This is a genomic window from Beduini massiliensis, from assembly GCF_000829905.1.
Classification (GTDB): Bacteria; Bacillota_I; Bacilli_A; order Erysipelotrichales; family Coprobacillaceae; genus Beduini; species Beduini massiliensis.
In genome coordinates, this window is sequence record NZ_CDPP01000003.1 from 346,028 (window position 1) to 403,698 (window position 57,671).

Annotated in this window: 54 protein-coding genes (2 of these 54 running past the window's edge); 48 read left to right on the plus strand and 6 right to left on the minus strand. The window is 36.7% G+C overall.

Translation table 11 applies throughout. From position 1 onward, the window contains the following. The 19 genes from thiI to mutM all read left to right on the plus strand — a co-directional run. Positions 1-535, plus strand: partial view of a tRNA uracil 4-sulfurtransferase ThiI gene (thiI, locus tag BN1225_RS03415; protein WP_041138391.1) — the end only. The gene continues 659 nt to the left of window position 1, outside the view; 535 of the gene's 1,194 nt are visible here — the last part of the coding sequence; its start codon lies off the left edge, out of view; its stop codon occupies positions 533-535. 85 nt (positions 536-620) lie between these two features. Next, positions 621-1,382: a YihY/virulence factor BrkB family protein gene (locus BN1225_RS03420; RefSeq protein ID WP_041138392.1), complete on the plus strand. Its 762-nt coding sequence runs from the start codon at positions 621-623 to the stop codon at positions 1,380-1,382. A 19-nt stretch (positions 1,383-1,401) separates the two neighbouring features. Next, positions 1,402-2,724 carry a 23S rRNA (uracil(1939)-C(5))-methyltransferase RlmD gene (gene rlmD, locus BN1225_RS03425; protein ID WP_041138393.1) on the plus strand — a complete coding sequence of 441 codons (1,323 nt, stop codon included), beginning with the start codon at positions 1,402-1,404 and terminating at the stop codon, positions 2,722-2,724. Continuing rightward, entirely contained in the window at positions 2,721-3,071 is a 351-nt protein-coding gene (locus BN1225_RS03430; RefSeq protein WP_041138394.1) for a NusG domain II-containing protein, read from the plus strand. The genes rlmD and BN1225_RS03430 overlap by 4 nt, the downstream gene beginning before the upstream one ends. A gap of 166 nt (positions 3,072-3,237) precedes the next feature. After that, positions 3,238-4,542, plus strand: coding sequence for an RnfABCDGE type electron transport complex subunit C (locus BN1225_RS03435; RefSeq protein ID WP_041138395.1), 1,305 nt, complete (start codon positions 3,238-3,240; stop codon positions 4,540-4,542). Between the two features lie 12 nt (positions 4,543-4,554). Then, positions 4,555-6,684 (plus strand): RnfABCDGE type electron transport complex subunit D, encoded by a 2,130-nt coding sequence (locus BN1225_RS03440; RefSeq protein WP_052466289.1) that lies wholly within the window; start codon positions 4,555-4,557, stop codon positions 6,682-6,684. 13 nt (positions 6,685-6,697) lie between these two features. After that, a complete protein-coding gene (locus BN1225_RS03445) occupies positions 6,698-7,195 on the plus strand; it encodes an RnfABCDGE type electron transport complex subunit G (RefSeq protein ID WP_041138396.1) in 498 nt (165 codons plus the stop codon). Positions 7,196-7,209: 14 nt separating this feature from the next. Then, positions 7,210-7,866, plus strand: coding sequence for an electron transport complex subunit RsxE (gene rsxE / locus BN1225_RS03450; RefSeq protein ID WP_041138397.1), 657 nt, complete (start codon positions 7,210-7,212; stop codon positions 7,864-7,866). Positions 7,867-7,869: 3 nt separating this feature from the next. Next, positions 7,870-8,442: an electron transport complex protein RnfA gene (locus BN1225_RS03455; RefSeq protein WP_041138398.1), complete on the plus strand. Its 573-nt coding sequence runs from the start codon at positions 7,870-7,872 to the stop codon at positions 8,440-8,442. A gap of 1 nt (position 8,443) precedes the next feature. Beyond that, positions 8,444-8,623 (plus strand): hypothetical protein, encoded by a 180-nt coding sequence (locus tag BN1225_RS03460; protein WP_041138399.1) that lies wholly within the window; start codon positions 8,444-8,446, stop codon positions 8,621-8,623. Then, positions 8,616-8,924: a (Fe-S)-binding protein gene (locus BN1225_RS03465; protein ID WP_041138400.1), complete on the plus strand. Its 309-nt coding sequence runs from the start codon at positions 8,616-8,618 to the stop codon at positions 8,922-8,924. The genes BN1225_RS03460 and BN1225_RS03465 overlap by 8 nt, the downstream gene beginning before the upstream one ends. Positions 8,925-9,159: 235 nt before the next feature. Then, positions 9,160-10,089 (plus strand): hypothetical protein, encoded by a 930-nt coding sequence (locus tag BN1225_RS03470; RefSeq protein ID WP_041138401.1) that lies wholly within the window; start codon positions 9,160-9,162, stop codon positions 10,087-10,089. Positions 10,090-10,199: 110 nt separating this feature from the next. After that, positions 10,200-12,455 (plus strand): alpha-xylosidase, encoded by a 2,256-nt coding sequence (gene yicI, locus BN1225_RS03475; RefSeq protein ID WP_041138402.1) that lies wholly within the window; start codon positions 10,200-10,202, stop codon positions 12,453-12,455. Between the two features lie 56 nt (positions 12,456-12,511). Continuing rightward, positions 12,512-13,603 carry an FAD:protein FMN transferase gene (locus BN1225_RS03480; protein WP_041138403.1) on the plus strand — a complete coding sequence of 364 codons (1,092 nt, stop codon included), beginning with the start codon at positions 12,512-12,514 and terminating at the stop codon, positions 13,601-13,603. Between the two features lie 80 nt (positions 13,604-13,683). After that, positions 13,684-13,926 carry a TIGR03905 family TSCPD domain-containing protein gene (locus BN1225_RS03485; protein WP_041138404.1) on the plus strand — a complete coding sequence of 81 codons (243 nt, stop codon included), beginning with the start codon at positions 13,684-13,686 and terminating at the stop codon, positions 13,924-13,926. Between the two features lie 84 nt (positions 13,927-14,010). Then, complete coding sequence (locus BN1225_RS03490) at positions 14,011-14,319, plus strand: hypothetical protein (RefSeq protein ID WP_147585168.1); 309 nt, start codon at positions 14,011-14,013, stop codon at positions 14,317-14,319. Between the two features lie 59 nt (positions 14,320-14,378). Beyond that, positions 14,379-17,429, plus strand: a complete 3,051-nt coding sequence (dnaE, locus tag BN1225_RS03495) for a DNA polymerase III subunit alpha (protein WP_041138406.1) — start codon at positions 14,379-14,381, stop codon at positions 17,427-17,429. 12 nt (positions 17,430-17,441) lie between these two features. Beyond that, on the plus strand, positions 17,442-20,039 hold the full coding sequence (gene polA / locus BN1225_RS03500) for a DNA polymerase I (protein ID WP_041138407.1): 2,598 nt from the start codon (positions 17,442-17,444) through the stop codon (positions 20,037-20,039). A 6-nt stretch (positions 20,040-20,045) separates the two neighbouring features. Then, a complete protein-coding gene (gene mutM, locus BN1225_RS03505) occupies positions 20,046-20,864 on the plus strand; it encodes a DNA-formamidopyrimidine glycosylase (protein WP_041138408.1) in 819 nt (272 codons plus the stop codon). A gap of 21 nt (positions 20,865-20,885) precedes the next feature. On the opposite strand, the gene BN1225_RS03510 is transcribed toward mutM, so the two are convergent. Continuing rightward, entirely contained in the window at positions 20,886-22,967 is a 2,082-nt protein-coding gene (locus BN1225_RS03510) for a sensor domain-containing protein (protein WP_041138409.1), read from the minus strand. Between the two features lie 179 nt (positions 22,968-23,146). Between BN1225_RS03510 and coaE the strand changes: the two genes are divergently transcribed. From coaE to BN1225_RS03570, 11 genes are all read left to right on the plus strand, one after another. Continuing rightward, entirely contained in the window at positions 23,147-23,746 is a 600-nt protein-coding gene (gene coaE, locus BN1225_RS03515) for a dephospho-CoA kinase (protein ID WP_041138410.1), read from the plus strand. Then, a complete protein-coding gene (locus tag BN1225_RS03520; protein ID WP_052466291.1) occupies positions 23,731-25,023 on the plus strand; it encodes a DnaD domain protein in 1,293 nt (430 codons plus the stop codon). The genes coaE and BN1225_RS03520 overlap by 16 nt, the downstream gene beginning before the upstream one ends. A gap of 12 nt (positions 25,024-25,035) precedes the next feature. Continuing rightward, positions 25,036-25,935, plus strand: coding sequence for an ATP-binding protein (locus BN1225_RS03525; RefSeq protein ID WP_041138411.1), 900 nt, complete (start codon positions 25,036-25,038; stop codon positions 25,933-25,935). Positions 25,936-26,013: 78 nt separating this feature from the next. Continuing rightward, on the plus strand, positions 26,014-26,967 hold the full coding sequence (locus BN1225_RS03530; protein WP_041138412.1) for an ATP-dependent 6-phosphofructokinase: 954 nt from the start codon (positions 26,014-26,016) through the stop codon (positions 26,965-26,967). Positions 26,968-26,998: 31 nt separating this feature from the next. Next, positions 26,999-28,426: a pyruvate kinase gene (gene pyk, locus BN1225_RS03535; RefSeq protein ID WP_041138413.1), complete on the plus strand. Its 1,428-nt coding sequence runs from the start codon at positions 26,999-27,001 to the stop codon at positions 28,424-28,426. An 87-nt stretch (positions 28,427-28,513) separates the two neighbouring features. Continuing rightward, on the plus strand, positions 28,514-29,413 hold the full coding sequence (locus tag BN1225_RS14000) for an exonuclease domain-containing protein (RefSeq protein ID WP_052466293.1): 900 nt from the start codon (positions 28,514-28,516) through the stop codon (positions 29,411-29,413). A 1-nt stretch (position 29,414) separates the two neighbouring features. Beyond that, entirely contained in the window at positions 29,415-29,786 is a 372-nt protein-coding gene (locus BN1225_RS03545) for an FMN-binding protein (protein WP_052466296.1), read from the plus strand. Continuing rightward, entirely contained in the window at positions 29,779-30,294 is a 516-nt protein-coding gene (locus tag BN1225_RS03550) for a Gx transporter family protein (protein WP_041138414.1), read from the plus strand. The genes BN1225_RS03545 and BN1225_RS03550 overlap by 8 nt, the downstream gene beginning before the upstream one ends. Before the next feature lie 116 nt (positions 30,295-30,410). Continuing rightward, positions 30,411-30,818 (plus strand): PTS sugar transporter subunit IIB, encoded by a 408-nt coding sequence (locus BN1225_RS03555; RefSeq protein WP_041138415.1) that lies wholly within the window; start codon positions 30,411-30,413, stop codon positions 30,816-30,818. Positions 30,819-30,841: 23 nt separating this feature from the next. Continuing rightward, positions 30,842-32,320, plus strand: a complete 1,479-nt coding sequence (locus BN1225_RS03560; protein ID WP_041138416.1) for a 6-phospho-beta-glucosidase — start codon at positions 30,842-30,844, stop codon at positions 32,318-32,320. A gap of 171 nt (positions 32,321-32,491) precedes the next feature. Then, entirely contained in the window at positions 32,492-33,583 is a 1,092-nt protein-coding gene (locus tag BN1225_RS03570; protein ID WP_041138418.1) for a DUF871 domain-containing protein, read from the plus strand. Positions 33,584-33,759: 176 nt separating this feature from the next. Here BN1225_RS03570 and BN1225_RS03575 read toward each other — a convergent pair whose 3' ends face one another. Beyond that, positions 33,760-34,287: a hypothetical protein gene (locus BN1225_RS03575; RefSeq protein ID WP_041138419.1), complete on the minus strand. Its 528-nt coding sequence runs from the start codon at positions 34,285-34,287 to the stop codon at positions 33,760-33,762. 264 nt (positions 34,288-34,551) lie between these two features. Here BN1225_RS03575 and BN1225_RS03580 point away from each other — a divergent pair, with 264 nt between their 5' ends. After that, positions 34,552-35,166, plus strand: coding sequence for a recombinase family protein (locus BN1225_RS03580; protein WP_041138420.1), 615 nt, complete (start codon positions 34,552-34,554; stop codon positions 35,164-35,166). A gap of 232 nt (positions 35,167-35,398) precedes the next feature. After that, positions 35,399-37,585, plus strand: a complete 2,187-nt coding sequence (locus BN1225_RS03585; RefSeq protein WP_041138421.1) for an Ig-like domain-containing protein — start codon at positions 35,399-35,401, stop codon at positions 37,583-37,585. 61 nt (positions 37,586-37,646) lie between these two features. Here BN1225_RS03585 and BN1225_RS03590 read toward each other — a convergent pair whose 3' ends face one another. Beyond that, the gene (locus tag BN1225_RS03590; protein WP_041138422.1) at positions 37,647-40,025 is read right to left on the minus strand and encodes a YhgE/Pip family protein; all 2,379 of its coding nucleotides are present in this window, start codon (positions 40,023-40,025) and stop codon (positions 37,647-37,649) included. A gap of 209 nt (positions 40,026-40,234) precedes the next feature. On the opposite strand from BN1225_RS03590, the gene BN1225_RS03595 reads away from it, so the two are divergent. After that, complete coding sequence (locus tag BN1225_RS03595) at positions 40,235-40,678, plus strand: RrF2 family transcriptional regulator (protein WP_041138423.1); 444 nt, start codon at positions 40,235-40,237, stop codon at positions 40,676-40,678. Beyond that, complete coding sequence (locus tag BN1225_RS03600; RefSeq protein ID WP_041138424.1) at positions 40,678-41,232, plus strand: GNAT family N-acetyltransferase; 555 nt, start codon at positions 40,678-40,680, stop codon at positions 41,230-41,232. The genes BN1225_RS03595 and BN1225_RS03600 overlap by 1 nt, the downstream gene beginning before the upstream one ends. A 28-nt stretch (positions 41,233-41,260) precedes the next feature. Here BN1225_RS03600 and BN1225_RS15090 read toward each other — a convergent pair whose 3' ends face one another. Then, positions 41,261-42,337, minus strand: a complete 1,077-nt coding sequence (locus tag BN1225_RS15090) for a GNAT family N-acetyltransferase (RefSeq protein WP_187117528.1) — start codon at positions 42,335-42,337, stop codon at positions 41,261-41,263. A gap of 135 nt (positions 42,338-42,472) precedes the next feature. Here BN1225_RS15090 and BN1225_RS03610 point away from each other — a divergent pair, with 135 nt between their 5' ends. From BN1225_RS03610 to BN1225_RS03665, 12 genes are all read left to right on the plus strand, one after another. Further along, entirely contained in the window at positions 42,473-43,612 is a 1,140-nt protein-coding gene (locus BN1225_RS03610) for a D-alanyl-D-alanine carboxypeptidase family protein (protein ID WP_041138425.1), read from the plus strand. 101 nt (positions 43,613-43,713) lie between these two features. Continuing rightward, positions 43,714-44,088, plus strand: coding sequence for an STAS domain-containing protein (locus tag BN1225_RS03615; protein ID WP_041138426.1), 375 nt, complete (start codon positions 43,714-43,716; stop codon positions 44,086-44,088). After that, positions 44,063-44,494 (plus strand): anti-sigma F factor, encoded by a 432-nt coding sequence (gene spoIIAB / locus BN1225_RS03620; RefSeq protein WP_041138427.1) that lies wholly within the window; start codon positions 44,063-44,065, stop codon positions 44,492-44,494. The genes BN1225_RS03615 and spoIIAB overlap by 26 nt, the downstream gene beginning before the upstream one ends. Beyond that, positions 44,484-45,209, plus strand: coding sequence for a SigB/SigF/SigG family RNA polymerase sigma factor (locus tag BN1225_RS03625; RefSeq protein ID WP_041138428.1), 726 nt, complete (start codon positions 44,484-44,486; stop codon positions 45,207-45,209). The genes spoIIAB and BN1225_RS03625 overlap by 11 nt, the downstream gene beginning before the upstream one ends. Positions 45,210-45,404: 195 nt before the next feature. Further along, positions 45,405-46,157, plus strand: coding sequence for an endonuclease/exonuclease/phosphatase family protein (locus BN1225_RS14005; RefSeq protein WP_052466300.1), 753 nt, complete (start codon positions 45,405-45,407; stop codon positions 46,155-46,157). Positions 46,158-46,460: 303 nt separating this feature from the next. Then, complete coding sequence (gene lepB / locus BN1225_RS03635) at positions 46,461-46,931, plus strand: signal peptidase I (RefSeq protein WP_041138429.1); 471 nt, start codon at positions 46,461-46,463, stop codon at positions 46,929-46,931. 8 nt (positions 46,932-46,939) lie between these two features. Continuing rightward, complete coding sequence (locus BN1225_RS03640) at positions 46,940-47,509, plus strand: hypothetical protein (RefSeq protein ID WP_041138430.1); 570 nt, start codon at positions 46,940-46,942, stop codon at positions 47,507-47,509. 161 nt (positions 47,510-47,670) lie between these two features. Continuing rightward, entirely contained in the window at positions 47,671-49,434 is a 1,764-nt protein-coding gene (locus tag BN1225_RS03645; RefSeq protein ID WP_052466301.1) for a hypothetical protein, read from the plus strand. Positions 49,435-49,467: 33 nt separating this feature from the next. Then, positions 49,468-49,926, plus strand: a complete 459-nt coding sequence (locus BN1225_RS03650) for a GNAT family N-acetyltransferase (protein WP_041138431.1) — start codon at positions 49,468-49,470, stop codon at positions 49,924-49,926. 105 nt (positions 49,927-50,031) lie between these two features. Then, positions 50,032-50,373: an ArsR/SmtB family transcription factor gene (locus BN1225_RS03655; RefSeq protein ID WP_041138432.1), complete on the plus strand. Its 342-nt coding sequence runs from the start codon at positions 50,032-50,034 to the stop codon at positions 50,371-50,373. A 13-nt stretch (positions 50,374-50,386) separates the two neighbouring features. After that, positions 50,387-52,909 carry a heavy metal translocating P-type ATPase gene (locus BN1225_RS03660; protein WP_041138433.1) on the plus strand — a complete coding sequence of 841 codons (2,523 nt, stop codon included), beginning with the start codon at positions 50,387-50,389 and terminating at the stop codon, positions 52,907-52,909. A 100-nt stretch (positions 52,910-53,009) separates the two neighbouring features. After that, complete coding sequence (locus BN1225_RS03665; protein ID WP_041138434.1) at positions 53,010-53,510, plus strand: GNAT family N-acetyltransferase; 501 nt, start codon at positions 53,010-53,012, stop codon at positions 53,508-53,510. 74 nt (positions 53,511-53,584) lie between these two features. Here BN1225_RS03665 and BN1225_RS03670 read toward each other — a convergent pair whose 3' ends face one another. Both BN1225_RS03670 and BN1225_RS03675 read right to left on the minus strand, forming a co-directional pair. Continuing rightward, on the minus strand, positions 53,585-55,138 hold the full coding sequence (locus tag BN1225_RS03670; RefSeq protein ID WP_041138435.1) for an ABC-F family ATP-binding cassette domain-containing protein: 1,554 nt from the start codon (positions 55,136-55,138) through the stop codon (positions 53,585-53,587). Between the two features lie 107 nt (positions 55,139-55,245). Next, entirely contained in the window at positions 55,246-56,001 is a 756-nt protein-coding gene (locus tag BN1225_RS03675; protein ID WP_041138436.1) for a MurR/RpiR family transcriptional regulator, read from the minus strand. A 122-nt stretch (positions 56,002-56,123) separates the two neighbouring features. Between BN1225_RS03675 and BN1225_RS03680 the strand changes: the two genes are divergently transcribed. Together BN1225_RS03680 and BN1225_RS03685 are read left to right on the plus strand one after the other, a co-directional pair. Then, complete coding sequence (locus tag BN1225_RS03680) at positions 56,124-56,903, plus strand: HD domain-containing protein (RefSeq protein ID WP_052466303.1); 780 nt, start codon at positions 56,124-56,126, stop codon at positions 56,901-56,903. Positions 56,904-56,990: 87 nt separating this feature from the next. Then, positions 56,991-57,671, plus strand: the 5' portion of a protein-coding gene (locus BN1225_RS03685) for an RNA polymerase sigma factor (protein ID WP_187117529.1). 156 nt of this gene lie beyond the right edge of the window; 681 of the gene's 837 nt are visible here — the first part of the coding sequence; it begins with the start codon at positions 56,991-56,993; the stop codon falls past the right edge of the window.

A 57,671-nucleotide genomic window follows, 5' to 3' on the forward strand; every position in this document is an offset into this window, starting at 1 on the left:
TAAAGTGTTGCGTTTGGTTGAAAAACTAACCGCTTATACAGATAAAATTAAAGTGCATATCGTTCCTTTCACAGATCTTCAATTAGCCATCTATGAACACTGCGATGAATCTTATGCGATGACTTGCATGCGCCGCATGATGTATCGTGTGGCATGTGAAATTGCCAAAAAAAATCATTGCTTAGTATTAGCCAATGGAGAAAGTATCGGTCAGGTGGCCTCGCAGACTTTGGAAAGCATGAGTGTTATCAATGAAGTAACCACTATGCCGATCATTCGTCCGGTTGTCTGTATGGATAAATTAGAAATCATTGATATCGCTCAAAAGATCGATACTTATGATATTTCCATCGAGCCTTATGAAGATTGCTGTACAATTTTCACACCAAAAAATCCGGCAACCAAACCAAGGCTTCATCGTGTGCTTAGTTATGAAGAAAACTTTGATTATGAAAGCTTAATTAAAGAATGTGTAGAAAATACGGAATCTTTATTGATTTGTGCGCATCCTAAAAATGAAGAGGATCTATTTTAATCTCCGATTTGGAGATTTTTTTATGATTGTAATTTGTATCATTTTCAAATTATTTCATATATAATAAAGAATAAGAGGTGAAACTATGAACAGGCTAAGACGAATGTATGATTTTTATGTACGCCATGTCTCAACTGAGGATACAACCAGTTTGGCTTATTATTTCATCTTGTCGTTGATTCCGGCGGCAACGCTGCTGGCAAGTTTTGCTCAGCTATTGCACTTTGATCTGGCAGAAGATACATCTGTAATTAAAACGGTTTTTAATGAAAATATTGCCAATAGTATGATTGAAATATTGACTTCCAGAAGTGTTTCCTACTATTCCATCATTACTTTGCTGATCTGTCTTTATGTCTGTTCCAAAGGAATTTACCGTGTGACAAGGACGGTGGATTATATGTATAAAGTAGACCCTAAGCCATATATGCCGGCTCGCTTTACGGCGGCTTTAAATACTTTGCTGCTGGTCGTCTTGATTTTAGGATTAATGGTGCTGATGACAATCGTTCCTTTTATATTGAATTTATTGAATTTAGGACCTATTTGGAGTTTGATCCAATTTGGCGGCGGCTTTTTCTTTGTCTTGATTATCATGCTGATCATGTTCAAGGTAGTGCCGTCTATTCCTTTGACATTAAAAGAGATTTATCGAGGCGCGTTAGTTACCTCCGTATTATTTATATTGATTATTTTTGGATTTAGTATATACTTAAGATTTGCCAATTACACAACGATTTACGGACCGTTTGCGAGTGTGGCAGTGTTGCTATTGATGTTTGATTTTTTTGCGAAAGCGATTTATATCGGGTTTGCAGTAAATGCTTTGGATCAATATATTATGTAGAATGAAAGAGGAAAAAAGAATGAAAGAAACAAATTTAGAAATTAAGAAGTTAGGCATTAATGGAGAAGGAATCGGGTACATTAACCGTAAGATTACCTTTGTTAAAGGGGCCTTGCCGCAAGAAGAAGTCAGTGTCGAAGTTACCAATGATACGCGTTCATTTAAAGAAGCGAAGCTCATCAAAGTATTGAAAAAATCAGAACATCGTGTTCAGGCACCATGTTTTCAGCAAAATCATTGTTTAGGGTGTCCGATCATGCACATGTCATATGATCAGCAGTTATATTTTAAAAAAGATATTATTCGTGACAGTTTACGTCACTATACTAAATTAGATTTACGTCGTGTTGATTTTAGAAGATGTCTTCCGTCTTTAAAACAGGAAGGTTACCGTGATTGTGTTCATTTGCCGATCGTTCGTTTTAATCAAAAAGTAACGTTTGGAATTTATCAAAGAGAAACCAAATATTTAACGATTATGAATCGCTGCGGAGTTCAAAATCCATTGATCAATCGCTGTTTAAATGATTTAGAAGCGATTTTTGAAGAAAATAGGGTACGTTCTTACAGTGAAGAAACAAGAACCGGTCTGCGCTTTTTAACGGTACGTGTTTTTGAAGAAAAAGCACAGTTAGTGTTTGTAACGGGGCGAGACCGTTTAGATAATAAATTGATTGAAGCGATAGAAAAATTGGATTATGTTCATTCCATCTATTATACGATCAATACCAATAAGGGACAGGAATTTAGCCATGGACATTATGAAAAAGTATCGGGGGCAACACGTCAGGAATTCATGTTAGAAGGAAAGAAATTCATCATTTCTCCAAAATCTGAATATCCGATCAATACGTCAATGGTACCGACGGTTATCCAAACCGTTAAATCATTATTATCAAAAGAAGTAAAATCATTATTGGAAATCAATTGTTCAATGGGATGGCTGGGGATGAACCTGGATGATGCCATTGAAGTGAAGGGAATCGATTTTGATCGTGTTAATATTGAAGACGCTAAATTAAATGCTAAATTCCTAAAGAAGGAAAACTGCAGCTATGAAAGCGGCAAGTTAGAAGAACTGACAAAACAGTTAACGAAAAATAAGAAATTCGATGCCTTTATTGTCCACAGCAACAAATTAGGAATGCGTAAGACAATTAAAGAGAGTTTAGTAAAAGGGAAAATCAAAGAGTTAATTTATTTATCATCTTCCCCTTCTTCTTTTGCTAAAGATGTATCTGATTTAGAAAATAATTATCAAGTAGAATCGATTGTCCCCATCGATATGCTGCCACATAGTCAAAATGTCTTGGTCGTTGCTAAATTGAGGTTGAAGAAATGACCAAAAAAGATTTAAAATTCATTGCTGCTTTACTTTTAGTATCGGTTGTTTTGTTTATTGGGTATCAATGGTTTATCCATGGACGAGCAGATCAGATTGAAAAAGCGTTTGTATATCATAATAACAAATTGGTGATGGAATTTAAAATTGACGAAGATGCGGATTATGAACTCACCGGTGATTACGGAAAAATGCATATTGAAGTAAAAGACGGAAAATATCGAGTTTATGATGTTGAATGTCCGAATCATGATTGCGAGCGAGTCGGATGGGTAGCAAAAGGAAGTACGACCACGATTTTATGTGTGCCAAATGATGTTTTTATTCGACAAGATGCGAAAAACTAAGATAAATTCTTAGTTTTTTTGTTTTCTTGCTTAATAAAACGGATTGTACTTCGATAAATACAAATAATTTATTATAATGCATACTTCTTACTTTTTTTTCTTTGCAACAAGGGGGCAAAATGGTATAATCAATGTGAATGATTTATAAAGAGATGGAGGAAATGTTATGGCAATTTTGTCTGGAATTGGGAAAGTACATTTAGACGGCCAAAAAGGATTGACAAAAGATAAACCTGTCAAATCGATGGATGCGCCGTTAGTTGTTTATATTCCATTAGTGAGTGGAACATCGACAGCCTTTGACGTACATGTACAACCCGGTGACCATGTTGACATTGGGACTAAATTAGCTACACGTAAAGATATGTATGTTCCGGTTTACGCTTCAGTTTCGGGAACCGTAAAAGCAATTGAAAAAAGAATGCATATCAGTGGCAGAATGCAGAACCATGTCGCAATTGAAAATGATGGGCAATATACATCAGTAAAAGCAATTGATATCAGCAACCCTGATGATATGAGCCAAAGTGATGTGTTGGAAGCAATCAAAGAACTAGGTTTAGTAGGATTAGGGGGTTCAGGATTCCCAACTTACATCAAATATTCAAAACCAGAATTATTGGAAACAGTATTGATCAATGGTGTAGAGTGTGAACCTTTCATTACAGCGGATCATATGGAAATGCTAAACAACGTGGAAGCGTTGTTCGATGGTACAGAATTCCTAATCAAAGCGGCGGGAGCTAAAAATGCGATCATCGCAATCAAGGAACACAAACCTGAGCTATTTAGTTTACTTAAAGGGGAATGTGAAAAACATGCCAATATTACTTGTGTAGAAGTTCCTGATAAGTACCCAATGGGGTGGGAAAGAACTTTAGTTAAACAAGTATTGAAGAAAGAATATGATCAGCTTCCTAGTGAAGTGGGCGTTGTGGTCAACAATTCTACAACAGCGATTAGTCTTTCAAAAGGAATTCGTGAAGGAAAAGCGATCACTGAACGTATCGTCACTGTTTCAGGAAACGGTATAAAAGATCCTACAAACGTAAAAGTAGCAGTAGGAACGCCAGCTAATGAAATTATTGCTTTTATTGGCGGATACATTGATGATGAAGTAGATGGTGTTATTTTAAACGGCGGACCAATGATGGGGAATTCATTGATGAATGATACATTTGTTATTGCACCGTATATGAATGCACTGACAGTTTTAGTAAGAGAAGATACAGTACCGCTTCCATGTTTAAAATGTGGTATGTGTACAGATCACTGTCCAGCTAATTTACAGCCGGTTAAGATCATTCAAGCTGAAAAAGCAGCGAATGTGGATATGGTGAAGAAATTAGAAGCTGACCGTTGTGTAAGCTGTGGAATGTGTTCTTATATTTGTCCTTCTAAGATTGAAGTGTCAGATTTTGTTGCAAAAGCAAAACGTCGTCTGCAACTTGCAAATATGAAGAAGAAGTAAGGGGGAGCTTTAATGAAGATAACTTTAAAAAGAACATCGCCTAACTATCGTCAAAAGCTTTCAACGATCAACATCATGCAAAATCTGATGATCGCCGTGATTGTTTTAGCTGCTTATTCAGTAGGGTTCAATTTTATTAAATATGGTTCTGATTATGGAATCCAAGCCTTATTGATTTATGTAGTAGCTGGAGTTGTTGCTTTTGTAACAGACTGGGTGTGTGGAAAACTATTCAAACGCAATGATGCCGGGGATAATAAGTACTTAAATGCAATCTTATCACCTTTGGCAACGGGGCTGATTTTTGCCCTTACATTACCTATCGGAACACCATTATATGTGGTTGGGGTAGGATCATTCATCGCTATTTTCTTTGGAAAGGCGATTTTTGGTGGATTTGGACAAAACATTTTTAACCCTGCTTTAGTAGGACGTGTATTTGTTCATTTATCTTTCAGTTCACAATTATTATCTTATTTACCGGGAGCTGCCGATACAATGACAGGGGCAACACCAACTGCGGCTTTAAAAGCAACGCATTGGTTAGGTGCCAGTTCTCTTGGTTTAGCAGATTTATTTTTAGGAAACTATCAGGCAGCTTTAGGGGAAGCCTGTACAGTTCTGATCCTAATTTTAGGAGTATTCTTGATCTGGCGTAAAGTCATTGATGCACGTATTCCTTTAGTGTATTTGGGAACAACATTAATTTTAGCGTTTATCAGCGGTTTAGTATGTGGAATTGATCCTATTACAAATGCGTTGACGCATATCGCTATTGGTGGGGTGGCATTCGGGGCTGTCTTTATGGCAACCGATCCGGTCACATCTCCAACGAGTCCACTTGGAAAGATCATTTATGGGATCTTCTTAGGGGCTATTACAATGATCATTCGTCTAAAAGCTAATTATCCTGAAGGGGTATTGTTCTCAATCTTAATTATGAACATGCTGACACCTTTAATTGATAATTTGACAACAGGACGTACAAATCAAAAAACATTAAAACAGTTAATTGTTATCGCCGTATGTTTCTTCATTTCAGCCGGAACAGTCGGTGGCATCAGTACAACCCTTAAACCAGTGGTTGAAAAACCGGTAAAAGTACCTGATCCGATCCCAGACTATTTATTCTTGGAATACAAAGACGGGGCTTATATCATGCAGGTAAAAGGTTTCGGTGGAGATGGTGCACCGGTTAAATTAGCCGTTACTATTTCCGGAGATAAGAGCTTAGGCGTAACACCGGAAAAATATAAAGGTGAAACTGCCGGATGGGGTGCTGACTTGTTAACAAGCGGTGTTGGTGAAGGGTTAAATGCCAATGCAAAAGCATTCTATGATAAAGTGATTGCCGGAAGTATTTCTGCTGATGAATTAGATGGTATCGATACAGCTACCGGAGCGACTTATACAGCAAAAGCCGTTGTTAATGCGATCAAGGGAGCCTTGGAAGCAGCGCCAAAAGTAGAGGGAGACCTTTATACATTTAACTTGACAGCGAACGGTTACGGTGGAAAGAAAACACCGATGAAATTGGAAATCGTAATTAATAAAGCAACATCGATGTTTGAAAGTGTGAAAGTGATTGAAGCGAACGGAGAAACTTCAGACTTTGGTGCCGATATGATCAGAGGTGTTCATGGTGAAGGATTGAATAGTAAAGCTCAAGACTTCTATAATTTAGTGTTAAATTCTCAAGTTGCTTTCGCAGATGTTGATGGTATCGATACTGCAACCGGAGCAACAATGACAGCAACAGGTATTGTGGATGCGATGAAAACAGCGATGACGATTGTCAACGATGTATTGGCACCAAATGCAGATGGAGCTTATGTGATTAGTGCAAACGGTTATGCCGGAGCATCAAATCCAATGAAAATTGAAGTAAAAGTATCAGGAGATACAGTAGAATATGTAAAAGTATTGGAAGCCAATGGAGAAACTTCAGACTTTGGTGCCGATATGATCAGAGGTGTTCATGGTGAAGGACTGAACAGCAAAGCCCAAGACTTCTATGATTTAGTCTTGAATGGTTCATTCAGTGTTTCAGAAGTGGACGGAATTGATACAGCGACAGGGGCAACAAAAACAGCGAGCGGAATTATGGAAGCTGTTAAAAAAGCGATCGCTGCAAGTAACTAGGGAGGACTGGACAATGGGTAAAACAATTAAATTAGCTGTTTTTCTAGCGGTCATTAGTGCGCTTTCTGGGTTATGTCTTTCTTTTGTAAACAGTCAGACAGCACCTATCATTGCCGAAAATGGTTCTTCTAAAGAAACAGAATATCTAACAAAAATCTTTGAAAATGCAAAATTCACTGAAAAAGATGTCAGTGGAGAATTTGTTAAAAAACAATATACATGTGATGCCGGAACAGCTTATAAAATTGAGGTAAAAGGTTACGGTGCTGATGGTATTTCATTCCTTTTAGGCATTGATACCGAAGGTCAATATGTAGGATATGAAGTATTAAATTATTCAAGTGAAACATCTGGAATCGGTGATCAAATCGCAGGAGAAGACTTTAAAGCATCTGTTTTAGAAGCGACTGCTGATGATGAAGTAGATACGATTTCTGGAGCGACAATTTCTTCACAAGCAGTTGTGAATGGTATTAATGAAGCGGCTGAGTTATTCAGCAGCTCTAAATAGGGGAGGGTTGACAGATGAAAAAATTTGATATTTTCAAAAAAGGAATCACTGTTGAAAACCCAATCTTTGTCTTATTGCTTGGTTTGTGTTCGGCTTTAGCGATCACAACAACCTTAACCAATGCGATTGGGATGGGGTTAGCAGTAACATGCGTATTGATTTTAGCAAACGTGATTATCTCACTTTTAAGAAAAGTGATTCCTTCAGAAATCCGTATACCGGTATATATCGTTATTATCGCAACACTTGTAAAATGTGTGCAGTTATTAATGAATGCCTATATGATTTCTCTTTACAACTCATTGGGTGTCTTTATCCCATTGATCGTTGTTAACTGTATTATCTTAGGACGTGCGGAATCATTTGCAAGCAAGAATACAGTTTTAGATTCATTGATTGATGCGTTGGGAATGGGCGTTGGGTATACTCTTGCCATCTTAGCGGTGTCTTTCTTCCGTGAATTGATCGGAACAGGCGGATTAGCTTTAGTCAATCCATTTGATTCAACACAGGTCATTTTCCAATTCAGTTTATTTAAAGAATATGCAATCGGTTTGATTACGCAGCCTGCCGGAGCTTTCTTAACATTAGGAACGTTAATCGGGGTTATCAACAGTATTTCTAATCGTCGCATTAAAAAAGCTACAGAAAAGAAAGCAGAGGTGAAATAACAGATGGAATTATTCGCATTGTTTATCTCATTGGCATTGATCAACAACGTTGTTTTATCAAAGTTCTTGGCAGTGTGTCCATTGCTGGGTGTATCTAAAAAATCAAGCAGTGCATTAGGAATGGGGGCTGCGGTTACATTCGTTATCGTTATTGCCTCTATGATCACTCATGTTTTATATTACCAAGTATTAGTTAAATTCCATATTGAGTACATGGATTTAATTACCTTTATCTTAGTTATCGCTTCATTAGTACAATTCGTTGAGATGTTCTTAAAGAAAGTATCTCCGCCTTTATATAAAGCGTTAGGAGTATATCTTCCTTTAATCACAACAAACTGTGCCGTATTAGGGACAACTTTGAACAATATTACAGATGGTTATTCATTTATTGAAGCAACCGTAGCCGGATTTGCCGTTTCTATTGGGTTTGCATTAGTTATCTATATCTTTGCAACAATCCGTGAAAGATTGGAAATCGCTTCAACTCCTGAAGGATTTAAAGGTGTGCCTATTGCCTTAATTACTGCAGCGATTATGGCATGTGCATTTGCCGGATTAGCCGGATTGGTATAAAATGATCGCATTAGTTTGGTTAATGATCTTAGTGTTCCTGTATATCGGATTATATATGTGGAACAAAAAAACACCTAAACCAAAAGGGTGTGAAAACTTAACAGCGGATTGTGACGGCTGTAAATTAGTTGATTGTACGCACAATCCAGTACACCATGAGGAGGAGACAAAAAATGATTGAAGCAGTTGCTGTCTTAGGGATCATTGGTGCACTTTTAGGAGCAATGCTCGGTATTGCCGACCTATTCTTAAAAGTGGAAAATGACCCAAGAGAAGATTATGTCATGAGCAAGCTAGCCGGTGCAAACTGTGGTGGATGTGGATATCCTGGATGTCAAGGTTTTGCTGCTGCATTAGTGAACGGAGAAGCGACACAAGTGTCAAAATGTGCTCCAACTAGTAAAGAAGCAAAAGATGAAATCGTAGAATATTTGAACACAACACCGGGACCGGATGGTTCAACTTTGAGTGTTAAATTATAAGATGAGGAAAACCCTCATCTTTTTTTAAAATTGAAAAAGATTTCCAAAATGTGAAATGTTGTGATTATATGAGATAAATTTCACATTATGATGTCAAAAAATAAGAAAAATAGGTGAAAGCGATTGCAAATTTAGCCGAAATGTATTGCCCAAAATACACTTCTAGTATATAATATAAGCGTTAGAAAGAGCTTAATACTCTAACAAAATTCTAAGTAAGGATGGGAAGGAAAAAATGAAAAACTTTAAAAAAGTTATGGCAGTTGCTGCTTCAGCTGCTATGGTGATGACACTTACTGCATGTGGTGGCGGATCATCATCTAAGTACACAAAAGTTGGTTTCGGTATGGTAACTTCTGTGTCAGAAAAAGGAGAGTACAACCAAGTTAATACAACTATGGCTACTGTAGGTCTAGACAGCAAAGGGAAAATCCAATATGTTGATTTAGATGTTGCTCAACAAAACACAAATAATGCCGATGAAACTCGTACAAAAATGGAGAAAAAAGAAGATTACGGAATGAAGAAATTCTCTGGAATCGAAAAAGAACTTTACGAACAAGTTGAATTCTTAGAAGGAAAACTTATTGGAATGACTGCTGAAGATGTGAAAAACATCGAAGTTTATGACAAAGATGACGAACATAAATCAGTACCTAAAGAAGGATCTGATATTGCTTCAGGATGTACAATCTCAATCGCTGATTTCCAAGCTGCAATCCAAAAAGCTTTTGATAATATGGCAGAAGTAAAAGCTGACAAAATTGGAGCAGGTGAAGTTATTTCTGTAGATGCTACTAAAGGGCAAGTTAATACTACAGTTGCTCAAGTTGCTTTAGACAGCAAAGGTGCAATCGTTTGGTCTAACTTAGACGTAGCTCAAACTTCTAATGCTTCTGATGTAAGAAGTAAAATGGAGAAAAAAGAAGATTACGGAATGAAAAAATTCTCTGGAATCGAAAAAGAACTTTACGAACAAGTTAACTTCTTAGTTGAAAAATTAAAAGGTATGACTGCTGCTGATGTAAAAGCAATCGAAGTTTACGACAAAGATGACGAACATAAATCAGTACCAAAAGAAGGAACTGACATCGCTTCAGGATGTACAATTTCAATCGCTGATTTCCAAGCTGCTTTAGCAGAAGCATTTGAAACAGCTAAATAGTCATTCAAAAACCGGATAAATTCCGGTTTTTTTATTATCGTAATCTGTACTTTTGAAATATTTAGTTTATAATAAAAACGTGTTAACGCTTTCAATCAGGAGGATGAACGATGAAATTTACAGATGGGTACTGGATGTTTAAAGAAGGCACTGTTCAAAGTAACGCTATTGAAGTTTACGATTATCAAATTAAGGAGAAAACACTCATTTTATATGCTCCATTTAAGAGTATTCAAACAAAAGGGGATACGTTGAATTTGGGGATGTTGACCATTGAATTGGATTCCCCTATAAAAGATGTGATCGGGGTTAAGGCTTATCACCATATTGGCGGATTGATAAATCAGCCACAGTTTGAATTAAATAAAACAGATCATGAAATCCTCATAGAAGAAAAAGAGGATTGTTTGATCTATACAGCTGGAAAAGCACAGGCTGTAATTAAAACAACTAAAGGGAGATATGAACTATCCTTTTACTATGACGGACAGTTAAAAACAGAAAGTCTTTTTAAATCGTTAGGGTATGTAGAGACAAAAGAGACGGTTTATATGAAAGAAGAATTAACGATTGCGCATAATGAATATGTCTATGGGTTGGGAGAACGTTTTACGCCTTTTATAAAGAATGGGCAGGTTGTCGATATTTATAATAAAGATGGCGGAACCGGCAGCGAACAAAGTTATAAGAATATACCATTCTACATTACAAATCAAAGTTATGGAATTTTTGTCAATACTCCGGGATTGGTATCTTTTGAAGTGGCGAGTGAAAAAGTATCCAAAGTACAATTTAGTACAGAAGGAGAAGTGCTGCATTATTATTTTATTGGCGGTCAAGATATGAAAGAGGTTTTGGTTCATTATACCTCTTTAACCGGTAAACCCTCATTACCACCGGCATGGTCATTTGGTTTATGGCTCTCTACTTCTTTCTTGACGGATTATGATGAAGCGACGGTCAATGAATTCATTGACGGTATGTTGGAAAGGGATATTCCTTTGGATGTTTTCCATTTTGACTGTTGTTGGATGGATGAGTTTGAATGGTGTAATTTCAAATGGAATCCTAAAACTTTCCCTAACCCAGAGGGCATGCTGAAAAAGATACATGATAAAGGGGTGAAGATCTGTGTATGGATTAATCCTTATATCGGACAAAAGTCTCCGCTGTTTCAAGAAGGAATGGAAAACGATTATTTGCTTAAACGTCCAGATGGCTCAATTTGGCAGTGGGATATGTGGCAGGCGGGAATGGGCTTAGTCGATTTCACGAATCCAAAAGCAACGCAATGGTATTTAAGCTGTTTAGAAAAGTTAATGGATATGGGAGTCGATAGCTTTAAAACAGATTTTGGGGAAAGGATTCCAACGGATGTTGTCTATTACGACCATTCAGATCCCAAACTGATGCATAACTACTATACACATTTATATAATCAAGCTGTATTCAATCTGTTGAAAGCTAAAAAGGGAGAACATGAAGCGTGTTTATTTGCCCGTTCTGCGACGGTTGGCGGACAGCAGTTCCCGGTGCATTGGGGTGGTGACTGTGTCTCTGTTTATGCTTCAATGGCAGAATCATTACGTGGTGGATTATCGTTCACCCTTTCTGGATTTGGCTATTGGTCACATGATATCGGTGGTTTTGAAGATGGCTGTTCACCTGACCTTTATAAACGTTGGACTCAGTTTGGTTTGCTTTCAACGCATTCACGCTATCATGGCAGTGGGGAGTATAAAGTCCCTTGGCAATATGGAGAAGAAGCGGTGGCAGTGACGCGTCAGTTTACCAAGTTAAAACTTTCTTTAATGCCTTATTTATATACTCAAGCCGTGAAAACACATCAAACCGGAATCCCGATGATGAGAGCCATGGTGTTAGAATTCTTAGAGGATCGTACGACTCATAGCTTGGATAATGAGTACATGTTAGGCGATCAGCTGTTGGTCGCACCGATTTTTCAAGAAAACGGTGAAGTGGAATATTATTTGCCAAAAGGAATCTGGACAAATATTTTGACTGATAAAGAATATGTAGGCGGAAACTGGATCAAGGAGATCCATGACTATGACAGTCTTCCGTTAATGGCAAAAGAAAATACGATACTAGTCACCAGTGAAAATCAATGCAGTGCACAATATGACTATCTTAGTGATGTCACCATTAAACTGTATCATATTTTGCCTAACCAAAAGTTAAGCCAAATCATTTATGGAGAAGACGGACGTACTGGAACCGTTTATGTTGTCAGTTTGGAAAATGAAATGACAATAGAGTTAAACGGTTTTAGCGGAGACAATAAAATCTATTATCATGGTCAGGAATACGTACTGTCTAATGATAAAATTACTGTCAAAATATAATAATTATAGTTTATCATTGCGGATAAATAGTATATAATACCTCAGAGGAGGAACTTATGAAACCGATTAAAATAATATTAGCTCTTATTCTGTCATTAACGTTGGTAGGCTGTCAAAGCTCTTCATCAAAATATCAATATTTAAAAGATTCTTTTACAGGACCTTTTGATACCGTGATTGAATATATGGCTTATGTCAAATCTCAAAAAGAGTTTGATACTCAGATGAAACTGATCAAAGAAGAATTGACACGCTTAGATCAATTGTTTGATAAATATACCAGTTATGAAGGATTAAACAACATTAAGACGATCAATGATAATGCGGGAGTAAAACCGGTAAGTGTTGATCCGGTGATTGTGGACATGCTTCAAAAATCAGTAACAGATTATAAGACTGTTTCAACAAAAGTGAATATTGCGATGGGATCGGTCTTATCTTTATGGCATGATTCGCGTGATAACGCAGTGGATGGGGTTGGGGTTCCCCCTAGCACCAGTCAATTGGAAGAAGCCAGTCAGCATATGAATATTGATTCTGTAGAGATTGATACGATCAATAATACAGTCTATATTTCTGATCCAAAAACATCTATCGATGTTGGAGCGACGGCAAAAGGGTATGCAATTGAATATGTTAAACAGGTCTTGATTGATAGTGGTGTAGAAGCATTCCTGATTTCGGGTGGTGGCAATATCGCCAGCTATGGTGAGAGAAAGATCAAAGCAAATGGCAATGAAAATGTCCCTAGAAGCAAAAATGAATTTTTAGTTGGCATTGAATCACCCAACAACGGTGCCTATAGTGATGGGAAATATCCGGCAATGATCATCGCCGATAATAAAGCCATCGTGACGAGTGGTGATTATCAGCGTAACTTTAAAGATAAAGACGGAAATGTTTACAGCCATCTGGTTGATCCGGATACCCTTTATCCGGCAACTTATTTCAGATCTGTCAGCATCATTACGGAAGATTCCGGTTATGCCGACTTCTTGTCTTCTACTTTGTTTTTACTTCCCTATGAAGAAGGAAAGACATTAGTTGAATCATTAGAAGGCGTTGAAGCGGTGTGGCTGTTGAATGATGGAACTGTTCAGTATACCGATGGATTAGTGGAAGGCGATAATTTTCATTTAAACAGATAAGCGAGGAAACTCGCTTTTTGTATGATTTTATTGCATTTATAAATTAATGATGATAACATACCTAGTGGGAGGATACGAATATGAAAATGAGTTATCAAACAGTAGGCGTATGCGCGAAGCGAATTGATTTGGAAGTGGAAGATGGAATTATTAAAGATGTGAAATTTGTTGGCGGATGTGCCGGGAATACATTAGGAATATCAAAACTGGTAAAAGGCATGAAAGCGGAAGAAGTCATTGAAAAATTAGAAGGAAACCGCTGCGGAGCGAAACCGACCTCATGTCCGGATCAGTTGGCAAAAGCATTAAAAGAAGCTCTTTAATACCACGTTGGTGGTATTTTTATTTTAAAATAAGTATGCTTAAATCATCTGATACATATAGTGTAGTAGGTGATCATGATGATAATGGTAAAAAAAATAAGAGAATTGCAGTTTCTCTGTGCAATATTATTATTTCTACAGTTTTTCTTTTCTTATTGGGGAGTCTTATTTCATGCAATGGCAGTGATTTTATCCGTCATTGTTATTTGTAATACTAAAATGTTCCGATGCATTGATGCCAGATACAATTACTGGATCATAGGTTTGTTTCTTTATCGGATTGCATTGCGTCAATGGTATTATCAATTTCAAATCTGTGCGGCGATTTATGCCATTGTCAGCATCTATATTATTGTTTTGTTAGTCATCTGTACGTACCGCTGTATCATTTAGGACTTGTTTCTTTATAAATCAGAAAAACAATGGTATAATATTTTAAAGGTGGTGATAGAATGTTCGGACATTTGCAAGTGTATAGTGGTTATAGTTTTCAAGAAAGTACTATGCTAGTGAAAGACATTGTCACCCAAGCAAAAAAATTTGGTCAAAATACGGTAGCACTAACGGATAAAAATAATTTGTTTGGTATGGTGGAATTTTATAAGCTCTGCTTAAAAGAAGAAATTAAACCTATTTTAGGAATGGAAGCTGATATTTTGATTGAAGATGAAAAATATCCTTTTGTACTCCTTGCGAAAGATACGGAAGGTTATTTTCATTTATGTAAAATTTCGACCATGATTCAGTTAGGCGAGGAGGTCACTTTAGAAAGTTTAGCCGGCTTTCAGCCTCACCTTTTTATACTGACCCCCGGGCAGAATGGTATTTTAGAACGTTTAATCACGAAAGAACTTTATAATGAAGCACTGCGTCATCTTGTGCATTTTAAAGAATTGTTTAAAGATCATTTTTATATTAATCTTCATCGCCATCAGATTGCTTTGCAAGAGAAGGTCAATGAACATCTCATGTCAATGGCGAAAATGCATTACATTAAAGTGGTCTGTTCGAATCAAGTCAGTTATTTAGATAAAAAGGATGCGTTAGGATTGGATTTAGTCAACGCCAGCAAGTTGGGAGCAACTTTTGATCCTACCCATCAGCCGATTACTCAGGAAAAATATTTTAAATCGACAAGTGAGATGGAAGCATTGTTTGAACCGGAGATTATCAATGAAACGATTCAGCTGATCTTATCTATCGATGCCAAGATTCCAATGGATGAACTGCATTTACCGAAATATCCTGTTCCTCATAATGGAAGCAGTCAGGAATATTTAAAACAGCTTTGTATTCTCGGGTTAAAGAAGCGTTTCGCTAATCAAAAAGTGCCGCCGGAATACGTTGAGCGTTTACGAGAAGAACTTGCAGTCATTACGAAAATGAACTACTGTGATTATTTCTTGATTGTCTGGGACTACGTTAAATATGCGAAATCACACGGCATTTTAGTAGGACCGGGAAGAGGATCGGCGGCAGGAAGTTTAGTTTCTTATGTTTTAGGCATTACGAATTGTGATCCGATTCACTATAATCTGTTGTTTGAACGTTTCTTAAATGTGGAAAGAATTTCGATGCCGGATATTGATATTGATTTTCAGGATGATCGTCGTGAAGAAGTGGTTTCGTATGTCGTTGAAAAATATGGGAACCGCCATGTAGCTGGGATCGTCACTTTTAATACATATGGACCAAGAGTAGCCATTAAGGATTTAGGAAAGGTCATTAAAGTACCATTGCCTAGATTAGAACGTCTGGCTTCTCAGGTACCTACTTCCTACAAAACTAAAAAATCAGCATTGCAGATGTATCAGGGCAATGCCAGTTTTCAAATAGAAGTGGATAAAGATGAACATTATCGTTATATGATGCCAAGTGTATTCTTAATTGAGCGCTTGCCCCGCAACATTTCACAGCATGCTGCCGGCGTTATTTTATCTTCTCAGCCATTAGATGAGCTGATTCCTTTAGTCTATGGACCGAGTGGTTTCTTGATGAGCCAATATTCCAAAGATTATATTGAAGAAGTGGGCTTGCTTAAAATGGATTTCTTGGGCTTGCGTAATCTAACCGTCATTGATTATATCTTAAAATCGATTGAAAAAAATACAGGAGAGAAAATTAATATCAATACGATTCCTTTGGATGATAAAAAAGTGTATGAACTGATTGCGGCAGGAGATACGTTTGGCGTATTTCAACTAGAATCGGATGGGATGAAACAGCTCTTAAGAAAAATGAAGGTGAGCTGTTTTGACGATATTATTGCAGCAAACGCTTTATTCAGACCGGGACCGATGGAAAATATTCCTCTGTTTTTAGCACGAAAACATGGGGAAAGTCCTGTGGAATCATTGCATCCCGATTTGGATCAAATATTAAAACCAACATATGGAGTAATGATCTATCAGGAGCAGCTGATGCAGGTGGCGCAAAGGCTAGCAGGCTTCTCTTTGGCAAAAGCAGATATTTTGCGTAAAGCAACCTCTAAGAAAGAAACTAAACTGATGGAATCTTTAAAGGTTGAATTTATTGAAGGTGCATTAAAAAACGGGTATGATGAAACTCTGGCAAATAAAGTTTTTGAATTGATATTGAAGTTTGCCAATTATGGGTTTAATAAATCCCATTCTGTTGCTTATGCTTACGTAGCCTATCAGATGGCTTATTTAAAAGTCCATTATCCTTTGGAATTCTTTGCCGCTTTAATTTCCAGTGAATCCGGGTCAACGACAAGCAAGCTTTCTTTGATACAGGAAGGGAAGAAATATGGCGTAACCTTGCTTCCACCATCTATCAATCGCTCAACAGAGCGCTTTAAAGTAGAAGATCATAATATTCGTTATGCTTTGACAGCTATTAAAAATGTGGGAGATGCTGTCTATAAAGAAATTGAAGCCATCCGTCAAGATGGATTATTCAGTGATATTTTTGATTTTTTTATTCGTATCTATCAGCATCGTATTTCGGCTAAGACGATCGAATCATTGATTGATGCCGGAGCTTTGGATGAATTTGGTTATTCACGAGCGATGATGAAAGAAAATATTTCTATTCTTTTAGAATACAGTGAGGTGTATTCGAAGCTGGGAATTACAGATAAACCGATTTTAAAAGTAGCAGAAGATCAATATCTTGAACGTTTGGAAAAAGAAAAAGAAGTGTTGGGGATTTATTTATCCAAACATCCTTTGTCTTTATATCGTGAGAAACTGAACTTTGCCACCGTGCCAATTTTTGAATATGAAAAGCATCTTGGACAAAAAGTAATCAGTGTATTGGCCATTCAGCGTGTCAAGGTAATTAATGATAAAAGAGGGCAGACAATGTGCTTTGTTACCTTCTATGATGAAAATGACCAAGTAGATGGCGTTGTTTTCTCGCAGAATTATGAAAGATATCAAGAGATAATTAAAAGAGGAAACGTTTGTTTAGTGGAAGGCAAAGTGGATCGTAAAACGAATTTATCGATTACTGTCAACCAATTAAAACGTTTAAAATAGAAAGGAATCAATATGGAAAAAATTGTTTTAATCGATGGGAACTCCCTTTTATATAGTGCCTACCATGCCACGGCTTATACCGGAAACTTTATGCGAACCAGTCATGGGGTACCGATGAATGCCGTATCCGGGTTTGCCAACATGATCGAAAAACTGATGCAGTCAGCACCGGATTATGTTTTTGTAGCCTTTGATTATGGTAAGAAAACTTTTAGAAATGAACTAATGGGAGATTACAAAGGAACACGTAAGGAGACAGATGAAGAATTGATTTGTCAGTTCCCGATTGCCAGAGACTATTTAAAAGCCCGCGGTATCATTTATCAGGAAATTGAAGGATACGAAGCTGACGATATTATTGGAACCCTTTCTGTTGAAGCAAAAAAGAGAGGCATCCATGTCGATATTGTCACTAAGGACAAAGATATGATGCAGCTGGTAGATGAAAATACTACTGTTCTGCGTAATACAACGGGTGTTTCGGAGATGGTAGAGATGACACCGGAGACAGTATTTGAAAAATATGGCATTCGCCCCGATCAGTTCAAGGACTTTTTGGGATTAATGGGCGATGCCGCAGATAATATACCGGGAATCAAAGGTGTAGGTGAAAAAACGGCAGTTAAATTGCTGACCCAATTTGAAAGTATTGAAAACATGGCAGAACATGCCGATGAAATTAAAGGCAAGCTCGGAGAAAAAATTCGTGATCAAATCGAAGATGCATTCTTATCCAAAAAGATTGCCACTATCAAAACAGATGTACCCATGGAAATTGAGTTTGAACACTATCGCAATACCGGTTTTGATACAGAAGTATTATCTGCTTTTTGCCGAGAATATGAAATGAACACTTTATTAAGAAAAATATCCACAGTAGTTCCTGACCAAAGTGAGACGATCATGAAACAAGTGACCATAATGCCGTCGTTGACAAAAGATTTTGCTTTGAGCGTTGCGGTTTATGATCATAATTATCACAAAAGCATTGTTTTGGGATATGGTGTGTATAATAAAGATTTCTGCGGTTATATCAGCTATGAAGATGCTTTAGCCGATGAAAACTTTAAAAAGGTATTAAAAGATCCGGCAATCAAGAAATATGGCTATGATATCAAAAAGTGCATGATTGCTTCAAAATGGAATGGCATTGACATAGCCGGTTATGATTTTGACTTACAGTTATCTTCTTATATCTTGAATCCAAGTCTAAAAGATGAAATTAAATTAGTAATGGATTTCCATGGCGATCATTCTCTGCCTTTTAGTGAAGAAATTTTTGGTAAAGGGGCAAAAAGAAAAGTTCCTGAAAACGATGTTCTAACGCAGTATTATGGAAAGATCGCAAAAGGAATTTATGAGATCAAGGCACATGTAGAAGAACAATTGCGAGAGCAGGAACAATATGATCTTTATTATAATTTAGAACTGCCGGTGGCTTATATCTTGGCAGATATGGAATTTACCGGAGTGAAAGTGGATCGTCAATCATTAAAAGACATGGAGCAGGATTTCAATGAAACGATTCAGCAGTTAGAAAAAGAAATTCATCTATTAGCGGGAGTAGAGTTTAATATTGCTTCACCCAAGCAATTAGGAGAAGTATTATTTGAAAAACTGCAGCTGCCCAATGGCAAAAAAACCAAAACCGGATACTCGACATCTGTTGATGTATTAGAAAAACTTGCACCGATTCATCCGATCATTGATAAAGTATTAAAATATCGTGCGATTACTAAATTATACTCAACCTATATCATCGGTTTACAGGAACAAATTTTTATGGATGGCAAGATTCACACGATGTATAATCAGGCATTAACGCAGACCGGACGTTTATCATCGACTGATCCTAACTTGCAGAATATTCCTATTCGCAGTGAAGAAGGAAGAATGATACGTAAAGCTTTTATACCGTCTTTGGATTATATTGTATCATTTGACTACTCACAGATTGAATTAAGAGTGTTGGCACATATGGCGAATGTTCAGGCATTGATTGATGCTTTTAATCAAGATATGGATATTCATACTAAAACTGCTCAGGATATTTTTGATGTAAGCGAAGTAGACAGTAATATGCGTCGTCAGGCAAAAGCCATCAACTTTGGAATTATTTACGGAATGAGTGATTTTGGTTTATCGGAACAAATCGGAGTACCGGTGAATGTTGCGAAAGCGTTTATTCAAAAATATTTTGAGACCTATCCGGGAATTAAGGAATTCATGGATAAAGAGATTGAATTCTGCAAAGAAAATGGGTATGTCGCTACGATTTTAAACCGTAAACGCTACATTAAAGAAATTAATGAGAAAAATTATATGGTACGTGAACTTGGAAAACGTTTAGCGATGAATTCGCCTATTCAAGGAAGCGGAGCCGATATCTTAAAGTTGGCGATGATCAAAGTGGATGAAGCCATGAAAGCCAAACAACTGAAATCAAAAATGATCTTACAAGTACATGATGAATTGATTTTTGATGTCAAAAAAGAGGAATTAGACGTCATGATGGGGCTGATTAAAGAATGCATGGAAAGTGCAGTCGAACTAAGAGTAAAACTAAAAGCGGATGGCGCTTACGGTAAATCTTGGTACGAATTAAAATAGAGAATAATGCCAGAATTACCGGAAGTTGAAACAATCCGAAGAACCTTGCAGGGACCTCTTATCAATCGGACGATTGAATCGATTGAAGTCCTTTATGCCCCCATCATTGAAGATGAAACTGAATTGTTTATCCAGCAAATCACACATCAAAAAATCATGGATATCGATCGTGTTGGCAAGTATCTGATCTTTGTCTTAGAAAACGATGCATTCATCTCTCACCTAAGAATGGAGGGAAAATATTATATCGTTCCCAAAGATACTGCTTATACCAAACATTGTCATGTGATCTTTCATTTAAACGATGATTTGGATCTGCGTTATTATGATACACGTAAGTTTGGGCGTATGAAGCTTGTCAATGTTCACCATTATCGTCAGGAACTTCCTCTTGCTAAACTGGGCAAAGAGCCTTTTGACATTGACCCCAAGGCACTCTATCAGCTTCTTAAAAAAACCGGACGGCCTATTAAAGAGGTTCTGCTCGATCAGTCGGTTATCTTAGGTATTGGTAATATTTATGCGAATGAGATTTGTTTTAGGATGAAAATCAACCCGATAGCGCCTGCGAATCATTTAACCTTAAAACGTGTGAAGGAATTAGTTGCGATTTCGATTGAAGTATTGAATGAAGCGATCGCCCAAGGAGGAACGACTATTCATACCTTTAGCGCAAATGGTATTGATGGTTTATTTCAAGTCCGTTTAAATGTTCATGGTAAAAAAGGACAGCCATGTCCGGTGTGTGGCAGTCCGATCGAAAAGATTCAAGTAGGAGGACGCGGAACCTATTATTGTAAGAAATGTCAGCGCAAGAAAACATAAAAGGAATCCAAACGGATTCCTTTATTTTTTAAGATATAAAGTTTCAAATGACGGAATAGGGAGAGGCTTAGAAAAATAATAGCCTTGAATCAGATGACATGGCGAATGACGTAAAAATTCTACTTGCTCCCTTGTTTCAATCCCTTCGGCAATTGTAGTCATTTGTAAAGCCTTCGCCATTTCCAGCATACTTTGAATGATGATATTCTCTTTCTTATTTTCCATCTTCTGCGAAGAAAAGAAGGCTTTATCTAGTTTGATAGAATCGACATTTATGTTTTTAAGTGTATTCAAACTTGAATAACCACTGCCAAAATCATCCATTGAACAGGTAAACCCTGCTTCATGAATCTTATCAATAATGGACATAAAAGCTTGTGGATTTTCAAATACCATTGTTTCGGTTAATTCAATTTCCAAATATTGAGATGGAACCTGATAGTCATCTCGAATTTCTTTATAGCGCTTTATAAAGTCCTTATTTTTAAAGTGAAGACGTGACATATTGACAGAAATAGGAATTAACGAGTGTCCTTCTTTTAACCAGCGAGCTAACAGTTGACATACATTTTCAAATACAAAGAGATCCAGCTGAATAATGAAGCCGTTTGATTCAAATAAAGGAATAAAATCATTAGGTGGAATCAGACCATATTGCGGGTCATTCCAACGAATCAAAGCTTCGGCTCCGGCGATTGTATTGGTTTCAACCTCATACTTAGGCTGAAGATAGACTTCAAATTCCTTGTTTTTTAAAGCCTCTCGCATTCTATTTTCAATATTTTTTTCATCTAGCATCTGGGTACGAATCGTATCCGTATAGTAATGATAAAGACACATCCCTTCTTTTATAGAATCATTATTTTTGAGAGCGGCATGGGCATAGTCCTCAATTGATGTTACGGGCATTTTTGGATCATTAATATGGTAAATACCGGCACTAAATGTCAGATAATATTTATATACGTTTTGATCATTATAGCTGTTGATATCTTGAATCATGGTGTTGAGCCGATCCTCGATAACTTTAGGTTCGATTGTTTTAAGCAAGATGACAAAATTATCGGAGAAGATACGAGTCAGACATTCCTCATCTAGCAGATGAGCTTTGATTTTACGGTAAATATAGATTAAGGCACGATCACCGGCTTCCACACCGCCAATATCATTCAACAGTTTAAATTTCTGCAAGTTCAGCCAGATGACACTGTAAGTACCCGAAACAGCAGAACGAATGCGCTCACCGGCTGCTAAATCGAATTTGCGGCGATTAAATCCTTTGGTGATTTCATCCGAGAAAGCTAATGTATGCAAGGTTTGATTATATTCTTCCAGCTGTTTGTTTTTCTTGGTAATCTCCGTTACATCGGTATAAATGAGCAAATAAACCGGATCATTATCGACCCAATCAATACATTGTGCATGAATCTTTAAAAAGCATTGTTCTTTGCTGTGATTTGTCGGCGAGATAGTAAAGGCAGCGTTTTTCCCTTGTCTTAACAAAGGCAAAACTTCAATCACTTCATGTAATGCTTCACTTGTTTTTAAATCTTCAAGATGAAAAGAACGTTTTTGATTAAAGAAGTCATAAAAGCTTTGATTTCCATCCAAGAAACTAAGAGAATCTTTGGTAAGACGATACTTAGCAATAAGACCGGGGAAATTATCCTGTATCACATCTTTTTCAATTTTTGTCTGCATCACGCTGGTCATATCACTCATGATTGAATAAGAAATCTGAGAGCCATTGACATACTCATCAATAAAGACAGCAGTAATGCGAATCCATAATTTTGTCCCATTCTTATGTTTCATTCGACCAATATATTCATAGCCGCCCTTATTGTTTTCTAAGGCATCGATGACAACTGCACAAAGGTTATTCCATTCATCGGGGCTATCTTTAAAAAATAGATCGGGACGATTATGGAAGCGACGCTCATATTCTTCTTTTGTATAGCCAAAGAGTTCATAATACCGATCATTGGCAGCGACCAAAGTAAAGTGTTCATCTAATAAATGCTTGCTGACACTGGCATTTAGCCCCTCCATCAGATATTGATATTCTAAATCTTTGGATAATTTTGCGGGTTGTTGGTCCATGCTGTTCCCTCCTTGCTTATTATCATATTATAACACTTTTTATAGGTCGGAGATATGGTTTTAAAGGGAGTTTACAATTTTAGCGGAATGTTCGTATTTGGATCAACTTTGTTTTTTTATGATCAAGAATTGCGTGCGGAGAAGAATTTGTTTATAATGTAGAAAATGGTGGTGAGAAGATGATTATAGGAATTACCGGTGGGATCGCATCAGGGAAGAGTACGGTGAGTCAATATTTAAAAGAGAATGGTTTTTTGGTAGTGGATGCCGACCAGTTATCAAAAGATGCCTTAACAGTGGATAAGCGTTGTATTTTGCAGGTACGCAAGCTGTTTGACTGTATGGACGAAGCAGGGAATATCGATCGGGCAAAATTAGGTACTATCATCTTTAATGATAAACAAGCTCAGACACAGTTGGAGGGCATTGTTCATCCTTATGTTATCAATAAGATGAAAGAAGCCATTCAAAACAGTAAAGAAGAATGGCTGTTTTTAGATATTCCTTTACTTTATGAAGCTCACTTAGAATATTTATGTGATCACATTGTAGTGGTATATGTCGATGAACAGGTACAGTTAGAACGTTTGCTTAAACGCAATGCTTTATCCATCACAGAGGCTAAGGCACGCATTCATGCGCAAATGCCATTAATAGAAAAAAAGCAAAAAGCAAATTATATTATAGATAATAATGGAAGCCGAGAAGATCTGATCAGACAAGCGGATCAATTTATTCAAGGGCTAAAGAAAGGAGAGATTCAATGGGAGAACTATTAAGCTGCGATCGCTATCAGGTATATGCGATGGGACAGTTATCACCGCTTTCTTACAGTGTCTTATCACAGCTTTACCAGCCCTTAGTTGGGGCGAAAGCTTATGGGCTGTATATGTATTTATATTCTGAAGTGGATGTGATGAAAATGCTGTCGATTGAATCCAATCATAGCCGCATTTCTTCTTATACATCATTATCTTTGCATCAGATTAAAGAAAATATGAAAAAACTGGAAGCCATTGGTCTGGTAAAAAGCTATATTCGCTATGAATCTGAGATGACGAAATATCTTTATGAATTGTTAATGCCGATGAATCCGCAGCAGTTCTTTCAAAATGATCTGTTGAATGTACTGCTTTATCGCACCTTGGGTTCATTAGAATATGATAAGACACGTTTTTTATTCCGTCTGCCGGAAATTGACTTGAACGGTTATGATGAAGTGACTGCTAATTTTGAAGAGGTTTTCTTTATTGATGAAACCTCTACAGAAGGGTCACAAATTCTAAAGTATAAAGGCAACTATCGTAAAGAAGAAAGCAAGACACCGGTGATCGATTATCCGTTGGACCTTTTCTACAAACAGCTTCAAGAGCTGCAAGTGAGACGAAAATGGATCACCCCGGCTGTAGAAACAAAAGTGAAGCAATTAGGAGTCGCTTATCATATCAGCGGTCAGCAGATGGCACAATTGGTGTATGATGCGATGGATCATGAACGCATCAATTTAGATGTTTTAGCCAAGAAAGTAAGAGATTATAATGATTTGGAATCACCACGCAGCTTCAATCGTATCTATCACCAGCAGCCTATTCAATTTTCTTCTTCAAATCAAGCAGATAATGCGAAATCACGCCATATTTTACAGTTGGAAACATGGTCCCCTTATAAATTGATTGAAAAGAAACAGGGGGGGAAACCGGTACGCAGAGATTTAGCTATTATTGAAAAACTGATGGTGGATCTTAATTTGGAACCGGGCGTGGTCAATGTTTTGCTGGAATTGACATGGTCACAAAACGATGAGCGTATTTCACGTGATTTCGTTGAATCCATTGGTGCTACTTGGAAACGAAAAAATATTCACACTGTGCAGCAGGCAATGCAGGAAGCTAAAAATTATATTCGTTATAAAAATAAAAATAATCAGGATATCACGCCGGAATGGTTTAAAGATCAGCAGGCAGAAAAGAAACTGCAAGCCGTAAAAGAAGATCAGCATCAAGAAGAAAATGACATCTCTGATGAAGAACTACGTGCATTGCTTAAAAGTATTTAATAAGGAGGACCTATGAAAAAATTAAGTGAGGCAGTAAAACTGCCCAGTGAAATCAATAGGATGAAAAAAGAAAACTTAGATGCCCTATGTCAGGATTCATTAATTCAGTCTTTCATGCAGAAGTATCAGTTGAAAAGAAGCATGATGGATGATTATTGGATCGAATTAATCAATTATTACGAAGATAAAGAAATATGCAGTCGTTGTCCGGGAATTGAACAATGTCCTAAAAATACAATCGGTTATCAAATGTCATTGCAGTTTGAAAATCAGCGTGTGGCTTTAAGCATGCATCCTTGCACCAAAGAGGCAGTCCGTCAGCTAAAACGCAGCACATTAGAGTTAATTGAACCTTGCAATATGCCAAAATCTATTTTTGATATTCCTTTGGATGAATTAGAATTGACCGGGCGTAAGGATGTATTACTGTTTTGTCAGAAACTGGCTCAGAATTTGGGAAGTAATGGGCTTTATTTATACGGACCGATTCAAAACGGAAAAACAACAATCATGGCGGCACTGATTTATCGATTTGCTTTAAAAAAGATTCCTTGTGGGTTTGTCAATGTGCCGGGACTGATTGCAGAATTAAAAGAGCAGTTTTCTTATAATGATGGGAAATCCGATCTTATGCATCAGTTAAAAAGTGTTGATGTTTTGGTGCTGGATGATATCGGCGGCGAGAATGTGACAGCGTGGTCTCGTGATGAAGTATTAAGTGCGATTATTAATGAGCGTGCTTTACGAAAACTGCCGACCTTTTTTACCAGTGTTTACAGTTTAGAGGAATTAAAAAAATATTATGTTTTATCTAAGCAAAAAGGGGATACAATTAAAGTAGAGCGATTAATTGAAAAAATGAAAGCGGTTAGCATGATTATGGAGTTAAAATCAGCTAAATTTAATATGTGAAATTATTATTTAGATGTTGAAAAATAGAAAAATCATGATAAAATATCAATGGATTGAAGAACTTAATGAGGTGAACAGATGATAAAAAAAGTGGCAGTTTTAACTTCCGGGGGAGATGCTCCGGGAATGAACAGTGTCATCCACGCCATATGTCTTCGATGTGAGAAATTAAACATTGAGCTAATTGGAGTGATTGGCGGGTTTAAAGGATTGTACGAAGGACATTTTGTGAAACTACATAGTGATAAGACAAGTCAAAGCGCCTCAATGGGGGGAACAATCCTAAAATCTTCACGCTTTATAGAATTTAAACAAACAGAGTATGTGGAAGCAGCGGTTCAAAAAGCCCGTGAAGCGGGTATTGATGGTGTGATTGTCATCGGCGGTGACGGAAGCTATTTAGGTGCTCTTGCTTTAGCCAAAGCGAAAATGCCGACAATCGGTGTACCGGGAACCATTGACAACGATATTTCGGGGACTCAGTTTACGATTGGCTTTGACAGTGCCTTCAATACGATTGTGCATTGCATTGATCAATTGAAAGATACGATTCGCAGTCATAAACGCTGTCTGCTTGTAGAAGTAATGGGACGCCATTGCAGTGATCTTGCTGTATATGGAGCGATTTCGGGCAATGTTGACGCAGTGATTACCGCAGAAACAAACATAAATGAAATGGCATTGAAAGATCTTATTATTGATTCGATAAAACGTAAAGATGAATGCATGATCATAGTGAGCGAAAATGTTTTAAATGTGCATGATCTGGCGGCACGCTTGGAAGAATTATCCGGAGTAGAATGTCGTGGAAGTGTTCTGGGATATCTTCAACGAGGAGGAACTCCAAGTGCACGCGATCGTTTGTTGGCAGTTCGCTGCGGTTTATGTGCTGTCGATGCTTTAAATGATGGCAAAAGCGGAGAATGTACGTGTTTAAAAGATGAAATGATTATGTTATTACCGATAGAAAAAGCATTAAGCGAAAACTATCACAATTCGTATATTCACGAAGAATATCAAAAACTTCGTTAATATAAAGCTAAAATAAAAAGGAGAAAAAGAAATGCAACCTATTAAAAAAACTAAAATGGTATGTACGATTGGTCCTGCTTCAGAACCAAGAGAAATTTTAGAAAGCTTAATCGATGCTGGGATGAACGTTATGCGTTTAAACTTCTCACATGGAGATTTCGACGAACATGGCGGACGTATTAAAACCGTAAAAGCAATTAAGGCTGAAACTGGAAAAGAATGTGCTATTTTATTAGATACAAAAGGGCCGGAAATCAGAACGGGAGATTTCGAAGGTGGCGTAGCCCAATTCAAAAAAGGTCAAACTTCTGTTGTATGTTTTGAAGATATTGAAGGAACAAGTGATCGTTTCTCAATTTCTTATAAAGGGTTATACCAAGATGTTATCCCTGGTGGCATCATCTTAGTTAATGACGGACAAGTGGAATTACGTGTTGAAAAAGTAGAAGGAAAAGACATCGTTACTACTTGTTTAAATGACGGAGCTGTGAAAAACAAACGTGGAATCAACGTTCCAGGAATCAAATTAGGATTTGATTACTTATCTGAAAAAGATATCAGCGATATCACTTTTGGATGTGAACAAGGAATTAACTATGTAGCGGCTTCATTCGTAAGACGTGCTGATGATGTAAAACAAGTAAGAGCATTACTAGACAAAAACGGACGTCCTGACGTTCAAATCATCGCTAAGATCGAAAACAGCGAAGGTGTTGAAAACATGGATGAAATCTTAGAAGTTGCAGACGGAATCATGGTTGCTCGTGGTGACCTTGGTGTAGAAGTTCCTGCAGAAGATGTTCCATTAATTCAAAAAGAATTAATCAGAAAATGTAATGCTGTGGGGAAAGTCGTTATTACAGCTACACAAATGTTGGAAAGTATGCAAATGAATCCAAGACCAACACGTGCAGAAGTATCAGACGTTGCCAATGCAATCTTTGATGGTAGTGATGCCGTGATGTTATCTGGAGAATCTGCTCAAGGAAATTATCCATTGGAAGCAGTTCAGACAATGGCTAAAGTAGCAATGAAAACAGAAACAGCTTTAGATCATGGATCATTATTCAGAAAAGCTGAAAGAACTGCAAAAAATGATGATTCTGATGAAGCAATCTGCATGTCAGTGACTGAAATTGCAAACAAATTCAATGTAGCAGCAATCGTTGCTTTCACTGAATCTGGACGTACAGCTCAAAGAATTTCAAGATTCAGACCTAGCTGCCCAATTTTAGCGGCAACACCTCATGTGATGACAATGAAACGTTTAGCAATCAACTGGGGAGTTCATGCAGTTGTGTGTGAACCTGTAACAAAAGTTGAAAACATGGTACCTTATGCTATCGAATTAGCAAAAGAATTCGGTGTTGAAGCTGGAGAAAAAATCTTAGTAACAGGTGGAAACCCTGGGCAAGTGGGTTCTACTAACTTCTTAAACTTAGTGGTTGCAGTGAAGTAAATACATAAATTTGGCTTTCGGATAGACGGAAGCCTTTTTTATTTGTTTAAATTATGTTAAGATATAAACGTTATGGAGGGAAACAGGATGGAAAGGTATACTGCATTTGATTTAGAACTAGCCAATCGATATCCAAGCAGCATATGTGCAATCGGTGTCTGCGTTGTGGAAAACAACCGCATTGTCGATACGTTCTATTCAAGGGTAAAACCGGTTCCCTTCATCAGTGAAAGCGGACATTATCATATACATCAGATCAGTGAGGGGAAATTGGCGGCTGCTCCGACCTTTGATCAGGTGTGGGCACAAATTGCACCTTTATTCAATGATACGGTGATATTAGCTCATAATATCCAGCAGGACGCCTTAGCTTTAAGAGCGACTTTGGATTATTATCATTTAACTTATCCTAACTGTGATATGTCCTGTACGTTTGTTTTATCAAAGAAATTGCTGCCAAACTGTCCTTCTTATAAATTAGATGGAATTGCTTCATATTTCAATTTTCGTTTTTCGCATCACCATGCTTTAGAAGATGCGATTATGTGTTATCGTATCATTCGTAAAATAAAAAGTATTTATCAGTTAAGAAGTTTAGATGAACTGCATGAATTGATTCACGTTAAATATGGAAGAATGGCAGATCAATATTATAGGAATATTTATATGAGCGATATTGCCAGCAATCAAGAGATTCGTGAAGAAGAAGGCAAAGACACTGATCATTTTCTTTTTCACCAATGCATTTGTTTGGACAGTATTCATGTTAGCTATGGTACCGTTATTAAAGACTATATAACGCATTGCGGCGGCTTTTTGCAAGAGAAAGTAAACATTAATACGAATTATCTGATCAGTGCCGGAAAGACAGATACAAATAACTATAAGCGAGCATATGAACTCATGCAGAAAGGGCAGGATATCCAAATCATCGGATTAACTGAATTTTTGCAGATCATTAATGAAAATACATGGGTAGGGAGTTAGAATGAAAAAGATTTTATGGATCATCAGCATCCTGATCGTAATCAGCGGATGCAGTACAAAAGAAAAGTCTCTCTATAAAGATGGAGAATACATAGGTGTCGGAAATGGAAAATGCGGAACCATTCAAGTGAAGATTACGGTGACAGAAGGGTATATATCCGCTGTTGATATTATTAAGGAGGATGAAACAGCTTCGTATATGTCCGAGGTAAAAGAAAAACTGCTGCCAGAGATTATTGGCAAGAATTCACTCGAGGGGATCGATGTTGTGACAGGGGCAACAGCTTCCAGTCAGGGGGTTTTGGAAGCCGTTAAAGTGGCAATGGATGAAGCGCTATTAGAAAATAATACATCGGGAGGAAGCAATGAATAAAAAAACAAGAAAGCTCGTTTATATTGCGATGCTGACCACCCTTGCAGTTGCTCTCCACACATTTGAAGCCAGTCTTGCGCTGCCGTTGCCTTATGGTATAAAACTAGGATTCGCTAATATTATCTCATTAGTCACGATTGAGTTATTTTCCGCAAAAGAAATGGCAGTTGTCAATATTTTAAGAGTCGTATTAGCCGGATTGTTAAGAGGATCGATCTTCAGCTATACTTGGTTTATATCTGCAGGGGGAGTTTTATTAAGTTCGATTGCAATCATGCTGGTTAGAAAGTTTACAAAACTGCCGATGGTATCTACATCGATTGTCAGTGCGATCGGTCATGGTGTAGGGCAGATTTTAGTTGTCGTTTATATCTATCAGTCATGGGCGATGGCCACGTGGATCATTGCTTTGTTTGCGACATCGATTCCAACGGGGATATTCACAGGAATTATCGCCAATACCATTGTGACATACTTATCTAAATATACAAAAAATATGAAAGCTTAAACACCGATACGGTGTTTTTAGTTTACAAAAAATGAAAGCGGTTATAAAATTGCTTTTATTTTAATACAATCGATGTTAGAATTAGACCATACTGTGTACAGTTAAGGAGGAAAAACATGGTAAAAATATTAATATGTTGTTTAGGCGGATTCTCTTCAAGTGCAATGTCTGTCAAAATGTCAAATGAAATCAAGGAAAAAGGATACGAAGATCAAGTTTCAATCGATTTTCAGCCCTTTGCATTATCACATGATGTCATGGACCAATATGATGTCGTGATGTGCTGCCCGCATTTAAAATTTGAAATCAGTACATTTATGAAAAAATATGGGGATATTCAAACACCGATTTATTTATTGCCCCCAAAGATGTATGGTTCAATGAATGTAGAAGATGTCTATGAAGATGCTATGGATATTGTGGAAGGATTTAAAGAAACAAAGTTGAACCCATTCCATTTTCCTAATGAAGATAATGTCATGCGTATTAAACGTATTTGCAGCTATCGTAAGTCTATTCAATAATCATATAAAACGGAGGAAATATTATGAGTTTACCAAAAGGATTTTTATGGGGTGGGGCGACTGCCGCAAACCAATTCGAAGGTGGATACTTAGACGGTGGAAAAGGATTGAGTACTGCTGATGTTGTGACTGCCGGAAGCCACACTGTCAGCCGTCGCATTACATACACAATGCCGGACGGAACAAAACATACGCAGCCAATTATGCCTTATGAGGAAATCCCGGAAGGGGCAGTCTGTGATGTTCAGGAAGGATATTACTACCCATCACATATAGGAATTGATTTTTATCATCGTTATAAAGAGGATATTGCTTTATTTGCCGAAATGGGCTTTAAATGTTTCCGTCTTTCTATTAATTGGGGAAGAATATTCCCTAATGGCGATGATGAAACCCCGAATGAAGAAGGATTAAAATTCTATGATGATGTATTTGATGAGTTATTAAAATATAATATTGAACCAGTTGTGACTATTTCTCATTATGAAACACCATTGACTTTAGTCAATAAATATGGTGGATGGCTGGATCGCCGCGTCATTGATTTCTATGTGTTATACTGTGAAACTTTATTTACACGCTATAAAGGTAAAGTAAAATATTGGATGACATTTAATGAAATCAATATTATGGGGATGCTGCCATTCTTTGCCGGTGGTGTGATCAAAGCAACGCCTCAGGCGAAAGCACAGGCAGTTCATCATCAATTTGTAGCCAGCGCTAAAGTTGTGAAATTAGGGCATCAGATCGATCCTGAAAATAAAGTCGGATTAATGATTGCTTATGGGTCTACATATGCTTATTCTTGTGATCCGAAAGATCAGGCATTGGCAATGGAAACAACCCAAAATTCTCATTTCTACTCAGATGTACAAGTAAGAGGATACTATCCTGCTTATAAGTTAAAAGAGTATGAAAGATTAGGGGTTAAAGTGGAGATGGCATCTGAAGATGCGCAAACCTTAAAAGAAGGATGTGTAGATTATTTAGGCTTCTCTTATTATTCTTCAAGCTGTGTTTCTTCTAAGCCGGTTGGCAATGAAACAGGTGGAAATTTTGTTTCCGGTGTCAAGAATCCATACTTAAAAGCAAGTGACTGGGGATGGCAAATCGATGGGATCGGATTAAGAATCGCTTTAAATCGTTTATGGGAAAGATACCAAAAACCATTATTTATCGTTGAAAACGGATTGGGTGCAGTCGATACTGTAGAAGAAGATGGGTCTATCAATGATGATTATCGTATCGAATACATTGCAGAGCACATAAAAGAAATGGATAAAGCAGTCAATTATGATGGTGTTGATCTGATTGGGTATACCCCATGGGGATGCATTGATTTAGTTTCGGCAGGTACCGGAGAAATGAAAAAACGCTACGGTTTCATTTATGTTGATCGTGATGATCAAGGAAACGGATCATTAAATAGAAGCAAGAAAAAATCATTTAACTGGTATAAAAAGGTCATTGCCAGTGATGGAGAAGATTTATCTAATGATTAAAAATAAGGCATCGTCTAATGGACGATGTTTTCATTTTCAGATTCTGGAATTATCTTTATTTCATCCCCCTAAAAGCGTTATGATAATATTTGTAAATGAAACTCCCTTAGGCAGCTTAAAGATATACGGGACATCTGAGCGTAAACGGGAAAAGAAAAAGGAGAACATAGTATGAGAAGATTAGGTATTTCAATTTACCCAGAACATTCAACAAAAGAAAAAGACTTTGCTTACATGGAAATGGCAGCTAAATACGGATTTTCACGTATTTTTACTTGCTTATTATCTGTAAACAAACCAAAAGAAGAAATGATTGAAGAATTTAAAGAATTCATGGATAAAGCACATGAGTTAGGATTTGAAGTTGCTGTAGATACAAACCCTAAAGTATTTGAACATTTAGGTGCTAGTGCTACTAACTTAAAACCATTTGCTGATATGCATGTGGATATCGTGCGTTTAGATATGTCATTTGGTGCTATGATGGACACTATGACAACACAAAACCCTTACGGATTAAAAATTGAATTTAATGGATCTACTACATCAGACAATGTAGAAGCAATGCTTCATATGGGAGCAAGACAAGATCAAATGCTGATCTGTCATAACTTCTATCCACAAAAATATACGGCTTTGGACTGGGATTTATTCATGAGTTTCTCACGTAACTGGAGACGTTTAGGATTTACAACAGCGGCATTCGTATCAAGCCATAATGATCCAACTTTTGGACCTTGGGAAGTCTATGCCGGATTACCAACTTGTGAAATGCATCGTAAATTACCAATCGATTTACAAGCGAGACATTTATTTGCAACAGGATTAATTGATGACGTTATTATTGGGAATGCTTATGCAACAGAAGAAGAATTAAAAGCATTGGGAAGCATTGACTTAAATACCGTACAAATCAAAATCGATTTGGCAGACACTGTTACAGAAGAAGAAAAGAACTTATTATTCAATCATGTTCATTCAAACAGAGGAGATTATCCAAGTCAAATGGTAAGAAGTTCATTCACTCGTATGCTTTACAGAGAAACTTCAATTCCTCATACCCCTTGTGATAAAGAATTCTTTACTCGCGGAGATGTTTGTGTTATTAATGATAACTTGAAACATTACCGTGCAGAAGTACAAATCATTTTAGAAGATATTCCTAATGATGGAGAACGTAATTTAGTAGGACGTATTCCTGAAGAAGAATTATGCATCTTAGAACATCTTAAAGGATGGAAAAAATTCAATTTCATTAAATAATATTCTGAGGCGTTAAGCCTCTTTTTTTATTTGTAAAAGAAGATTCGTTAGAAAAATTATTTAAAAGTAACGATAGTTTATCTTTGTTAAATTAAAAAAGTGTTGTTGATATGGTGATAATCTCGGGTTTATATTTTAACTTTGAGATTCCATAGTAAACAGCACTTTTTATTGTTTTAGTCAAGTAATGATTTAATCATGATAATACCATGATTATGTTCCCCATAACAATTTGGGATAAACCCGGCAGGATTAAACCCATAATGAACAAAGTAATCAAAGTGTTTTCGATGATAAGATTTCAAATTCTTTAATTCATCAGCATAATGATGAAGAGGGCGTCCATGACATGATAGATTTGTGGAACTGATGATGTATTTAAGATTGCAATATCCTTTTTCTCTGGCATATTCTTCGGCTCGTCTTAGTAGTGGTTCTAGCTGTTCTTCCATGACAAAACTGCCATGCTCATCATAACCTAGATTTTCGATACTTAAATAAGAATATCCTTCAAATTCTGCACACAGTATCCAGCCTTGGGGCTGGGTGTCCTTTTCTATGTACCACCCAACAAGTTTAGCCAGCAAAGATACATCTTGTAATTGCTGAAGAGCTCCCTCATAATCCCACCAATCCGGTTTAATATTTGACATAAGGTTGGCAACTTTATTGACATTCGTTTTTCCTATTTTGCATATTTTCATCTTTATTCCTCCAATAGTCGAATATATAAAAAAATTATACCATGCTTAAAATAAATAATCATTTGTATACACACTTATTTAAAATAACGGTATTAATCGAAATAATAAACGTTATTCTTTTATCTATTCTTAAAATTTATTTTCAGCATTTCATTTATCTTTTTTTTATATGTTTTTTATTATTATGGGATACAGCATTTTAATATCCTAATGACAGCATATTGTGAAATAATAAGAATTTGTAGAAGATAAGGAGGATTACATATGAAGAATAAATATGGTTATGTGCGAGTGTCAAGCAAAGATCAAAATATCGATCGTCAGATGTCGGCAATGAAGCAAGCAGGCATCCCGAAAGATAAAATTTATATTGATAAATTATCCGGTAAGGACTTTAATCGTCCGCGTTATAAACGTTTGATCAGACAGCTGCAAGAGGGCGATGAACTCTATATTAAATCGATTGATCGTTTAGGCAGAGATTATGATGAGATCATAAAACAATGGCGTTTTCTGACCAATATAAAAAATATTGATATCATCGTTATAGATTCACCGCTCCTTGATACCAGAAATCAGGTAAATGGTGTCACTGGAAAATTTATTTCCGATTTAATATTGCAGATTCTTTCTTATGTGGCGCAAGTAGAAAGAGAAAACATACGTCAAAGACAGGCAGAAGGAATTCGTGAAGCAAAATTAAAAGGGGTTGCCTTTGGCAGACCACCTAAAAAAATTCCTGATGAGTTTCCGGAAATTCTGCAATTATGGTTGGATGAGAAAATTAGTTTAAGAAAAGCCAGTGAAATATTAAATGTCAGTCACATGACTTTTTCTCGTTGGGTTAAACAGTTTATTAAAGGAAAAATGGAAAAATAGGGTTAAAAAAGCAAATTGATAATACTTTTTTGTAACTAAAGGTTTACTATTTGTTACACATAATTTTGTTAGCTATAACAAATAAAAAATATAGGTTTATTCGCACCAATATTTGTCAAATAAATCATAACATTCTTGTAACAAATAGTAAACTTTTGTACTAGGGGGCGATTATGGGGAAATTAAATTCTTGAAAGATTGTAAGGAATGAAAAAGGAGGAACAAATACTGTATGAAAAAAATATTAACATTACTTGCGGCATTTGCTTTGACAGTCGCTTGTATACGTCCAATGCCACTATTTGCTGCGGATGAGCAAACAGTAAAGACAAATGAAAATGCTTCAACCAATGTAGCTGAAATTAACGGTAAGGCTTATGCATCGTTATCAGAAGCTGTTCAAGAAGTAACAGAAGGACAAACGATAAAAATTCTCGATGATATTACTTTAACAAGCACGATAGATATTAACGGAAAAGCGTTTGTATTAGATTTAAATGGTAAGAAAATAACACAACAAAAAAACGAAGCAGGTGTAAGTAAAACGAATGCACCCATTCGTTTATATAATTCTTCACTAACTGTTAATGATAGTGTGGGGAATGGCTCAATATTTGGCTATCAGTGTGCAATTGGTGTATTTACTAATGCGAATTTGACATTAAACAGCGGAACATTAATGGGAGAATGGTATGGAATTGCTGGAAATGGTCTAAAAGAAAATAGTGGAACAACAATTACCATCAATGGTGGTTTTATATCTAATAACGATCCAGATGGAACAGGAGCAGCCATCTATCATCCACAGACCGGAGAAATCACAATCAATGGTGGGACAATCAAGGGCGATCTTGGAGTTCAGCTTTGTGCAGGAAATCTTTCTGTAGTCAGCATTAATGGTGGGACTATTGAAGGAACTGGTCTTGATCATCGTGCAGATAAAACAGGAGACGGTGCTGTTCCTGATGGTGCCGCTATATCTATTGTGAATCGTCCGGGATATACTTCTGTCCCTAATGTAAAAATATCAGGAGGAACTTTTAAATCTGCACACAGTGAAGGATTGCTTGCGTATACATGGTCTAAAAACACTGCGTCAGAATGGACAGAGGCAAAAGATCATGTTCAGGTCACTGGAGGAACTTTTGATTCTGATCCGACAAACTATGTTATGACGGGTTATAAAGTGTATCCGGTTGAAAATACTTTTAAAGTAGCACCTGCGGCAACTGCTATTGCATTATCAGACGCAAGCTTAAATTTAGAAGTCAATTCAAATAAAACCTTAACAGCTGTCGTTAATCCAAATGAAACATTGGATACCGTTACTTGGCAATCAAGTGATCCGACTGTTGCAACAGTAGAAAATGGTGTTGTGACAGCAGTGGCACCAGGTACGGCTACTATTACGGCAACAGCAGGAAGCGCAAAAGCAGAGTGTGTTGTATCTGTTTATAAAGTAGAACAACCAACACCACCTGCTGTGGATACAGAAAAACCTGTAGAAAAACCACAAGCTGGGTTAAATGATGAAAAAGCACCGGAAATCTTAAACGAAACATTAAATGATATTATCAGTAAGGGTGAAAATTCACAATTTACAGATAAAGAAACAGCAAAAAAGATTAATAGTGCCATTAGCTCAGGAGAAACAATTACAATGGCGCCTACTGTGGAAGAAATTAACACAGGAAGCACAGAAGCTACTGAAGATATCAAAGCAATCGAAAAAGAATTAAAACAAATCACTCAAGAAAATAACAGTATCACTGAAGTAGCGATGTATCTTGATTTAAGTGTATTAGTAAAAACATCAACAACGACTTTGGGAAATATTACAGTATTACCAGAACCTGTCACTTTTACAGTGGTATTGCCAAACGATGTAGCAGAGAGTGCAAAAGATAAAGATGTTTATGTATTACGTATTCATGAAGGAAAAGTAGATAAAATCAAAGCCTCATTAGTGGATCATGTGATTACGTTTGAGACAGACCGATTCTCAACTTATGCCGTAGTATTTGAAGAAAAAACAGTGACACCAACACCGGAAGTAAAAACACATCAGGTAATCTTTGTTGATATGAACGGTGCAGTGTTAAAAGTGGAAACTGTAAAAGATGGAGAAAAAGCAACAGCACCGACAGTACCTACAATCGAAGGATATACATTTACTAAATGGGATACAGATTTTAGTAAGGTAACAGGCGATTTAGTGGTTACTGCAGTATATGAAAAACTACCTGTAGAAGAAACAGTTAAACCTGCTGATAAAGAAGAGAATAAAACAGGGGAAACAGAAAATCCATCAACAGGAGATAGAACGAATGCATCATTATACAGTGCGTTTGGACTGCTTGGTTTAGTGTCTGCGGCATTGATCGTAGTAGAGAAGAAAAGAAGAAGTTTAAGCAGATAAATAAGAAGATATAAAAAAAGCATCGATAAATAGAATAATCTATTACGCGATGCTTTTTATGTTAGGCTTCTGTCGTTTTTAATGATTGGAGTTTTTTCGCTTTTACTTCATATATAATAAAGGTTAGTAATGCAAAAACAACGAATATCATAATAAAGATGCCTACATCATTAAGAATATTTCCGCCAATGCAAAGTGTATTTCTGAAAGCATGAACACTGTAAGTAAATGGCATATATGGGTGGATTGCTTTGAAGAAGCCTGCGGATAATTCGATTGGATAAGTTCCGGCAGCCCCGCCTAACTGTAATACCATAAAGACTAAAACAATGAAACTTCCTACTTTTCCTAAGATCAAATTAAAGAAAACGATCATTGTCATAAAAGTTGTAGAAACAAGGCATGCCATTAGAAATGTTTGTAAGGTTTGTAATGGCTCAAGATGGTTAATCATCATCAGCATCCCGACCATTAAGCAAGCTTGAAGACAAGAAATCACGACGATGACACTGGCTTTTGACAGCCACCATTTAAAGCCGCTTTCTACTGATGGCGTAGAATACTGAAGTAATGGATACATCAAACAAAAAGCGATGCAGCCTACATAAAGACCAACGGACATCATATAAGGTGCCATGGCATGACCATTATTAGGCACTGTCGATAGTTCTGTTCCTTGAGCGATTACCGGTTCGGCAAACATACTGGTGGTATGATCGCTTCCTTTAGCTTGGTCAACTTGACTGGCTCCATCATTTAAGCTTGATGCCAACGTTTTTGAACCATCTGACAGAGCAGATAAACCATCACCTAGCGTTTGAGAACCCTCTTTTAATAAAGCTGCTCCATCATGAATCTGGTCTGCACCATCACTTAATTGGCTGCCTCCGGTAAGTAGGGCAGGACTGTTTGCGTTTAGGGTTGAAACTCCACTGGTAAGGGCTTGGCTTCCTTCTTTTAAAGCCGCTGCTCCGTTAGTATAAGCTGTCAGTCCGTTTTGAAGACCATCTTGGTCTTGAAGTTTGCTGCTGATGAAAGTTAAGCCTTGATTAATCGATGTTGTCCCATCGATAATACCATTTTCTTTATCTAAGTTTTCTTTCACACTCACCAGTCCGCCAGATAGTTCTTCAATTGCTGTTTGACTGCCCGGCAGCAGCATATCAGCCCCCTCAGCAATCGTTTTCACGTTTTCTTGTAAACTGCTCATCACAGTTGTTAACGTGGTGTTAGCACTGTTTAAGTGGGTTCCAATGTTGTTTAGGTTCGTAGATATTGCTCCAAAAGAAGTACTGGTTGTTAAAGCGGTTAGTAATTCTTGTTGGGTATCTATGCTTAGTTTTTTAAAGGCTTCTGAATTTTTAAATTCTTCTATTGTTGATGTGAGATTCGCGCTGATTTGCTGTGCATTCATACCCACTTCCGTTAAATCTGCATTGATACTTGCCATTGGGCTTGCTGCGGAACGGTCATTCAGGGTGCTGTTTAAAGCTTGAATACCTTCATTTAAGATCGGCAGCTGTTCTTTTAATAACGCTATATTTTGCATCTGCGCTGGTGTCAGCGAATCTCCTAAAGATTCTGACATTTGATTTAATCCGGCAAGTAAAGTGTTACTTCCTTGCTTTAACTCAGTTATGCCTCTATCAAGAGCTGCCACCCCATCATTTAATGCTGTATTGTTTTGATTCAATAGATCAATACCGGCTTGTAATTGAGAAGCACCCTGATAAATTTGTGAAACGCCGCTAGTATAATCTTTTAATCCAATATTAAGGGTATTAGCACCATCTTTAAATGTTAAACTGCTATTAGCTAAGACTTCCAAATTATCAGTAATCGTTGTATTTCCATCTGCTAACTGAGTGGTTCCGTCATTGATTTGAACAGCTCCGTCGGCTGCTTCATGAAAACCATTTCCAACGGTACGGATTTGACTGAATAAAGTGTTCGCATAAGTCTCGGTCACTTTTGTTGAAATACTGCTTTTTATTTTATTAATGGCGGTTTCATCCATTTTTGAAGCAATATAATTGGTACCGGGATTGGTTTGATATTCCAATTCCATTTTTTGGGGCTGTTTGTTAAGAAGTGTTGTCGCATTGTATGAGAAGTTCTTTGGAATCGTGATGACCATATAATACGTTCCATCTTCTAATCCTTTTTGAGCAGAAGCCTCATCTGTAAAATAAAAATCTAAGGAAGCATCTTCTTTTAAACTGTCCACCATTTCCTCACCAAGGTTCATCTTCTGATCCTGATAGATGACAGCTTGATCTTGATTGACCACGGCAACTGGAAGCTGATCTATGGTTCCGTAAGGGTCCCACATCGATCCTAGAAAAATCGTCGTATACAATGTTGGGATACTCATAACCCCAATGATGACGATCACCAGCCAATGGTTTTTAAGAAAGTTTTGCCATTCCTTTTTAAGCATCTTTTTCTCCTTCTTTCTATTACGATTTAATATATGCTATTAATAGATAAAATGTATCTATGGATATATAATATCTATTAATAAAAGACATTTTAGTCACCTCATAAGGATTTGTCAAGAGCGTTTTAGTGATTATTTTGGGATAATGAGTGTGGGAAAATGAAAAAATATGGTAAAATAGAAGAAGAATGACGAAGGTGGAAAAAGAAATGAGAGTAAAAAATAGTGTTGAACAGGCAATCTGTTTATTGATTATTATTGCACATGGTAAAAATGAAGAACATATCAAAAGTTATTTTTTGAGTCAACGCTTAGATGTATCGGATTCTTATTTGAAGAAAATAATTCGTCAATTAGTGGTAGCCGGGTTAATCAATTCGGAAGCCGGGAAAAATGGCGGTTTTACTTTGAAGAAAGATCCGGCACAGATTACTTTATGCGATATCTTTGAAGCGATTGAAGGAAAAGAAGCCTTTGCTGTGGCAACCGGTTTGGTTGAAAAAGTCTTTTTAGAAGAAAGTACGGAATTAAAGGCAACGAAACAAAAAATGATTTTGAATGCTTTTGAAGAAGCGGAAGAAGCATTCAAGGCAAAACTGCGTGCAGTGACGTTAAAGATGACAATGAAAGATTATACAGAGGGTGGAGGATGATGCTAAATAGAGAAAAGAAGATCATGGAGACCCAAAGATTGATACTCCGTTCACCTCAAGTTGAAGATGTCAGCGCGATCTTTAAAATATGCAACAGTGATAATGTATTACGATATAATGCTATGGAAAAAGTGAGTACTGAAGAATTGACTAGGAGATTTGAAAGTGAATCTGCGGATCATTGGACTTTTCATCTCGTAATTAAGGGATCTGAGGAAGTAATAGGGGCTGTGTTTATTGAGCCCGATATGCTGCGATATAAAGTGAAGGCAGTTTCTGTTGCTTATTATTTGGATGAAAAAGAGACACAAAAAGGCTATATGTATGAAGCTTTAAATGAACTGCTTCATTATATCTTTAATGTCCTCGAGATGGATGTTGTATCGGCAAGAGTCTTTTCAGCGAATGTGGCTTCTGTTGGGCTTTTAAAAAAATTGGGCTTCCAACATGAGGGGACATTGCGTCATGCTGTCTGCGGATATGGGGACAACATTCATGAAGATTTGTTGTTTTCATTATTGAAATCTGAATTTAATTGTATAAAAAAGCTTTAAATCATTTTTTTGATTTAAAGCTTTTTATTTAAGGTAAAGGAATAGGGTGTTCCTGATCGATTTCACGAATGATCTGACAAGGATTTCCAGCAGCCAGACAGTCGGCAGGAATATCTTTTGTCACGATGCTTCCGGCAGCAATGACACTGCGTTCTCCGATTGTGACTCCCGGTAAAACAACGACATTTGCTCCCAGCCAGACATTGTTGCCGATCACGATCGGTTTGGCGATTTCATAGCCTTTTTCACGGCTTGCCGCATCTATTGGGTGGTTAACAGTATAAAGCCCGACATTCGGACCGAATAATACTTCATTGCCGATGATCACTTTTGCCTCATCTAAAATAGTGCAGTTGGAATTAGCATAAAAGTAATCCCCGATTATAATATTTTTTCCATAATCACATTTAAAATGCGGTTCGATATGAGGCTTTTTCCCACAGTTTCCTAATAACTGTTTTAAAATCTGGTCACCAACTTCTGAAGGCATCAGCAAGTTAAAATCATAAAGCAGTTCCTTTGCCTGCATGCGTTTTTTATTCAAAAACTTGTCGCTTGGCATATAATAATAGCCGTGAATCATTTTTTGAACTTCTGTCAGTTTGGAAGGGTTCAGCACTTTTTCCATGATAAAATCATCCATGACAAAGCCGTTGCCAATGTCAGAAACTTTAGCGTCCACCTTGATGAAGCCTTTTTTCTCATAAACTTTGATTGTATGTTCATTATATTTATTAACTGTTAAGTATATAAAGTTTTTATCGTTTTCCTTTGCAATCTTTTCTATAAATTCAAAGGCTAAACTGGCATAGCCCTTGCCGCGGGCAGACTTTTGCAGATAGAGCTTGCTTAAAAATAACTTTTCGTTTTCTAAGCGAATCGCCGTAAACCCTACCGGGATATCTTCTTCTAAAATGAAATAATAAATATACCCTTTGTGTTCTGTTTGTTCTTTAATTGCATGAGCAGATTGAAATTTATCCACCATGTAATTGATTTGATCTTCACTTAAAATAATCGTAAAAAATTCATGCCATATCTGATTCGCTAAGTCGGCTAGCTGATCAATCTGAGATGGCGTCACTTGACTAAAAGATATCTTCATAGCGACCTCCTTATTCATCCTCTTATATTTATTATAATGAATAGATAGGGGTTATGCAATAAAATAAACTTGATAAAAGATGGGGATTAAAACATAACTTGTCAATTCAAACATATATTATTATGGGTGAATGAAATGAAAAAAATAGGTGTTTTCTTATTATGTTTATGTATGTGCATACTGCCGGTCAAAGCAGAAACTCTCAATTTGGCACCTAACAGCGGTGCGATGATCTTGATGGAAGCATCAACACGTCAAGTCATCAATGGAGTCAATGAGCAGGAAAAAATGTATCCGGCAAGTACGACCAAGATTATGAGTATGATCTTATTGTTTGAGGCCATCAATTCTAAAAAAATCAGTTTTGATGATATGGTCACTACATCAGCCTATGCCGCCAGCATGGGGGGAAGTCAAATCTATCTGGAAGAAAATGAACAAATGAGTGTGCATGATATGTTCAAATCGGTGGCAATCGGTTCAGCTAATGACTGTATTGTGGCATTAGGAGAATATATTGCCGGGACAAATGATGAATTTGTCAAGATGATGAATGAAAAAGCTAAGGAATTAAAGCTGGTGAATACGCATTTTGCCAATGCCACAGGACTGCATGATGATAATCATTATACTTGTGCATTGGATTTAGCGACAATGGCAGCTTACTTAATTGAAATCGGCGGCGATAAACTATTGGAAACAACGTCGACAGTAGAAACGTATGTCCGAGAAGATACAGATAAGAAGTTCTGGCTGGTAAATACCAATAAACTGTTAAATGCTTACAGTGGCATTGATGGCTTAAAAACCGGTTATACCAAAGAAGCGGGGTATTGCCTAGTAGCGACAGCTCAGCGCGATGGGCTGCGTTTAATTGGGGTTGTTTTAAAAGAACCGACACCAAAGCAAAGAAACAGTGAAATTGCACAAGTATTAGACTATGGCTTTAACTTATATGAGAGTCGCTACGTTTATCATCAAGGGGATTTAGTCACAACTTTAGAGGTAAACGATAGTGAAATTAAGGAAACCAGTCTTTACGCTAAACATGATATTACGTATATCTCTAAAAAAGGAGAGGCTTATGAACCCAGCTACAACATTCGAATATTAAAAAATCAGGCACCGCTGTTTACCAATGAAACCGTGGCAATGCTTGATCTGCATAGTGAAGATGGGAAAGTTCAAAGCTATGATTTGGTGATTCTTGAAGATATACCAAAACTAAAGTTCTCACAAAAAGTGATTCGTGATTTTCAAAAGATGTGGCAGTAATTTGTCGTATTGTTTCTAATTTTTTCACATAAGTTCTAGTTTTGTCGGATGCATATCTTTTCGTCATAAATTGGTTTAAGATATGTAGCTGAGGAGGCAAAATGATGAATAAAATACAGTTTGAAAAAAATAATGATCAGCTCATTGTCTACTTTTCCGGAGAGATTGACAGTATGCATACGATGAATTATCGTAATTTGCTTGTCGCCGAACTGGAAACGGGTAAATATAAAGTTGTTGTGATGGATTTTAATCGTGTGACATTTATCGATAGTTCGGGAATTGGTCTTGTCTTAGGACGTTACAATCAAATGAAAACAGAAGGCGGTAAACTTTATATTACGGGGTTAAGTCCGGTTGCTTATCGTTTGTTTGAATTAACGGGTATCTTTAATTTAATGGATTATATTAAGAGTATAGATGAAATATTAGTAAAGGTGGGGGAACATCATGAATCAGATGAAAATAACGTGTAAAGCAGAACTGGTAAACGATGGTTTTGTAAGAAACAGCGTCGCTTCTTTTGTGATGTCTAAAAATCCTACCATCGATGAAATCGTTGAAATTAAAACGATGGTTTCAGAAGCATTCACGAATGCTATTATTCATGGCTATAATGGTGAAACAGACCGTGAAGTATCTATTGAGGCAACCTTAAACGAAGATACGCTTCGTTTGATCATTGAAGATCAAGGCTGCGGAATAGAGGATATCAAGCAAGCCTCAACCCCGCTTTTTTCCACGAAGCCCGGGGATGAGCATGCCGGTATGGGGTTAAGCATTATTGAAGCATTAAGTGACGAATTTGAGATTCAATCAAGCAAACAACAGGGGACTAAACTAACGATTACAAAAACACTAAAGAAAAAACATGGCCAATAAAAATTCGGTTGAATTAATTAAGCTTGCGCAATCAGGGGATGAAGCAGCTTTGGATCAGCTCGTCAGTCAAAATGTCGGGCTGGTATGGTCTATTGTGCATCGTTTTAAAAATACGTATTACGATAAAGAAGATCTTTTTCAAATCGGTTGTGTCGGATTGATGAAATCCATCTACAATTTTGATTTTTCATATAACGTTCAATTTTCAACGTATGCAGTCCCAATAATCATGGGAGAAATCAAACGCTATTTCAGAGATGACGGAACGATCAAAGTATCTCGCCAATTAAAAGAACTTAATTTAAAGATTCAAAAAGCAAAAGAACATTTAACGAATATTTCACAGGATGTTCCCAATGTTTATGATATTGCCGAGTATTTAGAAGTAGATGTCCAAGATGTAATCTTGGCAATCGACGCTTCTTATTATCCGACTTCTCTTAATGAACCTATCTATGAAAAAGATGGTTCTGCCATTTCCTTAGCTGATCGAATAGAGGATGGTCACAATAAAATGTGGTTTGAAAAGTTAGCATTGGAAATGGAAATTGAAAAATTAGATGATAAAGAAAAGATGATTCTTGAAATGAGATATAAGCAAAATTGTAATCAAGAAGTAATCGCTAAAAAGCTGGGGATATCACAGGTGCAGGTATCTCGGCTGGAAAAAAAGATTATTGCCAAATTGAAATCCCGCTTAGTTGAAGAATCCTGATTTTTAAATACGAAATGCTGTAAGATAAGTAAGGGATAATGATTGGAAGATCCCGATAACGATGTAGCAAAGACTTTCTCTTTTTAAGAGAAGGTCTTTTTTATCGGGGAAACTGCAATATAGCCGATAGCACTGTTTATTTATAAGAAGGTATATTATAATAAACAATAGCATCGATAAAGCGGAGGAAAAACAATGCCTGAACATACAAGCCATGATTTTAGAAAAGAGAAAATAAAAAGAGGCGATATTCGTATCGCAAGTTTTAATATTGCTTCTCAAATGCATCCTGATATCATTCAAATACATGACCAGCTCAAACAGTATCGTATTGATGTTGTGGGGATGCAGGAGATTGACCGTTTTACTCAGCGCAATCCTATTGATATGCTGCAAATATGGGTGGATCAAGGGACTTATCCATACAGTAGTTTTCAAAAAACAATCGATTTTGAAGGCGGCGAGTATGGTATTGGGCTTTTATCTGCGCATAAGATAAAAAAAGAATTAGGAGGGAAGCTAAATAGTGTTGGTTTATGTGAAGCACGTGCATGGCAGTGTATCATCGTTGAAATTGATGGAAGAAAAGCAGCCATTTATAATACCCATTTAACCCATGAAGGAAAAACTGCCCGCAAAATTCAAATGGATGAAATGCTTGCGATTATGAATCAAGATTCCCATACCTATAAAATATTAACGGGTGACTTTAACATTGATCAAGAACATGATGAAATCTATCCTATGTTAGAAAAGTATGCGATAACGAACGGTTATCATGGTGTGTGGCTTGACACTTATAATCTAAAAAGCGAGGAGATGAAAGTTTACGCTATCGATAATATTATTGTGAGTCGGAATTTGAAAATCTGTCATGTTGGTATGGCAGAAAATACATTATCTGATCATAATATGTTGTATGTGGATTTAGCGTTTGTTGATAAATGACAAGGGGGTAGATTTTTTTGCTTTTTATTATGTATTCCTGATTATGTATAAACAAAAAATGACATCTTGTTTTTTTACTTGCAAAATATCAGTGTAAATGAGGCAGAAGCTTGAAATAAAGCATTACTAAGAAGATCGAAATATGTTGATATATTAAGGAAAAATTGTTTTAGTTTTAGTTATTATTAGGACGGTATATGTTATAATTATGCTTGTGTTGGAAGAAGGTGGCTTCTTCAACATTTAAAAAAACACCTAGCATTATAGCCTATCCCCATATATAATAAAACTGAGGTGTCGTCTATGAATGGTGCAAGCAAGTCTTTGCCTAAATATATATTTGTTTTAATTGTTTTTTTTGTTTTATTTCAGTTGTTTCTTCCTATGGTATACATTGTTGATGGTGTATCGATGGAACCGACTTTTAATGCGGGGGATATCACGATTATTGATTATTATGGAATGAATAAGAAGTTTAGTAATGGTGACATTGTGGTCATTAATAATGATGCTCAGCACACTAAAATGATCAAACGGATTATTGGCAGTGAGGGAGATCATGTGATTATTAAAGATAATCAGGTATATGTGAATGAAGAATTGTTGGAGGAAGATTATTTATTAGAACCGATGGTTAACAAAGACATGGACTTTATTGTTCAGAAAAATAAATTCTTTGTCTTGGGGGATAACAGAAACAACAGCATTGATTCAAGAAACATTGGATTAGTGGATATCAGTGATATCGTCGGGAAAGTGATTTATCACTTATAGGAGGTAGTATGGCAAGAAAGAAAAGAAGAAAACTTAGAGGCTGGGTATATGTAGCTTTGATTATTTTGCTTTGTCTATTAATTGGTTTAGGCGTCTTTTTAGTAAAACATAAAACCAGTAAGAGCGATTATCATTTCTATAAGGGAGAAGTATCTGAAGTGGAAATGAGCATGAAAGCAGATGGCTATCTTTATACTTATCAGCAGCAGTATTTTGAAGCAGATGGACAAACGTATGTTTCATTGAATGATCTTTATAATATCTATACTCATTTAGACAATGGACAAATGGTATTAGATCAAGGGAAGAACACGATGGTATTTACAAATGCCACTACCCATATTACGTTGAATTATAAAAAAGAAATAATGACGTTTAAAGACTGTCAGTGGAGTGAAGCGACACAGCAGTATCTCACTTCTTTAAATATCAGAGATCAATTAAAATTGGACGATACAGCGACACATGCATATATATTTGAAGGAGAGGTTTATTTGAGTCAAACCGTGATTGAGAACGTTTTACTGAATGCTCAATACCAATTAGACCTGTCTATGAAAACCTTAAATAAAAGTTAATGTAATGGATTACATGTTTTAAATTTAGTACAATCATTAAAATTGTCTGCAAAATTAGTAGATATTTTAAAATATTGTACTATTTTTGGTTTGAAAATAGCTATGTTTGTGTTAAAATGTATACACCTTAAAGAGAGTAAGGATGAAAGGATGGTAAAAGGATGGCTTATAAATTCAATATCAATAGAGGAAATGCAATCTTAAACTTTTCGGAAGAATTTTGTCATACACGTTTAGAACTGATCGAAAGTGAAGGCTTTTCTAGGGTAAGCAAAGCTTTTGTGGATCGAATCAAACGTTTGGATGATAATATTTATAATTATTTGAAAGCATGTAATGCGGATCATCTTGGCATGGCGACAGATTTAAAGATGATCGCAAAACTATTGTTAGTGATGAACGTGGAAGAAATCTGTGATATCTATGACAATTATCGTGCATATTTCAGAGATCGGGAAATGTTTGTCAATGTGGTAGAAGCCTTTTATTTGTTTTGGCGTCGTTTAGAACGTTATGCGGTAGTGACGAATGAAAGAATCCAAACCGGATTCCAAAACGTACAGTTCGTTGATGCACAGAATAAATTTGAAGAGTTAGTGTTATCGACTTATCGTACGATTGAAGAAACAGCATTAGGCTATAAAAATAAAATATACCGTCAGATCACTGCCGGAGCGAATGCTGCGCTGATCGTGAGTCAGATGCGAACATTTTTGCCTTATGAATATCGTAATCTGGATGAAATTCCTTTTATTCAGTCAGTAATCATTCATCCGCCGTTTATTACGTATTCAAAACGCAATAAGCGTGATGGTACTTTCCCGGAAATCAAATATAATCCGATTGAAGATAAAAAATTCGATGCAGATCAATGGTTCTGTTATCCGGCTAAAATCGGGGATTTGCTGGCATTCGTTTATTTTAATGCGGCATTTATGTCTCAGGGGGTTACTTTATGTAACTTGTTTGAATTGGCAGATGAATCGGAATATCGCAATCGTAAACCGGATATCTTATATGTTTATGGTTACGAGGATGGAAAGAAAAATCAGGCATTCTATCAAGATGATCAAAATGATATGATGGTTGCTTTATTATCTGCCAATGATGATTTTGATTACTTTGGCTATATGAAAAAAATGTTGCTGACACTGCATAATGTCAGAAAAATCAATCAAAAACAATTACCAATTCATGGGGCTATGGTAAAAGTGACGCTGCATACCGGTGACGTAAAAAATATCGTCGTAATGGGAGACAGTGGGGCTGGAAAATCTGAAACCATTGAACAAATCAAGGTATTTGGCGCCCCTTATATTCGAGAACTGAAAACCATCTATGATGATATGGGACTATTGATGGTAGAAGATGGCCGTATTAAAACATCGGGAACAGAAATCGGCGCTTTCGTACGATTAGACGATTTGGATGTTGGATATGGTTATAAGGAATTGGACCGTTCTGTTTTCATGAATCCGGATAAGATTAATGCCCGTATTGTCATTCCGATTACGCCTTATCGTGATGTCGTGGCACATCATGAAGTCGATTACTTCTTGTACGCAAATAACTATGAAGAAGGCAATGAACCACTAAGTTTCTTTGATAATATGGAAGATGCGTTGAAAGTATTCAGAGCCGGAGAAAGAATGGCAAAAGGTACGACAACAGAAATGGGACTGGTGGGCAGCTATTTTGCCAATCCGTTCGGACCTGTTCAGCGTGAGGAACAAACGGATATTATCTTAGTGGATTACTTTAAAAGAATGTTTAAACAGGGAATTCACGTTGGTCAACTAAGAACGCGTTTAGGGATCAAAGGAAATGAGCATAAAGGTCCAAAAGATGCGGCAATCGCAATCATTGAAGAAATTACAGGGGAACCTTATAGTGATAAAGGGTTTGTAAATTTAGCTAAAAAGTAGGGAACTCCCTACTTTTTATTAGGAGGAATACACGTGTATGATTTGAAAAACATGAGCAAAGAAGAGGCCCAAACGGTTTGCACATGGCATTATGAAGGAGAATATGCAGTTTATGATCTTCCCTCATATGATGAGGCACTAAAACAACAATGGGGCATCGGACAAGATAAGATTCGTCAAAAGGAGTTCTATACAATCTATTTAAAAGAGGAACTGATCGGATATTTTCGTTTGCAGGAAACATGTGATGATATCCGTCTTGGAATCGGACTTCGCCCGGATTACTGCGGACAGGGGCATAGTAAGCAGATCCTTAGTGAAATCGATACATTTATTCATCAGCGTTATAATAAGAAGATACGACTGCTTGTGCGTCCTTTCAACAAGCGAGCCCAAGCCGCCTATCTAAAAGCAGGCTTTGAAATTATAGAAAAGACAATTTTAAATACGACCAATGGAGAAGTGCCATTTATCATCATGGAAAAGCAATAATGTAAAATTATTGTTTTTTTTGTGTCTAAGCATTGACAAATATTAAAAATGTTCATATAATCATATTAACATATGAATAATCATTCATATGAATGGAGGAAGCCTATGGATAAACGACAAATAGTAAATGAAGAAACAGTTGAAAAGGTAAGTGAAGCCTTACCACCTGAAGAAATTTTATATGATGTTGCTGAATTGTTTAAAGTATTTGGAGATACAACCCGCATAAAAATTATTTGTGCTTTATTTGAAGTCGAAGAAATGTGTGTCTATGATTTAGCGGCAACCTTAAATATGACGCAATCTGCCATTTCACATCAGTTGAGAATCTTAAAACAATCGAATTTGGTTAAGTTCAAAAGAGATGGAAAAATGATTTACTATTCACTAGATGATGAACATGTGAAACAAATTTTTGATGCCGGATATAAACATATCATTGAATAGGGGGAAAGACGATATGGAATATAAATTCAAGCTCCAAGGTCTTGATTGTGCTAATTGTGCCAATAAGATCGAGCAGAAAGTTGCCAAGTTAAAACAGGTAGATGAAGCAGTGGTTAATTTTAATACAGCGACATTAATGGCCAGCTCTTCACTAAGCCAAGAAGAATTAATGAATAAAATTGAAACAATTGTTCATCAGTTAGAACCTGATGTGGTGGTAAAAATATTGAATAAAGAAAATGTACAGCATGATCATCACCACGAGGAAAAAGAGATATGTGGGTGTGGACACGATCATCACCATGAAGAAAAAGAGGCATGTGGGTGTGGACATGATCATCACCACGAGGAAAAAGAGGTATGTGGGTGTGGACACGATCACCATCATGAAGAACAAGAAACGTGTGCATGTGGACACGACCATGGAGCAGAATTGGAACAGCCTTATATAGAACTAGCCGGTGCGTTGGTGTTTAAAATTGAGAATTTGGATTGTGCCAGCTGTGCAATGAAAGTTGAGAATCAGATGAATCAGCTTCCCTTTGTAGAAAAGGCAGTGGTTAATTTTAGTACCAGTAAAGTGCAGATTAAATTACATGGGGCAATGGAACAGGAAGAAGTAAAGAATGCGCTTCAAAAGTTAGTGGATCAAATTGAACCGGGAGTAAAAATCTATAGTCAGCAGGAGGCTGATAAACCTGTCAAAACAAAAATCTTTGATATGAAAGAAAACTTGCCGTTCTTATTAGGAACAGCCTTTGTTATCGCTAGTTTCTTCTTACCGGAAGGAACTTGGGAATTGATTGTTTTGGGAATTGCCTATTTACTGATTGGAGGAAAAGTCATTTGGAAGGCTCTAAAAAATATTAAAGCCGGAGAAGTATTTGACGAAAATTTCTTGATGACGATTGCCACTGTTGGGGCTTTCTTAACAGGGGAATATTTAGAAGCTGTAGCCGTTATGTTCTTATATTATATCGGTGAGATTTTCCAAGCTTATGCGGTAAACCGTTCACGTAAATCGATTGGTGCTTTAATGGATATTCGTTCGGATTATGCCAATATTCTAATAGATGGCAAAGAAATGAAACTTTCTCCTGAAGATGTTCAGATTGGCTCAACAATGATTGTTCGCCCGGGAGAACGTGTCGCAATGGACGGAATTGTATTAGAAGGTGAATCTTCTTTGGATACCAGTGCGTTAACCGGTGAATCGATGCCACGTCATATTGCGGTAGGAGAAGAACTGTTATCCGGAGTAATCAATATGAGTGGGGTATTAAAAGTAAAAGTAACGAAATCAGCCGGTGAATCTACAGTTTCTCGTATATTAGAATTAGTAGAGAATGCAACGAATAAAAAAGCACCGATTGAAAAGTTCATTACTAAATTTGCAAAAGTTTATACGCCAATCGTGTGTGCCTTAGCGGTAGCGGTAGCGATTGTTCCACCGTTATTGTCGGGAGGAGAAGCATTTGATATGTGGATCTACCGTGCATTAACTTTCTTAGTTGTTTCTTGTCCATGTGCCCTTGTAATTTCAATTCCGTTGGCACTATTTGCCGGAATTGGCGGAGCCAGTAAGCAAGGTGTATTGATTAAAGGCGGAAATGATCTAGAAAGAATTAAAGATTTAGATGTCTTAGTTGTAGACAAAACAGGAACACTGACAAAAGGGAAATTCAGTGTAGTGGAAATGGTGAGTGACGATCAAGAGCGATTATTAGAATTAAGTGCTTATGGTGAATTCTACAGTCATCATCCAATCGCTAAAAGTATTGTTGCCCGTTATGGCAAAGACATTGATGCTTCACAAATTGAAAATTATGAAGAAATTGCCGGACACGGAATCAAAGCACTGGTTAAAGGAAAAGAAATTTTATTGGGAAATGTGAAACTGATGCAGGCAAATCAGATCGACGTAAAACCAGTCAAAAAGATTGGGACAATCATTCATGTTGCTTATGATCATCATTATTTAGGGTATTTGGTCATTGCCGATGAAATTAAAGAATCTACTTATGAGGGAATCAAACAGTTAAAAGCATTAGGATTAAAACGTATTGTTATGCTGACGGGGGATGATGAGAGTGTTGCAAAAGATGTGGCAGATAAATTAGGTATCCATGAATATTATGCGAATCTGCTGCCGCAAGATAAAGTAACGAAAGTAGAAGAATTATTGAATCAGCCGCATGTTCAGTTAGGTTTTGTCGGTGATGGAATCAATGATGCACCGGTATTGGCTCGCAGTGATATCGGAATCGCAATGGGGGGAATCGGAAGCGATGTTGCGATTGAAGCGGCAGATGTCGTTTTGATGAATGATGACTTTACGACATTGGCGACGGCGATTACCGTATCCAAACGTACTAACCGAATCTTAAAACAAAATATTTACTTCTCATTAGGGGTGAAGGCAGTAGTCCTTGTCTTAGCAGCTGTTGGGATTGCTGATATGTGGCTTGGTGTATTTGCTGATGTGGGAGTAACTTGTTTAGCTATTCTAAATTCAATGAGGGCATTAAAGAAATAATGACTGAGATATGCACGTTCCAAGACGCGCATATCTTTTTTGTATAAATAACATTAAGTTAATGATAGAATGAGGTAAAAACTTTGAAAGGAGAAAAACAATGATAGAGACTTTAAGATTGACCCTAAAACCATATAGTGATCAAGATCAAGATAAAATGATTGAATTATTAACGCATCCAATCATAAAAGAAACCATTATTATCCCTGATTTTAAAACGAAAGAAGAAGCAGCCATCATGTTTGAAAAATTAAAAGACTATTCTTTTGATCCCCACCATTATGAACGTGGAATTTATTTAAAAGGTGAATTGATAGGCTTTGTAAATGATGTGGAAATAAATGGAAAAAGCATTGAACTAGGGTATGTCATTCATCCCGATCATCATCATCAAGGATACGCCACAGAAGTTTTACAAGCAGTTATTCAAGATTTATTTAATGCCGGATACACCGAAATCATCACCGGTGCTTTTGAGAAAAACAGAGCGAGTTGTCGGGTTATGGAAAAGTGTGGCATGCAGTTGTTCGATCGAGTAGAAGACATGGAATATCAAGGGGTGTTACAACGCTGTATCTATTATCATATTCAAAAAAAGTAATATAAAAATGTCGATCGTAATGGTCGACATTTCAACTGATTGGGCGTGATTACCCAAGTGATCTATTTTATCTGTTAAATAATTTTTGTAGAGCATTCTTCCAGGTTAATCACTTCATCTACAATCGGTAAATAAAATTCGGGATCATGGCTGACAAGCAGGATTGCTCCTCGATAAGTTTTTAAAGCGGTTTGTAATGCTTCCTTAGCATCGACATCTAAATGATTCGTCGGTTCATCCAAGACCAAGACGTTAGCCGGTTTGTTCATAATGGCACATAATCTGGCTTTTGCATTTTCTCCGCCGGATAATACTTTCATTAATGATTCAATATGATCTGTCGTAAGTCCGCATTTAGCGAGCATAGAACGGATTTCTCCATTGTTTTTACTAGGAAACTGATCCCATAGATAATTTAAGGTGGTTTTATTTTCTGACACTTCTTCTTGCTTAAAGAAACCAATCTCTACAAACGGGTCTTTTTCCACTATACCGTCATAGGGTTCCTGCATTCCGATTAATGTCTTCAGCAAGGTTGTTTTTCCTAATCCGTTAACCCCTTTTATCGCTACTTTTTTATTTCTTTCAAAAGTAAGATTCATTGGTTTTGTTAAAGGGGTATCATATCCAATCACTAAATTTTGGCAATGGAACAGAACTTTTCCCGGCGTTCTTGCTTCTTCAAAAGAGAAGACCGGTTTTATTTTTTCTTTTGGTTTGGCTAATATATCCATTTTATCCAATTTCTTTTGTCGGGAACTTGCCATATTGCGTGTCGCTACTCTGGCCTTGTTTCGGGCTATAAAATCTTCCATATCCGCAATCTCTTTCTGTTGTTTTTTATAGGCGAGTTCTTCTTGCTTTTTCTTTAAAGCAGATTGCTGCAAGTAATAATCATAGTCTCCTTTATAACGTGTGAGATTACCGTCTTCTAATGCATAGATGACATTGACAACATTATTTAAAAAGGCAGGGTCATGACTTACTAAGATAAAAGCATTCTCATAGTTCTTCAAGAAATTTGTCAGCCAGTAGATATGCTGCTCATCTAAATAGTTTGTCGGTTCATCTAAAATTAAGATCATTGGATTTTCCAGCAGCAATTTGGTAAGCAGTACTTTAGAGCGCTGTCCTCCGGATAAATCGTTGACTTGTTTATCTAAGCCGATATCGTTTAAGCCAAGTCCCGAAGCGACTTCTTTGATTTTAACGTCAATTGTGTAGAAGCCTACATGATCTAGGATCTCCTGAATTTCTCCGACATCTTCCAAAAGCTGTGTCATCGTATTTTCGTCAGCAGTTCCCATTTGTTCATAAAGAGACATCATTTCCTGCTCAAGATCATAATAGTGCTGAAAAGCGGTCTGTAGGACTTCATAGATGGTTTGTCCCGGTGTTAAGGCAGTATGCTGATCTAAATAACCGATTGTTATACGTTTACACCATTCCAATTTTCCCTCATCGGGTTCAATCTTGCCGGTAATAATATTCAAAAAGGTGGATTTCCCCTCACCGTTTGCGCCTACTAATCCGATATGTTCACCGTTCAACAGACGAAAACTGGCGTCATTTAGTATAGTTCTGCCGCCAAAATCATGGCTGACATGTTCAACGTTTAATATGCTCATTGTTTACCCTCAATTCTCTTTGTTTTCAATAGTATTATTATACATAAAACCGATGATAAAGCAAAAGGTATATCTGTCAATAGAAAACAAATCTTATTCAAAACGCTTTAATTTAGGTAGTTTAACGCTATTTCAATAGTGATCGTTAATAGATTCAAATAGCGGCTGGAATGGTAGTAAGAATGAAATAAAGATGAAACTTTCGGCAACGCAATCAAGTGTTTTGCATCAATGGTGTCATCGGCGCTGATGATATAATATGCGATATGATTTTGGCGCAGCTGTTTTAATGTTTCCTGATGTTGGATCAGCCAATGACCGGTTAATGATATAATCAAGACAACACCTTGCTTTTTTATAAGATCAAAAAGAATAACATCATCGACATCACGATTTAAAAGGTAGGTAGCGTGATGATGCACTTCAAAAATGGAACGCAGATGATTGCTGGCAGGATCACTGTAGCTGGAGTTTAAGATCACGATCGGCTGATGCTGAATAATCTCTTTTAGTTTATGCGTAAGATCAGTAAAATCAATCCATTCAAAAAAGCTTTGTGTAAGAAGATGATCTTTTTTTATAAAAGCGTCGACGGTCGTTTGGATATCTGTCGACTGATCGACATAGGGCAAGATATCCTCTTTTAAAGATTTAAAGCTTGAATAGCCTAGACGTTTACAGAATTTAGTCACAGTGGAAATACTGGTATGGGCTCTGGAAGCGACTTGTTCGATATAAATATCCGGGAAATCATGAATCAATTCAATAAGTGTTTTGGCAATATCATAGTTCGCATCATGATGGCGGCAGTCTGCCAAAAAATCAACGAGTTTAAAATAAACGGGAGTACAGCGTTTATCCATTTTCATCACCTCTTAAAAGATTGTATCAAAACCTAGGCTAAAAGTAAAATGTGTGACAGCGCTTACGATCTGTTTGTCAAAAATGCACAGGTATGATAAAATATGTCTAAAGTGAGGGAAAAATGATGATAGATTACGAAAGTGCGAAGGCGGCATTTGAAAAATATGTCGCACAATATGATCTAAGTGATAATAAAATTCGACTGAAATGGATTCATACTTATGGTGTAGCAGCTTATGCACAAAGAATAGCCGAAGATGAAAAACTAGAAGAAGAAGATATTCAGCTAGCTAAGCTCATCGCATTGCTTCATGATATCGGACGTTTTGAACAAATTCGGCAATTCAACAGTTTTAGTGACAACAATGTATCTCATGCACACTTAGCCAGTGATTATCTGTTTAAAGAAAATCATATCCGTGACTTTATTGAAGACAATCAATATGATGAAATCATAAAAAAGGCAATCGAGCAGCACTCATTGTTCAAAATAGAGGAGCAGGGAAATAAAAGAGAAATTTTGCATATAAAATTAATTCGCGATGCCGACAAGCTGGATAATTTCAGAGTAAAAAACACAGAGGATGTTGAAACCTTATTTGATATCAGTATGGAAGAGTTGGCTCAGCAAAAAATAACCGATCGAATTTATGATCAGATTCTGTGCAGTCAGCCAATCGCAGCAGAAGAAAGAAAAACAAATATTGATATGTGGGCATCATGGATAGCTTTTATTTTTGATTTGAATTTTCGCAGCAGTTTCAAGTGTCTGATCGAGACGGATTATATTACTCAAAATATTGATCGTATTGACTATCAGTTAGCTTATACAAAGAAAAAGATGGACCTTATTAAAAAGCATTGTAATCGCTATATTGTCTGGCGTAGCATCACTAAGTAGGAACGATAAAATTATTTTATCGTTTTTTTCAATTTTAGTGTCACAAACCGATTGTTTTAACGTCTAATAATTGAAAGGAGAAAAATAATGGACAAAAACATGGAAAAATGGGTAGCTAAAGCTATCGAAGGAGACCGAGAAGCATTGGAGTATATTTTAATCGACATCAGAGATTTTGTTTTTAATCTTTCCTTGAGAATGTTAGGATCTGTTGCCGATGCAGAAGATGCTTCTCAGGATATTTTAGTCAAAATTATGACCAGCTTGAGTACTTTCAGACAGGAGAGCCAGTTTAAGACTTGGGTCTATCGTATTGCCACTAATTATCTCATCGATTATAAAAAGTCAATGTTTGCACAACATCCTTTGGATTTTGATTTTTATGCCAATGATATCCGAGCAGGATTTATTGATACCAAAGAAGAGTTATTGATGGGAGTAGATAAAAAAGTGTTGGCAGAAGAATTGAAGATGTCTTGTACCAATGTCATGCTTCAATGCTTGGATGCACCAACACGCTGTATCTTTATTTTGGGCACCATGTTTGGGATTGATAGTAAAACGGCGGGTGAGATTTTAGGAATGACTCCGGCTAACTATCGTCAGAAATTATCAAGAGCAAGAAGAAAAATGGCAGCTTTTTTAAGTGAACACTGTGGGTTATCCGGAGGATATTGCGATTGTGAAAAAAGAATAGGTTATGCGGCAAAACAGCATCGCTTAAATCCTCAAAAACTCGAATTTAAAACCTTAAAGCAATTAGATTCT

What these genes read in the sequence shown, in the direction of transcription:
- BN1225_RS03420 (WP_041138392.1), top strand. Translation starts at nt 621, where the DNA reads ATGAACAGGCTAAGACGAATGTATGATTTTTATGTACGCCATGTCTCA.
- rlmD (WP_041138393.1), top strand. Translation starts at nt 1,402, where the DNA reads ATGAAAGAAACAAATTTAGAAATTAAGAAGTTAGGCATTAATGGAGAA.
- BN1225_RS03430 (WP_041138394.1), top strand. Translation starts at nt 2,721, where the DNA reads ATGACCAAAAAAGATTTAAAATTCATTGCTGCTTTACTTTTAGTATCG.
- BN1225_RS03435 (WP_041138395.1), top strand. Translation starts at nt 3,238, where the DNA reads ATGGCAATTTTGTCTGGAATTGGGAAAGTACATTTAGACGGCCAAAAA.
- BN1225_RS03440 (WP_052466289.1), top strand. Translation starts at nt 4,555, where the DNA reads ATGAAGATAACTTTAAAAAGAACATCGCCTAACTATCGTCAAAAGCTT.
- BN1225_RS03445 (WP_041138396.1), top strand. Translation starts at nt 6,698, where the DNA reads ATGGGTAAAACAATTAAATTAGCTGTTTTTCTAGCGGTCATTAGTGCG.
- rsxE (WP_041138397.1), top strand. Translation starts at nt 7,210, where the DNA reads ATGAAAAAATTTGATATTTTCAAAAAAGGAATCACTGTTGAAAACCCA.
- BN1225_RS03455 (WP_041138398.1), top strand. Translation starts at nt 7,870, where the DNA reads ATGGAATTATTCGCATTGTTTATCTCATTGGCATTGATCAACAACGTT.
- BN1225_RS03460 (WP_041138399.1), top strand. Translation starts at nt 8,444, where the DNA reads ATGATCGCATTAGTTTGGTTAATGATCTTAGTGTTCCTGTATATCGGA.
- BN1225_RS03465 (WP_041138400.1), top strand. Translation starts at nt 8,616, where the DNA reads ATGATTGAAGCAGTTGCTGTCTTAGGGATCATTGGTGCACTTTTAGGA.
- BN1225_RS03470 (WP_041138401.1), top strand. Translation starts at nt 9,160, where the DNA reads ATGAAAAACTTTAAAAAAGTTATGGCAGTTGCTGCTTCAGCTGCTATG.
- yicI (WP_041138402.1), top strand. Translation starts at nt 10,200, where the DNA reads ATGAAATTTACAGATGGGTACTGGATGTTTAAAGAAGGCACTGTTCAA.
- BN1225_RS03480 (WP_041138403.1), top strand. Translation starts at nt 12,512, where the DNA reads ATGAAACCGATTAAAATAATATTAGCTCTTATTCTGTCATTAACGTTG.
- BN1225_RS03485 (WP_041138404.1), top strand. Translation starts at nt 13,684, where the DNA reads ATGAAAATGAGTTATCAAACAGTAGGCGTATGCGCGAAGCGAATTGAT.
- BN1225_RS03490 (WP_147585168.1), top strand. Translation starts at nt 14,011, where the DNA reads ATGGTAAAAAAAATAAGAGAATTGCAGTTTCTCTGTGCAATATTATTA.
- dnaE (WP_041138406.1), top strand. Translation starts at nt 14,379, where the DNA reads ATGTTCGGACATTTGCAAGTGTATAGTGGTTATAGTTTTCAAGAAAGT.
- polA (WP_041138407.1), top strand. Translation starts at nt 17,442, where the DNA reads ATGGAAAAAATTGTTTTAATCGATGGGAACTCCCTTTTATATAGTGCC.
- mutM (WP_041138408.1), top strand. Translation starts at nt 20,046, where the DNA reads ATGCCAGAATTACCGGAAGTTGAAACAATCCGAAGAACCTTGCAGGGA.
- BN1225_RS03510 (WP_041138409.1), bottom strand. Translation starts at nt 22,967, where the DNA reads ATGGACCAACAACCCGCAAAATTATCCAAAGATTTAGAATATCAATAT.
- coaE (WP_041138410.1), top strand. Translation starts at nt 23,147, where the DNA reads ATGATTATAGGAATTACCGGTGGGATCGCATCAGGGAAGAGTACGGTG.
- BN1225_RS03520 (WP_052466291.1), top strand. Translation starts at nt 23,731, where the DNA reads ATGGGAGAACTATTAAGCTGCGATCGCTATCAGGTATATGCGATGGGA.
- BN1225_RS03525 (WP_041138411.1), top strand. Translation starts at nt 25,036, where the DNA reads ATGAAAAAATTAAGTGAGGCAGTAAAACTGCCCAGTGAAATCAATAGG.
- BN1225_RS03530 (WP_041138412.1), top strand. Translation starts at nt 26,014, where the DNA reads ATGATAAAAAAAGTGGCAGTTTTAACTTCCGGGGGAGATGCTCCGGGA.
- pyk (WP_041138413.1), top strand. Translation starts at nt 26,999, where the DNA reads ATGCAACCTATTAAAAAAACTAAAATGGTATGTACGATTGGTCCTGCT.
- BN1225_RS14000 (WP_052466293.1), top strand. Translation starts at nt 28,514, where the DNA reads ATGGAAAGGTATACTGCATTTGATTTAGAACTAGCCAATCGATATCCA.
- BN1225_RS03545 (WP_052466296.1), top strand. Translation starts at nt 29,415, where the DNA reads ATGAAAAAGATTTTATGGATCATCAGCATCCTGATCGTAATCAGCGGA.
- BN1225_RS03550 (WP_041138414.1), top strand. Translation starts at nt 29,779, where the DNA reads ATGAATAAAAAAACAAGAAAGCTCGTTTATATTGCGATGCTGACCACC.
- BN1225_RS03555 (WP_041138415.1), top strand. Translation starts at nt 30,411, where the DNA reads ATGGTAAAAATATTAATATGTTGTTTAGGCGGATTCTCTTCAAGTGCA.
- BN1225_RS03560 (WP_041138416.1), top strand. Translation starts at nt 30,842, where the DNA reads ATGAGTTTACCAAAAGGATTTTTATGGGGTGGGGCGACTGCCGCAAAC.
- BN1225_RS03570 (WP_041138418.1), top strand. Translation starts at nt 32,492, where the DNA reads ATGAGAAGATTAGGTATTTCAATTTACCCAGAACATTCAACAAAAGAA.
- BN1225_RS03575 (WP_041138419.1), bottom strand. Translation starts at nt 34,287, where the DNA reads ATGAAAATATGCAAAATAGGAAAAACGAATGTCAATAAAGTTGCCAAC.
- BN1225_RS03580 (WP_041138420.1), top strand. Translation starts at nt 34,552, where the DNA reads ATGAAGAATAAATATGGTTATGTGCGAGTGTCAAGCAAAGATCAAAAT.
- BN1225_RS03585 (WP_041138421.1), top strand. Translation starts at nt 35,399, where the DNA reads ATGAAAAAAATATTAACATTACTTGCGGCATTTGCTTTGACAGTCGCT.
- BN1225_RS03590 (WP_041138422.1), bottom strand. Translation starts at nt 40,025, where the DNA reads ATGCTTAAAAAGGAATGGCAAAACTTTCTTAAAAACCATTGGCTGGTG.
- BN1225_RS03595 (WP_041138423.1), top strand. Translation starts at nt 40,235, where the DNA reads ATGAGAGTAAAAAATAGTGTTGAACAGGCAATCTGTTTATTGATTATT.
- BN1225_RS03600 (WP_041138424.1), top strand. Translation starts at nt 40,678, where the DNA reads ATGCTAAATAGAGAAAAGAAGATCATGGAGACCCAAAGATTGATACTC.
- BN1225_RS15090 (WP_187117528.1), bottom strand. Translation starts at nt 42,337, where the DNA reads ATGAAGATATCTTTTAGTCAAGTGACGCCATCTCAGATTGATCAGCTA.
- BN1225_RS03610 (WP_041138425.1), top strand. Translation starts at nt 42,473, where the DNA reads ATGAAAAAAATAGGTGTTTTCTTATTATGTTTATGTATGTGCATACTG.
- BN1225_RS03615 (WP_041138426.1), top strand. Translation starts at nt 43,714, where the DNA reads ATGATGAATAAAATACAGTTTGAAAAAAATAATGATCAGCTCATTGTC.
- spoIIAB (WP_041138427.1), top strand. Translation starts at nt 44,063, where the DNA reads ATGAATCAGATGAAAATAACGTGTAAAGCAGAACTGGTAAACGATGGT.
- BN1225_RS03625 (WP_041138428.1), top strand. Translation starts at nt 44,484, where the DNA reads ATGGCCAATAAAAATTCGGTTGAATTAATTAAGCTTGCGCAATCAGGG.
- BN1225_RS14005 (WP_052466300.1), top strand. Translation starts at nt 45,405, where the DNA reads ATGCCTGAACATACAAGCCATGATTTTAGAAAAGAGAAAATAAAAAGA.
- lepB (WP_041138429.1), top strand. Translation starts at nt 46,461, where the DNA reads ATGAATGGTGCAAGCAAGTCTTTGCCTAAATATATATTTGTTTTAATT.
- BN1225_RS03640 (WP_041138430.1), top strand. Translation starts at nt 46,940, where the DNA reads ATGGCAAGAAAGAAAAGAAGAAAACTTAGAGGCTGGGTATATGTAGCT.
- BN1225_RS03645 (WP_052466301.1), top strand. Translation starts at nt 47,671, where the DNA reads ATGGCTTATAAATTCAATATCAATAGAGGAAATGCAATCTTAAACTTT.
- BN1225_RS03655 (WP_041138432.1), top strand. Translation starts at nt 50,032, where the DNA reads ATGGATAAACGACAAATAGTAAATGAAGAAACAGTTGAAAAGGTAAGT.
- BN1225_RS03660 (WP_041138433.1), top strand. Translation starts at nt 50,387, where the DNA reads ATGGAATATAAATTCAAGCTCCAAGGTCTTGATTGTGCTAATTGTGCC.
- BN1225_RS03665 (WP_041138434.1), top strand. Translation starts at nt 53,010, where the DNA reads ATGATAGAGACTTTAAGATTGACCCTAAAACCATATAGTGATCAAGAT.
- BN1225_RS03670 (WP_041138435.1), bottom strand. Translation starts at nt 55,138, where the DNA reads ATGAGCATATTAAACGTTGAACATGTCAGCCATGATTTTGGCGGCAGA.
- BN1225_RS03675 (WP_041138436.1), bottom strand. Translation starts at nt 56,001, where the DNA reads ATGGATAAACGCTGTACTCCCGTTTATTTTAAACTCGTTGATTTTTTG.
- BN1225_RS03680 (WP_052466303.1), top strand. Translation starts at nt 56,124, where the DNA reads ATGATGATAGATTACGAAAGTGCGAAGGCGGCATTTGAAAAATATGTC.